Source organism: Paenibacillus hubeiensis (assembly GCF_032334105.1).
GTDB lineage: Bacteria > Bacillota > Bacilli > Paenibacillales > Paenibacillaceae > Paenibacillus > Paenibacillus hubeiensis.
Window position 1 is genome coordinate 1 of the sequence record NZ_JAVYAE020000001.1, and the last position, 57,671, is coordinate 57,671.

Here is a 57,671-nt window from a genome sequence, read left to right on the forward strand (position 1 = left end):
ACATTGACGACGATCATCGCCGCACCTAGAGCCGCATCCGCGGCAGCCAACAAATACAAGGAGCTTCCGCCTGTCGGAATGGCCGCAATAATGGCCACCACGCCAAAAATAACGTTAAACTCGGCGATCAGCATTTGCGGGTCGATGATCAATACTTGAAATGTGTATCTGGATAAGTATACCGTTTTTTGCGTTTGTTTGCTCAAATAATCCGGCTTTTGCGGAATCACGTCATTCAGCTCTACCTGCTCCAGCCATGGACTCATCTGATTCAATACATTCCCTAGCCCCGTGGAATCCATGATGCGTTCCATCAGTCCTGGTTTGCCACTGGCGTTCCCTTGAGAAGATGAAGACTTCGTACTCAGTACCGGAGGGGGCGGCAGCATCGCCTGAATTTCGGCTTCCGTTTTTCCTGCTGCTGTTTCTTTCGCCCACATCTCCTTGGATTGCTGCTGCCAGTTGTGAATGGCCGTGCGGTCGCGATCCATCTGATCGTATGTCTGCTGCTGCTCCAGCTCTGCTTGCTTTTGTTCTTTGCTTTTCTTTTCGGGCTCGGCGGCTGGCTGGTTTACGTATTTCTGTTGATAGACGTTTTTTTGCTCCTCCGCCGATTTGCTGCTCATCCAGGTCTTCGCCTGATCCGACAGATTGGGATCGTTTTTGGCCGTCTCGGCAACCTTGCTGCGAATGTCTGCACGTTGTGCATCCGTTAACTGGACCGCCGTTCGTAATTGCAGCGACAAATCCAGTTCCTCTTTCATGATCTCGCCATCGGCCAGCATGTCCAAATACAATTCTTCCAGTTCTTCTTCGGTCAGCAGTTCCATGAAATCCACGTCGACCTTTTGCAGATCCACTTTTTTGCTCTGGATTCCTACCCGGTTTCCATTCAGAACTACGTATTGGTCCACATTGGTTTGCAGCACAATCTGCTGCTCGGCCTGAATTCGGAAGGACTCCAGCATACCCTTGTCGCTTCCCGAGCCGACCTCAATCTGACTACTCGCAACGACCAGCAAATCTTCCGTGGCGTTCAGGCTAATGTTTCCCGCATCCAAATGCAGGCTGACGCTTCCCTTCTTGAACAGGACTCCGTCGTCGCCGAGCTGCATCCGGGCTTCTCCCGGCATTTCGAACACTTTGGTCTCCGGCTTCTGAAAAACCGTTCGGCCTTTCATCTCTTCGCTGCTGCCCCGGACGGAGTTAATGGCCATCGCCTGCTTCTCCGTTCCGCTCGGGAAGTACACTTTGATTCGTGCGCCTTCCTCCGGCAAACAGTGAAAGATATTGTTGCCTTCGCCCGAATAGGGAAACCACCAATTGGCGTGATCATCATGCTGGTCGTCGATGTCCAGATGAACCTTCACCATGTTGTTTGCCCGTTTGATGACGCGCCCTTCCAGGGACCTGCCCTGAAGCTGTTCATTCCGCCTGGATTTACGTCGCAAGCTTTGCCGTTTGACCAGCAAATACTCATATCTCAACCTGCCGGATCGATAGCTGATCACAGACTCGGACACCACCCAGATCTGTCCTTTAAAAGAAACATCATCTCCAACTTGGCAGAATTGCTCCGTCGTGACCCGATAGCTCACAAAATCGGACTCGATCAGTTGATTGGCGTCATCTCCTTCGGCATGGGCTTTCAGCTGCTTATACAGCCCCCTGTCTTTTAAAGCCGTATATCTTATGGCCACAATCTCTGTGCCCCACGACAAATCGGGTACACCGAAAAACACCCTCGGCGCATCCATCGTGACATCCGGCAAAATCACGGTTCCTACCCGCGCAGCAAGACGTTGGAGAAATTGCCAGTCCGTCTCTTCAGATTGCACCAGCAAGGCGCCGATCGATGACTGATCGCTCGTAGCCATGTTCTGGGCGTCCCCTCCGGGATACCTTCCAGCCAATTGGCGAACCGCCTCCGTATAGGTCAGGCGTTTATTCTGGTAGGAACGGCTCTTCGGTGTCATATCCATCACATAACTCCGCGAGAGAGCATGGACCTCCACCAGCGGAATTCCGTCCTCCATTTGGATGTCTACCTTCGTAATTCCTCCGGCAAACCAGCTCTCCGGCCTGGAATCCGTCATTTTTTGCAAAATCAGACTGTCGCTAAAGCTGCTATGCAACAGGCATTGCTCTGCCTCTTCTTCACTCATGCGAACGGAAAACACACACTTCGCATGTGCGTTAAACGCTCTTTCAACCCGAAAGCTTCGCAAGTCCTTAATTTTATACGGCCAGCTTAACTCGTATCCATCTCCCTGATAAATAACCTCCACCCATCATTCCCCCTTTACCGTTACCTGACCGAAAATTCAGGGGGAGCCGGGTCCATGCCATTCGTGAGCAAACCGATCTTTCCACCACATTTGCAATACAGGCAGGACTTGCTCGTGAGCGCAGGTACCCCTTGAATGGATACATTGGGACTGCCGTTGGTCCATTGAGCTTTCGCTCCGGTTAATGCATCCACCAGCGAATCAAGCATAGGCAGTGCAATCAGGGCACTTTGCTGCAAGGCTGCCTTCGCCGTAAACGGAGCCTGTGTCGGAGCCGCGGCCGATACCGTGGGCATCAGTTGCGGCGAGCATGGATATATGGATTTTCCCATCGTAGGTTCTGTTGGATCAGGATCAATCATATAAGACGGATCCGACATCGGTCCTGTTATCTTTTCAGCAAGCTTCATGGGATGCAGCTCACTCCGGCAATAACCGAATGAATAAAAGTTTCCGTCGATTTCCTGTCCCATTTTTGCAAAAGGAATGCCATGAATGGTTCCGGGTTCGGAGGTCGACGGTACACAATCATCCACCGTGAGCATCGGGCTCCCGTTAATATAGATTCCATTCGGCTCCAGCTTGTTAAGTACCTCTTCATGGGTTCCGAACGTACAATGCATATAGGCACCTGCAGTTACGTAGGTATCCTCGCTTCTCCAAGGAGAAGCAAGCAATTTGTTCCGTGTGTCCTTTTTTAGAATGGTATCTGTAATCCCCATCTACTCTTCCCCTTCTGTTATCCGAATTGGTCTTATGTTTAAGCCGTATATTCCCGCCTTTAATAACTTTTCTGCAACATCCAGCCGAACTATAACCAGATATGAACGGTAATAAGGAATACACCAGATTGAACTTTCCTCTAAGCTCCGGAGATTCATTTCCAACCCTGTCACTTGCCCGGCCTGAACGCGAATTCGCTCCGGGTCCATTCCAGACACTTTGGGCAGAGCGATCCAGTCGTAGAACGTTTGATTCTGCTGCTCCAGGTTCATGACGACCACTCGTTTCCGTTGAAGGTCAGGTTCAGCTTTAAGCATGATTGTGGCAATATTCTCCGTAAATAGCTGGACTGGATAATGGTCGATGACACAGGGAGACGAATAACCCTTGCCTGATTTCACAAACACGATTTCTTCATTGGCCGCTTCACTGTACCCTTGAAGCATTCGTTCCGGCCATTGTATGCTTTGCGCTTGCTGCAGCAGACGACGGTCATGCTCGATGATGTAATGCTCCATCCCATCCCTCTCCCTCTCCTCATTCTCCTAAACTTCAATCCACTCTACGGAAGCCCGCTGCTCGGGGGTTAATCCAACTCGAAATCGATCCTGTGCCAGCATCCGGCTGCCGGATAGGTCCGCTCCCGTAAAATCCGTTCCTTCCAGTATTGCACCTGCGAAATCACCCGCGATTCTGGCATATCTGAATGTTGCATGACTCAGATTGGCACCTTGAAACAGAACACCATGTATGCCATAAACAAGCCCGTGCGTCTCCACAAAAGAATCCCGCCCGCCCAGTGCCCCATCGAATCTGGCACCCGTCAGGTCACACTCCCGAAAATCCGCATCGAACAGCAGCGTTTGCCCATAATCGGCCTGCATGCAGCGACATCGTTCGAAACGTATGCCAAGCAGGCTTGCCCCTTCAAAATGACTGCCGCTCAGATCCGCTTCCTCGAATCTGGCGTAATTGAAATCCAGCTCCGCGTAATTTCCGTGTTGGAGATCCACTCCGGCAATATGCTCGTAAATATATTCGGACGGCAGGCGGCTTTCCAACCAGCCTTTACATGTGATGGAACTCCTCTGGATTCGGTTGACACGATACACGGATTCGGTGACATCATGATCCAGATATTCCCCCACGCGGACTTCAAAGTGGCCGTCTTTTCGGATGCCTTCAAAGGAATCCAAGGTCCGAATCGGTTCCATGGCATGACGAACGGCATGAACCATATACACGTGAAAAGGATACAACTGTCCTGCCTGCCATGAATCCAATGCCGCCTGGTCAATGCGATTCATATAACGTCTGCGCCCAAGCTCGCATTCCTCAAACCACTCGTTCATGAAGCGATAGATCCAGCCGGCATCATACAGAAATCCGCTCAAAGGGACTTCGCTTTCCCGGCGTCGATCGCTCGCATGCAGCATGTACGCAGGGTCCCCTTGGCTAAGCCTGGTCCGCATCAGCGAAACGTGGATCGTGCTGCAATCTCCAAGCTCTCCGCGTGCCTGCTGAAGTTTGATATTCTCACATAACGCGCCGAATAACGGAACAAGACCTTCCCTGATCTCGCCTCTGTTCGCCGTATAATATTCATGCAGCTCGCGTATTTTGGCATTCCGCCACGGCAGTGCTTCTTGCTCCAGAAATTGCTGCCATAGTTCTACCTGATGCATCGTTCAACCCCCGCGTATTTATTGGTTCATTAAAATCTCGATGCCTTTAATGACGACTTGTCCCTGATCAATCTTCAAACCCCCGTTGCCATCCTTTGTGGACATATCGATTTGATTGGCCTGCAGGGTCACCGTCTCCGCGACCAATTCCACCTGTTTGCTGGCCTGCAGCGTAATTTTGTTTTCACAGTTCAGGATGATGGTTCCCGCACTGGTCAATGTCAGCGTCGCTCCTCCAGTCGCCCCGGTGATCGTGATTCGATCCTCTTCAAAAGTAATCTTCTGTCCCGTCGGCGTAAGCAGGAATTTCGTATTGGGATTCGCCATCAGATCTTCCTTGAGGTCCTTGTCGAAGTTGACGATCGGTTGCAACTGCTGCTGCTGCACGATGGTTGTGGTTCCGCCCCCTGCGGCACCGCTGCCTGGACTCCCGCTCCCGCCGGCATGCGATGACACGCCAGATGCTGGAGATGCCGGAGATGCCGTACTTCCCGCACTTTCTTCAGCAGGCAGTTTTTGGCGAACCGAACTTAGCGCAATGCCTTCGTTTTCCCGGGCATTAGGGAAATAGAGGCGTATGCTGTCGCCTTTCTCAGGCATGCAGTACCATCCGGTCTGATCTTCCGATGCATACATGGTGGAATACGGGAACAGATGGGCCGTGGCCAGGCTCCATTCCTGATCGACGTCCAGGTGAACCTGGACCTCATCCCTCACCACGCCCATGATCTTTCCGGAAATGGACGCGCCGACCAGTCGGGAATTGTACCGCTTCCGACGATACGCCGATGCCCGGTGACCCAGCACATAGTGATGGACAAGCAGCCCCTGCTTCATCTCGGTTCGAATCTCGAATACATGCAGCGAATTTCCTTTGAACTGAACGATGTCGCCAAGCTGAAGCACACGGTCGCGAACCTGGACTTCATAGCGGATGAAGTCTTTTTCGTTCAGCTCGCCCTTCCCCGATTTGGCTTCTTTCTGATAGGCAAGCATGTCCTTATACATCCGGTAATGCGTGGCTTCAAGCTTGCCCGCATCGCGATGTTCGGGCAGTCCGAGATAGATGCGGATGCGTTCCTCCGTTGATACGGGAATAAGTACCGTGTGGTAATGCGAAGCGAGCCGTTTCAGAAATTCCCAATCGGTCTCTTGATATTGCAGCGTATAACCACCGAGCTTTTTTTTCTCGGTAAATGTATTGAAGACTTGTCCATCCGGGTAGAGGCCGCATATTTTCTGCATCACATAGGGAATCAACAGCGAAGCGTTCTGAAAGGAACGGGTTTCCCGCCGAAGATCCATGGCGTGTGAATGAGACACCGCCTCCCCCTCAAGCCAATACACCTTGTTCTCCACCCTCACGCGGAGCTTCAGAATGATTCCGTGAAACAAGCGTTGTTTTCGGCCCTGATCGTCCGTATACAACAATTCCACAGGCGTGCTCTCATCAGCCATTCGCACATACTGCTCTTCCTTTTCTTCCGGAATCACTCCTGTAAAAGCAAGCCTTCCGTGCTCGTGCACCTTCGCATGGAATGAAACTTCATGGATCCGGATTTCAAACGGCTGAATCTGCAATTGCTCATAACTGATCGTTACTGGGGACATAAAACCAAACACCTTCTTTTCTCTTAGATGTTTTAATTTACTATTTATCGTCTTTATCAGTAAATAAATTAATATTTTATCTTTATTTTCAATAAAAAGGATAAAAAATAAGACTTTATATACATATCTCTCCTTCATAACCGCGCACCAAAAAGAGGCAGTATCGCTACTGCCCCTTCTTCCAACCTACATATTCATTCATGTTTTCATACGCGGAAAATGGTTCTGCCGTCCCAGGCTTAGACCTCGATAATGATCGGTAAAATCATCGGTCTGCGCTTGGTCTGGGCATAGATATAGTTGCCAAGCTCGTCTTTCAGTTTGCGTTTGATGACGTTCCACTGGTTCACGCCCGCTTCGGTCAACTCTTCCATGCGGCCCGTGACGAGCTCATACAGCTCGTTCATGAACTCCTCCGAGTCTTTGACAAAGACGAACCCGCGCGAAATGATTTCGGGGGCCGTCACCATTTGTTTCTCGGTTTTGCTCAGCGTGGTGACGATCACGAGCATGCCGTCCGAGGATAGCTGCCTGCGGTCGCGCAGCACGACATTGCCCACATCTCCCATGATCAGGCCATCGACGAGACTGTTGCCGGACGGGATTCTCGGTCCCAGCGAAGCGGTGCCATCCTTGTACTGCACCATCTGCCCATTGTTGACGATAAAGACGTGATCCCCGTCCATGCCGACGGATTCGGCCAACAGCCGATGCTGGTACAGCATGCGGAATTCGCCGTGTACGGGAACGAGGTATTCGGGCTTCATCAGCGTAAGCATCAGCTTCAATTCCTCTTGGCTGCCATGTCCCGACACATGCATGCCTGTACTGCCGCCAGAGCCATAGATAACCTTGGCCCCAAGCACATAGAGGTTGTCAATGACATGAGCGAGATTGCGTTCGTTGCCCGGAATGGCTCCGGCTGCAAGGATGACCGTATCACCGGCGGCAACTCTAACGTGCGGATGTTTGCCTGAAGAGAGGCGCGACAACGCTGCCATCGGTTCGCCCTGACTGCCCGTACAGAGGACGACCACCTCACTCGGCGCAAATTGTTCCACATCGACAGCTTCGATAAGCAAACCTTCCGGCACGTCCAAATACCCAAGCTCACTCGCCACATCGACCACGTTCACCATGCTTCTTCCGAGCAGCGCCAGCTTGCGACCGGTCTGGAACGTAGCGTTAACGATCTGCTGCACGCGGCTGACGTTGGACGCAAACGTGGAGATGAATATTTTCTGCTTGGCACGAATGAATGCATCCAAAATATGATCCCCGACCACCCGCTCGGAAGGCGTAAATCCGGGACGTTCGGCATTGGTGCTCTCGGAAAGCAGCAGATGCACGCCTTGTTTGCCGATTTCGGCCATGCGATGCAGATCCGGATAAGGCCCGCTTGCGGGCGACATGTCGAACTTGAAATCCCCGGTGTGCACAACATTTCCAACAGGCGTACGGAAAAAGATACCCAGGCAATCCGGAATGCTGTGGCTCGTTGCAAAAAATGAAACGTCGAATTCACCAAGCGTAATGTTCGACTTTGCGTCGATGGTGTGCATATCCGTTTCCCGAAGCATTCTATGCTCTCTCAACTTTAACTCGATCAACCCTCTGGTCAATCTGGAAGCGTAAACAGGAATGTTGAGCTGTTTCAAAAAATAAGGGATCCCCCCAATATGGTCTTCATGACCATGCGTAACGATTAGCCCTTTCACCATCTCTTCGTTTTCCAGCAAATAGCTTACGTCCGGAACGATCAGATCGATCCCCGGCAGCGTTTCGTCGGGGAATTTCGAACCGCAATCCACCACGATAATATCGCGGCGGTACTGGATAATATACATATTTTTGCCGATTTCATTTACGCCGCCAAGCGCGGCAACGAACAATTTGTTGTCATCAGGGTTCACGTCACAGCCTCCTCTTCATCTAGGTCCAGGCTACGTATCGCTGGACACACCTATTCCTATTATGGAAAAATCCGCTGCAACTATGCATGGCGAAGGATATGAAGATCGCGGGATACGGCTTGGAGGCTGCAAAAAAGCCACCCGGAAAGATGTTCCCAGGTGGCCGAAATGAAAATTTAGGATAGCGGGGTATACTATTTACAAATCTTTTGCAAACTGCTGCCTAACCACGTAAACCTTTCAGAAACTCAGGCCGGTTTATTGCCGCTGCGACAATACTTCCTTTTCGTACGATTGAACGTCGGCAATCCATTGCTCGCGTACCGGCACGCCTTGCTGTGCGCAATAATAATCCCAGATCGCACCGAACGGATACGACTTGAACTCTTCGGTGAGCGCCAGACGCATGGTATAGTCGCCTTCCAGTTCAGCTTGTTTCAATGCGTCCACAGGCTCCAACATGGCGCGCAGCAGCGCTTTGATCGTATTGCGCGTACCGATAACCCAGGCAGCTACGCGGTTGATGCTTGCATCAAAGAAATCAAGGCCGATATGCGTCGTGGACAGCAAATCATGGCGGACAAGCTCGCGCGCGATTTCCAGCAGCTCATCGTCCATAATGACGACATGATCGCTATCCCAGCGCATCGGACGGCTGACGTGCAGCAAAATGCCGCTCGTAAACAAAGCGAGAGAAGACAACTTGTTCGAGATGACCTCTGTCGGATGGAAATGCCCGGCATCGAGGCAGATTAGCGTATCATTTTGCAGGCCATACCCCATGTAAAACTCATGCGAACCGACCACGTACGCTTCGGAGCCCAGACCGAACAGCTTGCTCTCTACCGCATCCAAATGATGCTTTGGATCAAGCTTCTCCGCAAATACTTCGTCAAGGGATTCTTTAAGCCGTTTGCGAGGTGCCATGCGATCGACCGGATTGTCTTTGAAGCCGTCGGGAACCCATACGTTCGTGACGCAAGTTTGCCCGAGCTGCTCGCCGAAGTAAGCGCCGATGCGGCGCGATGCTTTGCAGTGGTCAATCCAGAATTGGCGGATTTCCGGATCGGGATGGCTCAGCGTAAAGCCGTCGCTGGATTTTTCATGGGAGAAGCACGTCGGGTTGAAATCCAATCCAAGCCCTTGTTCTTTCGCCCATTTCACCCAATTTTCGTAGTGCTTCGGTTCAAGCCGATCCAATTCCACCTGCTCGTCCGTATCCGCATAGATGGCATGCAGGTTCACTTTATGTTTGCCGGGGATCAGCGAAAAGGCTTTTTCCAAATCGCCGCGAAGCTCCGCAGGCGACGTAGCCGCCCCGGGATATTGTCCCGTTACCGAAATGCCGCCGGTCAGCTCCCCATCCTTGTTAAGGAAACCTTTAACGTCATCGCCTTGCCAGCAGTGCACCGAGACCTTGATGTCCGCGAGTTTTTTGAGCACCTCGTCCGTGTCGATTCCATGTTGGGCATAAAGCGATTTGGCCGCTTCGTAAGCCTGTTTGACTTGATTGTCCATACCGATCGTTCTCCCTTCTTATCGCGTGAATGCTGCCGGTACGCCGCCGTCGATCGTCATCATGCAGCCTGTCGTTTTTTCCGATTTGGACGAAGCGAAGAAAGCGATGCCCTCGGCAATGTCTTTTGGATAAATGTTCACGAGCAATGTCGTGCGTTTGCGGTAATACTCTTCCAATTGGTCCGGCTCGATGCCGTAAGCAGCTGCACGTTCGTTTCTCCACGAACCGTTCCAGATCGCCGAACCCTGCAGGATGGCATCCGGCAGAATCGTGTTGACCCGAATGCCGAATTCGCCGCCTTCCGCCGCGATGCAGCGGGCCAGATGAGCTTCCAGTGCCTTGGCTGCGCTGTAAGCGGACGCGCTTTTGCCCGCATAGACGGAGTTCTTCGAACCGATGAACACCATGCTGCCGCCGATGCCCTGCTGTTTCATCAGCTTGAACGCTTCGCGGGCCACCAGGAAATATCCCGTGCCGAGCACGTTCATGTTCAGGTTCCATTCTTTCAGGGACGTTTCGTCAAACGGGCTCGACGTTGCCAGCCCTGCGTTGTTCACGATAATGTCCACGCCTCCGTATTGCACGGCAACTTCGGCATATGCGGCCTGAACGGCTGCTTCATCCGTTACATCCATTTTAAGGGCGTAAGCACGGTTTGCGCCATACTGGTCATTGATCTCCTGCGCTACTTTTTGCGCACCTTCGAGGTTCAAGTCCGCCAATACGACGTGGGCGCCTTCGGACACCAATCTGCGTGCCGTTTCACTGCCGATGCCGCCGGCGCCGCCCGTAATGAAGGCCACCTTGCGCGAAAATTCGGTTTCTGCCGGAGCGAGGGACAATTTGTACAGCTCGAGCGGCCAGTATTCCACGTTATAGGATTCGTTCGCACTAAGCGACACGAACTCGCCGAGGCTCGTTGCCCCGCGCATGACCGCGATCGCGCGATGGTAGAGCGCGCCGCTGACCTGGGAGAGCGCCCAGCTCTTGCCTGTGTTGATCATGCCGATGCCCGGGATGAGGATGACGCGCGGCGCCGCTTCGAACATGACGTCGCCTTCGTTTTTGTTTTCTTCAAAGTATTGCTTGTACTGCTCCTTGTAAGCGGCCACGCCTTGCACGAGCTTTTCTTTCAAGCCGTCCACGTCGTCCGCGTTTGGCGTCCAATCGATGAACAAAGGCACCACTTTGGTATGAACGAGGTGATCCGGGCAAGCCGCTCCCACTTGGGACAGTTTCGGGGAATTTGCACCGCCGACGAAAGCGAGCACGTCGTCCTGGTCATCGAAGGAAAGAATCATTTTTTTACTGTCCGAAACGGCACCCCGCAATGTAGGCATGACCTGGGCCACGATTTGGCGACGTACCTCTGCGGGCAGTGCCGTATGTTTCACGCCGCCGAACAGGCTGCCTTCATCCACGCGTGCTTCGATGAACGCTTCGGCTTCATTGATGATTTTGATCGTTTGCGCATAACATTCCTCGGAGGTTTCTCCCCATGTAACCAGGCCGTGCTTCTCCATCAGCACCAACTCGGCATTCGGATTGGAGAATACGCTTTCAGCAATCATCTTGGACAACGTGAATCCCGGGCGCACGTATGGGACCCATACGAAACGGTCGCCGTAAATCTCTTTGGCCAGCTCCTTGCCGTTATCCGCGCAGCAAAGGCTGATAATCGCATCCGGATGTGTATGGTCCACATGTTTATATGGAAGGAACGCATGCAAAAGCGTCTCGATGGAAGCACGCGGATGTTTCGCATCGATCATGCAATGCCCCAAATACTCTACCATCTCTTCATCGGTCATCGCTTCGCGTTCGATCAGCGGGCGGATATCCTCCAGCGCCAGCCCCGTAAAATGCTTCGCTTCCATGGAACCCAGGTCGGAACCACTGCCTTTGACATACATCACTTCGATATCGCGACCGCGGAAATCCTTCACGGTTGTTTTCGTGGACGTGTTGCCGCCATAAATATTACATACGCGGCGGTCTGCTCCGATCAGGTTGGAACGGTAGACCAACTGTTCGAGTCCCGTTGTTTTCTCCGAAGCCTGCGCTGAATTCCATAAACTCTGTACCATTCATTTCCCTCCGATAATGTTTGTTTTGTTCATAATCAGAGTGTAACATCTTTGTTTTGTTTTGAAAACAATAGATTTTAAAAATAAACGGAAATATTCAAAAGAAATACGTTGAAGTATGCGCTTTAATGCAAAAAACACCCTGACAAGGGTGTCAAGGTGCCTGCTTTGACTGTTGCCGGTCGATTTCGCTGATCCGTTTCAGAAAACCTTTCGGCGTCATCCGGTGGTACGAAATCAATTCCCCGCGATAAACGACATGAAAGACGCCGTAAGGACTTGGGGCCAATTCCATCATGCGCTCGCGTGTTTCGATCTCGATGATGTTTGGCTCAATACCGATGGATCTTGCCGCTGCGAGCAGGTTGTGGGTGGCAATTTCAAGATAAGGACATTGATCCGTGCGCAGCACGGTAAGGCCGTCCGGATACATGTCCAGCCTTTCGCGCCAATTGTCCGGAAACCGGGCGGGGGATTGCTGCATTTCCGCATCTCCGCGTAACGGATATACATATAGCCCGAATAAATCCATGGCTTGATCCGCCGGTACAAAGCCGTTTTTGACAAATATGGCCGGGTCGGGCGCCCATCCCGAATCCGTGCTGGTCAGCACGGCCACTCCCCGTTTTCCCTGCTGCCGGGCATCTTCGATGCAATGCCGGATCAGTTCTGTTCCAAGCCCGCTTCCGGTCTCGCCCACCCACAAACAGTGGATTACCAAGTACCCGTCCGCATGAACGACTCTCCACGCTTGCTCGCCTGGAGCATATTCGATGAATCCAAGCGTTTTTTTTCCTCGTTTCAACTGGAGATAGTTCAGTCCGGCACTCGCCTGCTTCTCCGTCCATTCGACTTTTCTCACGTAACCGGGGGATTGCTGCATGCTGCGCATGCAGTAGGCTCCCTGTTTCCGAACTTCATTCCGTACAAGCGTTATCTCCATGCATTTCACCCCCACTCTTTATTCATCACCCCCACTCTTTATTCATCATTCGCTGCCCAAGCCAAAAGACATGCACGAATGCATTCGGCATGTCTTTACCATATCATAACAGGCAGCCTGCCTACTATGATCGTTTTGTTATTTTGAACTTTTTCAATCTAGGCACAGCAAAAATAACGCACCCTTCTCGTATCCCTCTAAAACTCTACACATTATCCGTTCACGGTCAAACCAACCCGGTAATGAGGTACAGCCTCGATTCGGCGAAATTCCCCCAGCTCGATCCCATCAAATTGTTCGACGTAAGCCTGATTGACAAAGCTCGTTACCGTTCCCTTTCGAATCGGCGTAATGATTAATCTTAGCGGACGCTCTTCCAGCTCCATAACGAACTCCTTCAATCCGATTTTCCATGTATCCCCGTATTGAATATGATCCGTCAGCATCCGCCGGTGGAGATAAGCCTGTGCCACGTCTCCCTCATAATCCACTTCCACGAACACATCCTCGATCTGTTCGGGCCATGTGGTATTCATATGGAGGACGGCCGTGTGCTCCTTCGGATACTCGATCTGCAATTCGGGGGTGTAGACGGGAACCTTCAGCCTGTAGAGTCCGAACTGCCCTTGTTTTCCGCATGACAGTTCGGCAAAGGCGGACGCGGCAACCTGATCCGGCATGGGATATATCGCCAATTCCGTTTCTGCCGAACCCGGCGAAGTACAGATCAACTGATCGTGTTTGACATAAAGATGATTCTTGCCGATAATGAGACGTTCTTGACCGCCTAACCGAAAACGATACGTTTGCAGCGCCTCCTCGCGGGTCAGCGTGAACATGCGGATGATGCGTCCATTGGCCGTGGTCACCTTGATATCACTATCCTTGCCCGGCTCGGGGTAGATCACAACCATCCGGTCTTGTTCCTTGAAGCTTCCTCTCTCCATTTCAAGGCTGTTTATGGAAGAAGCTTCAAAAACATATTCCGCTTTCATCCCTTCATGCTCATAAAATACAACGGTAACCTCGTCGTTTTCTTCCGACACGAAACGGGTAAGCGGCTGCACCGTGGCACTGACCAGTCTGATGCCATATAGATCGAGATGGAACGGCAAAATGGCGGCGCACCCGCTTTTCAGCTGCAGGCTTCCCTCATATGGGTAATTCACAATGCCGTGGGGTGTATCCAACTCAAGGCGTACCTGCCGATCCGGCATCTGCACATGATCCTGATAATTGTTCAGGAAAACAAATCCCATACCGCCTTGCTGGCGCATGGACCAGCGCAGTCCTGTCGTATCGTCCGGCGTCAACGTTTGCTGCTCTTCGGGAATGACGCAGCCCATCGGCGCAAGCGTTTCGCCGTAAGCTTCCAGGAACATGGATAACATGCGGATGCGGTCATACGATTCGCCAACCCGTCCGAATTCGCCGAGCGGTGCCTGGTAGTCGTATGTCATTTTAGGCAAGGCATGCTCGTTCAAATAACCCTTTTGCGAGGCAGGATTGGTCCCCCCGTGATACATGTAAAAACCGATCAGGTTGCTGCCGTTCGCCAGCTTCACCACCGTCATCGCTTCCACGCTGCTTGCGTCGACGTAAGGCCGGGCATGATAGCTGACCTGCATTCCTCCCGCCAGCTCGCAGTAGGCTGCGGGGTATTCGCGGCTGTCATACTGCACCCGCTCCATCGGAGATTCATGCAAGTCGCGGAACAAATACTCCCCGCTTGGCGGTTGATCGGGAATCCACGGCGTATAGGCGTATCCTGCCAGCATGGGCAGCACGCCTCCTTCAGGCACGGCGGCCCCTCCCCAAGCCGTAGCGGTAAAAAACAATGGGCGAATGCCTGCATCCATCGCAATTTCGCGCAGCTTGGCCAGATGCTCTTCCCCGTCCCGCCCGGAAGTAATGTATTTGCCAGCCTTATATCCCCAAGCGTCCAAGGGCGCTCCGGCATGCATGTACTCGTTTTCCAACTGAACGCCGATGATCGGCCCGCCTTCCTGAAAGTACTGTCCCTTCAATTGCCGTGCAATCTGTCGATACAAACGCGCAGCGTAGTGCAGGTATCCGGAATCGTTCGATCTGACTTCGAAAGGATAACTGAACAGCCAATCGGGCATGCCTCCATTGCGGACTTCTCCATGACAGAACGGACCGATGCGGACGATCAGGGCCAGCTCATGTTTGCCGCAAAGATCCACGAAATGACGCAAATTCAGGTGGTTCGCCCAGTCGAACACACCCTCCTCTTCTTCATGGAAGTTCCAGAAAACGTAGGTAGCCACGATGTTGACCCCGCCTGCCTTCATCTTCAGCAGTTCTTCTTCCCATTGCAAATGCGCAAATCGGGCAAAGTGAAATTCGCCTACCACCGGAATATGGGGTTTGCCGTTTCGGGTCATATAATAGTTGGTAAAATCATAAAAATCGCCGTGCGGATTTCTGCCGCCTCGGCCGGACATCATTCCCGGGCGAATCTGCTTGTCCGGTTGATTCAGCGTATAACGGATCACGGAATCTCCCGTGTGCATGCCTGAACTCATTCATAATCACCTCGACTGAAAATGGGGATAGCTCCCCTCGTATAAGCTGATCATACGGCACATGCACCTGCCTGCACATTGACATTCAGAGGTTTATCATGGACGATTTTCGGATTAGCTCGCATCGGACCAAAAAGCAAACCGTGAAATGCAAAAAAACACCTGGGCCAGCACAACTCTTGTGCTGTACGTCCCAGGCGCCTGTTCAATCTTGTATATTGTTGATATATCATCCGTTCGCCTTGACCGGCGTACCGGGTTCATGCAAGCGTATGCTTTAAAAACCATTCGTATAATTCCGGATTGGCATACGTCTCATCCCAGGCGTTATGGTTGCCTTCCGGATATACCGTCAACCGCACGTCGGCATTCAATGCCTTCAAGGCATCAACGATATTTTCGGATTCGGACAATGGAACGACATCATCCTTCGCGCCATGAAACGCCCAAATCGGGGTATCCTTTAATCGCTCCGCCTTGGAGGGAGAAATGCCGCCGCATACCGGTGCGACCGCCGCAAACACGCCCGGATAATCCGCGGGAAGTCCCCACGCGCCGTATCCCCCCATGCTGAGTCCCGTCAAATACACCCTTTTCGGGTCCGCAGGCGTGTTCGCAAGAACATGTTCAAGCACGGCCATGACCACTTCCTTTTGCATCGCCCAAAAGTCATCCTCCGGGCACTGCGGCGAAATGACGATAAATGGAAAGTCATCATCCTTGCTTACAATGGCCGGCAATCCGTGCTCTTTTACCTTCTCCACATCATCGCCTCGTTCTCCCGATCCATGAAGGAAAAGAATGACGGGCCACGTCTTGTCCGCAGACATCTTGGCGGCCTTCGGGATATGCAGCAAATATTCGATCGATACCGTTTTGACAACCTGTTTGGTCAATCGGTTCGCCGTTTGGCTCATTGCACGACCTCGCTTCTTTTCCCGACTTGGGACAGTGCCGTCTCCAGCGCCTGAATGACATCATCGCACCATGCATCGAATTCCGGGTCCTCGACCTGAAGCTCGGGATGCGCCAAAATATGCTCGATCGTGCGCTTGATGCCCTGATCCGCCCGCGTCGTTGCCACGAAATCGGGAACAAGCCTTTTCAATTTGCTGTTGTCGAACACGACCGTATTCGCTTTGTCTCCCAGCAGGCTTCCGTGCAGGTCCTGATCGCTGCATGCCGCCAGGAATGCGGACGAAACGTGGACGGCATTCAACGGTTTGCCCAGTGCATCGGCGATGATGCCGTAAATTTGGTTCCAGGTGACCGACTCGTCGGAAGTAATATGTACCGAATCGCCGATGGCATGAATATTGCCCATAAGGCCGATGAACCCTTTGGCAAAATCACGGTTATGCGTAATCGTCCAGAGCGACGTGCCGTCGCCGTGAATGATAACCGGTTTGTTTTCGAGAATGCGCTTCAACACTTGCCAGCTGCCTTTGGCGCCATGAACGCCCAGCGGGACGGACCGATCGCCATAGGTGTGGCTCGGACGAACGATGGTTACCGGGAATCCCTCGTCCCGATACAGCTTCATCAAATATTCCTCGCAAGCGATTTTGTTGCGGGAATATTCCCAGTACGGGTTCGACAATGGCGTGCCTTCCGTAATCCGATAGTCCGCCAAAGGCGTCTGATACGCCGATGCCGAGCTGATAAACATGAACTGCTTTGTTTTGTTTTTGAACAAACGGTAATCCCGCTCCAGCTGTGAGGGCACAAATGCAATGAAATCGGCCACCACGTCGAACTCCAGATCTGCAACCAGCTCCGCAACTTTGGCCTCGTCGTTGATGTCTGCTTGAAGCACCTTTACTTCACCGGGCAGGTCCTCGTTCCGATTCCCCCGATTCAACAAATAAAGGTCCCATCCCTCAAGGGCAAGCTGGTTCGTAATCGCCGTGCTGATCGTACCTGTCCCACCGATAAATAGCGCTTTCATTTCATGCCACCTCCTGCATATTGTCCGGACCATTCCATGATATCACGCATAGCAAATAGGAGCAAAGCGCCGGCGAACCCGAATCTTTGCTCCTATCCTGGCCAGTCCTGCTTAGAGGACCTTGATCGTCCCATATTCCATGTACATGCCGCAATTGAATTCGTATTCCCCCGGCTTTACGTTGGGATCGATCGTATAGTAATTGTCGCCTTTTTGCAAATAAAAATCCATGCCAAGCTTGCTGGAAAGCACCGAATTGATATGCGTGACTTTCCGGGTCAGGTTAAAGTTGATTTTGGTCGGCACGCCAGCTTTGACTTCGATGACGTTCGGCACGAAGCCGTCATTGCTTACGCTGACATGGATCACTTCATATCCGGCCAAATCCTCCGCCGTGTCCGCTTTGGCAACTGCCGCCGTTCCTGTACCCGGGGACATATCTTTGCCCAAAAAGTACACGGCGAACGCTCCCAGCACGACAATGACACCAAGTCCCAGTGCAAGGTAAGGCCATCCTTTTTTCAACATGTTCATAGGTAACGCTCCTCTTTCCGTTCTACGTACGCAAATCCAACGATTCACAACCCTATTAGCATAACCGATTTACATCCCGATGAAAATGGCCCCACTGGGCTATGGTCTTGCAAGACTTCTTTGGAAAAGGAACATAACCCGTTGTCAGGAATACAGCGTCCGGGATCGTGCCGCCCGTAATTTATACAGCTCCGGCAATGCTATGCCAAGCAATACGAGGATGACGCCGAACCATTGCAAGCTGCTCACATGCTCATGCAATACAATGGAAGACATCAATACGGCGACGGGAAGCTCCGCAGCTCCGAGAATGCCCGCCATGCCTCCGCCGGTATGCGGTACGCCGAAAGCAAAAAGCACAGGCGGGATAAACGCGCCGAAAAATCCAAGCAGCAAGCCGAAAACCAGCAGCTGTCCCCAGATCAATCCGTTAAACAAAAACGTCGGCGGAAACAGAATGCAGAGCAAAATCAAACCGCCGGTAACCATCCAGGCACTGCGAAATGCCGGATGCGCGGCAGGGACTGCTTTACCGCTAAAGAGAAGGAACAATGAATAACTCACGGCCGACATCAAACCAAGGGCGATACCCCAGCCGCTGAATTCGCCTAACCCATGCTCCAGAAACCCTGCTGCCAGAAGCGTGCCGCCGAACAACACCAATAGTGTCAAAAACATGACTTTGTCCGGCCGCTCGCGTTTGCTTACAGCTTGAATCAGTACGCTGATCCATGTGAACTGGAATAACAGGATGATCGCCAGCGATGCCGGAATATACCGCAAGGACTGATAATAAACCAGTCCGGTCATGACGGTTGGCGTACCTGCAGCCATCAGCATCAGGCGGTGCTTCCACGTCAAGGACTGAAATCCTCCGGATTTGGCATCAGACGCCGCTGCCGATGCTTTGCCAGCTTTTGCACCGCTTCGTTTCATCCGGAATTTGGTATACAAAGCAAGCGCCCATGACAGGATGAAGCCTACAAATAACTGGCTGCCGACCACCTCGCCAAGTTGGTACCCCTGTCCGTAGGCCAAAACAACGATCGTAGATAAAATGCCGTAACTCAGCGCTCCCGCGAGAACGGCCAAATAATATTTCATTGCCGATAAACCTCCTGCCGTTTCGTTCGATGTCAATACGCAAAAAATCCTAACTCCGTCGCCGGGAATCGGCTGTGAGCCAATTCTTCAGCTTCGTAGTTAGGAAGTTAAGGCTTCCTGTAGAAACCCTCGCCCTGTGTACACTGACGGCCTGCGAGGTTATACGAATGGAATATGGATTTGTTATACGTTCGACTGAGCCTGCATCGGCTTATCCGAGCCTTCGGCCACAGTCCTTTGATGACAACGATTCATATATTACATGGCAGGTGAGGTGGTGTCAAGCCTCTTCTGGCAGCTTTGATTTACAGGCGCTTCCGAGGCCTAAATTACACAACCCTGTTTACATGACGCAATAACGTAATGTTATTCGATGAATATTTCTTGAAGCCCCTCGTTATGCATCCCACTCCAGCGTTTTCTGCAGCCCATCCCGTAAGCCAGGCAAGTCGAGCCCATCTGCGGCGAAAGCTTCACGAATTAGCGGGGGGGCCACGAATTCGTCATATTTGCCAAGGTACGGCGCTTCGTCCTCTGCCAATAGCGCAGATGCGTCAGAGGCCATCCGGCATTCACTCATGATTTCCGCCAGCAAAGTCCGTTCATCCACTTTGCCGGATACCACGAAATAATAAGGCTCCATCGGCACGACCGAACGTAAGCTTAGCTTGCCGGACAGGTTATGTTTCATCAGCCGCTCCAACGTGCGAAATGCCTTGCTTCCTACCCATGGCAGCACATAGAGCGAGTCTCCGCCCGCCGGAATGACGACTTGCTTCAGCAGCCCGCTTGCCCGCGCAAGACGCCGGGCGCGTTCCAGCCGATTCACCGCTTGAGGCGACAAGTACGGGTAGATCGCCGATTCCGACAGCACCTCGCGCATCTTTTGGATGACTGCCGTATGGATGTCGCCGCCCGCGCCAAGCCATAAAGTGTCCACTTTTCCCTTGGCCGCCTTCACATAGACCGACTTGTGCTTGTGATCCACCTCTTCCACCTTCCACAGCTTGCCGGCCAAGGAGAAGCAGTACCCCGGAGGCGGTACGGTCGTAATGGAGCCGATTTCTTCCGAGCCATTCAGCACCTTGTGCTCCTCATCATCCTTGAATACCGCATAAAAACGATAATTGTTCACCGTCTTCTCCCCGGTCAAACCAATGATCAGCGTTCGCTCTTCGGTCCACTGCAAATGGTCGGTATCGATCAGATAGTTCAGAAAAACATCATATTGCTCCAGCGTGATCTCCGCAAAGGGAGCCAACGAAAGAATCGCGTCGGCGAGTTCCCTCGGTTCGGCCTCGCCCATGCTTTTCAGCATGCTCATGGTCTGATGGTAGAGCACGCCGATCGGCATCCGTCGCGACTGCAGCGGCTCAACCCATCTGTGCCGAACGTACAGCTCGATGACGGCAATGGCCCTCAGCAGCGTCCATGGCATGCGGGCAGGCAGCTGGGCTTCTTCGTCCTCTTCTTCCGGGCAGACAAACAGCATTTCCGAGGCCATGTCCTCCCGCCGTCCCGAGCGACCCAAACGCTGTACGAAACTCGATGCGCTGTACGGTGCCCCAAGCTGCACCACCCGCTCCAGCTCGCCAAGGTCGATGCCGAGCTCCAGCGTCACCGTGGCTGCAGCCACGGCAGGACCCGGACCGCTTCGCAGCGCCGCCTCCGTCTCTTCCCTGAGCATGGCGGATATGCTGCCATGGTGCACGTGGAAGACGTCGCGTTCTTCCCTTCGGGCAGCCACGCGGCGCATCTCAAGAATCGTCACCTCTGCATCGGTACGGCTGTTCGTAAAGATCAGCGCTTTTTTGCGGTGGGTGCTCTCATAAATAAAATCGTAGTACGCCTTGCGCGCATGATGCAGCTGCTCGGCCTGCTCCTCGTCCCTGGCGTCAGGAAAAGAGAAATGCTCCACACGCAGCCTCAGCTTGCGGCCGCCCGGAGAAGTGACCACGTCAACCCCTTGTCCCGTTCCGGCACCAAGCCACGCGGTGGCCGCATCGTAATCGCTGAGTGTTGCCGACAATCCGACCCTGCGCGGCGCACAGCCGGCCATCCGTTCCAGGCGCGCCAGTTGGCTCAGCACCTGAATTCCCCGGTCTGCGCCCATGAACGCATGAACCTCGTCGATAATGACGTACCGCAGATCATGGAACAGCGCAGGAATCGCGTTCGGCCGGTTCATGAGCAGGCCTTCCAGCGATTCGGGCGTAATCTGCAGCACGCCGGACGGATTTTTCACGAGCCGCGTCTTCTCCGCCTGCGGCACGTCACCGTGCCAGTGCCACACCGGGATGTTGCCTTCGACCAGCAAATCCTTGAGCCGTTCGAACTGGTCATTGATCAGCGCCTTGAGCGGTCCGATGTACAGGATGCCTACCGATTTGCACGGACGTTCGTATAGCTCCGTGAGCGCGGGAAAAAAAGCCGCTTCCGTTTTACCGGAAGCCGTGCCGGCCGCAATCAGCATGTGATGCGGGGTGTGGAAACAGATGTTGCACGCTTCGATCTGGGCAGGACGCAGCGATTCCCATCGCTTTTTGTAAATGAACTCCTGCACGAACGGAGCCAGCCTGTAAAACGGGTTTTCGCGCTGGTTCTGGCCGCTCATAGCTCGAACTCCGCCAGGAAGTCGTCCATATCGTCCCGGTCGCTTTCCGCATTCGTCCCCTGTCCGGCATTTCCAGCCTTCGCCCCACGTTCCCCCAGCAGTTCCGCATAATTCACGTGAGGATTCTGATGCAGCGTATGGAGCACGTCCATGAAATCGCGAACGACTTCGCGCGTCGTGAGCAGCTCGTCCGCACCAAGGCGATTTACGGCCATTTGCATGAAACCGACCAGGTCATCGTCCGTCAGGCTTGCGGCATATCCGAAATGCAGGGCATGGATCTGGCGCAGCTTCTGCAGCAAGATCAGAATTTCCTCGTGCGACAGCATCGCCAGCTTCAGGATCGGTCCGGTGTAGTTGGCATACGCCTTGGCTGAATACCGACCGTCAACAAGCCTGGAACGCAGCGCTTCGTAGCTGAACAGGCCCCGGCGCTCATCCTCAACGAATTGCGGCGTGCCGCCCACGAAAATGCCCAAGTGTTCCGCCTTGCCCTGCATCGTATCGTTGAACATGGTAAGCAGCTTCTCGTAGTTGCTCTGGCGCGCGATGCTGTTGCTGATCTTGTACAGGTTCACGGCCTCGTCAATGAACAACAAAAGCCCTTTATATCCGATCCGGGCCATGAACTCGGACCATAATTTGAAATAGTCATACCAGTTGTCGTCATCGACGATGACGCCGACGGCCAGTTCTTTTTTCGCTTCGGTCTTCGTGGCGTATTCTCCACGGAGCCAGCGCAAGGCGGCTTGTTTCCGCTCGTCGTCGCCGAGCTTGTACCCGGTCCAATACGCGGCCAGCACCTTGGCAAAATCAAATCCGTGCACCAGGTTCTGCAGCTCCTGCGTCACGGCGTAGATCCGCGTCTCGACCTCGCTCGTCAATGCCGGATCATCCGGTCGCAGTCCCAAGTTCTGCATTGCTTGCTGCTGGAGGCCTGCGATCCATTTCTGCAGCAAAGGCTCCAGAGCGCCGCCATCGGGGCGGGTGCGCGTGGACATGCGCGTCATAAGCTCGCGATACGTAGCCAACCCTTGCCCCTTCGTTCCAACCAGCCTGCGCTCGGGCGACAGGTCCGCATCGGCCACCACGAACTCGCGGTCCATCGCGTAATTGCGGATCATTTGCAAAAGAAAGCTTTTTCCGCTGCCGTACCTGCCCGTAATCAAACGAAAGGCGGCTCCGCCTTCGGCGATGTTGTCCATGTCGCGCAGCATCGCCTCCACTTCCGGCTTGCGGCCGACCGCGATCTGCTCCAGGCCGATCCGCGGCACGACGCCGGCCGTCAAGGAATTCACCAGCGCGGTAGTCAGCCGCTTGGGGATTTTAAGTTCTGTCATTCAGCTTCACCTCATGCTCTTCACGTGTTCAAATGGGTCCATATATTCCTCCATAATGCGGTCGCCATCCACCAGCAGGTCTCCGATCGTCTCCATGGCGACGTCGTTGATTTCGTCCAGCAGAAGCGCAGGCATCGTGCCGCATTGCTCGGCGACTTGCATCAAGGCAGCGTCAGGCTGTTCGCCCAGCAGCGCCAAAATCGCCAGCACATGCCTTGGAGCAAGCGCTGCGGCAAATTGCTTCCATTCTTCATCCAGCTCTCGGAGCGCCGTTTCGTCCCAAAGCGTTTCGGCGCCGGCAAGACCGGAAGCGGTCGTTGGTTGGGTTTCAAACGTATGCATTCCCGGTATGTCTTCGGCTTCGAAGACCTCTGCCGCAGGATGAAGACCCGCAGCAGAACCTGCCGTCGTTTGCGCAGGCAGATCCGGCTGGTCTTCCGCAAACGTTCCAAAATCACCCTCAAGCAAGGCGGGGTCTCCGGCCTCTTCTACCGTCAAAGCTTGGCGCACATATTCGCTCTCTTCCTGAAGCACCGCGAGTTTGTCCGCATCAATGGCGATAACGGTTCGCTCGCCGGGCTTCTCCTGTCTGGCCGAATAAGCCTTGTCCAGGTAACGCTCGACCAGCTTCGCCAGTTCAGGTTCAAGGGAATTGCCGCGCAGCCTCCCCCGGAAACCCGACAGCTCGCGCAGTTTGTTCTCGATCGAGCGGAATAGCTGCGTGGCCAAACGGACGAATTCAGGCTGTTCTCCAATCGGGCTATAGGTTAGCAGCGCTTTTTTTCCATACAAACCGTCATCGTATACCGCTTTGCGGAACAACACTCGTTCCATTGTTTTCTCGCCGCTTGGTCCGTACAATTCCCAGATTCCCCCACCCCGGGTACGGGTCATGTAGGCATTCACGACAGCGATCGTTCCCGGAACGAACTCTTCCAACGCTTCGCAGCCGCCGTCCCTGTAAAATTTGCTGAGCGTGATGTCGTATTCAACATATCGCTGCAGCAGCTTCAAAGGGATATGAGGCTCAGCTTGCTTCAGCAGCCTGCACATCTCCATATCGAGCACCTCTGCGGGCAGCCTGCCATCGGCAAGGTCCACCAGTTCACCGAACGAACCGTCCAGACGATGGATCAGCGCATAATCCACCAACCATTCCTGCATGTACGCATCAAGCTGCGGCAAACGCGCTTGATATTGGGACCACAGCTCCTTCAATTGACCATAACCCGCTTCGGGCTGCTGCCAGCCGATTCCGTTGATCAGCTCGTAAACATGAACGAACACATAGGAAAGATCCGTATCGGGATATCTGCCTTGCCTTACCTCCGATCTCCAGAAAAAATACCATTGCCTTTGGGCATCGTCCATGACGCCATACGTCGGCCAGTAGCTCATGAAAGGAACCCGCTCGGCGGCCGCGACATTCATGTCGACCAGCCGTTTCGCTTCCTCCACAAATTTTTTTTCCGAAAACAAGATTCCTCCGCCCGAACGTGCAGGATACGCCCCTGTCTGGCGCAGAGCGGAACGATCCGGAATCGGGACACGAGGTATTTCGCCTTCCTCTCGCAGATCGATCTCCATGAACTCCAACTGGCCCGCATCTCTGTTTCTCATCTCCATCATTCACCTTCTCCCGCAAACATGCGAACACGTGTATCCATACACCCATTATAACATCTGCCCCTGCTTCGTCGAGATCCATTTATCAATGAAAGCTTGCTTGGATGCGACATTCATCGGGCGAGATTGCAACCCCCCCTCCGTTTCTGCACCCGAACATGGTACACTGGACAGAACATTATCTCTCACTGGAGGAAATCAGGATGAATTTCACTGTACGAGACATCATGCGCCACCTGAACGTCGGAGCGGAACAACGGGAAACCACGGTTGACCTGCTGATTGCAGGTTCGCCCGAACAGCAGGTTAAAGGCGTGGTCACGGCTTTCATGCCCACCCATCATGTCATCGAAGAAACGATCCGCTTGGGCGCCAACCTCATCATCTCGCACGAATCTCCGTTCTATAGTCATCATGGTCACACGGATTGGCTTGCGAACGATCCTGTCTATCAACATAAACGCAGGCTCATCGAGGACGCCGGAATTGCCATTTTCCGTTGTCATGACTCCATTCATCAAGCTTCGCCGGACGGCATTACGGAAGGACTGGTGCACGCGCTCGGTTGGCTGCCTCATGTTGAAAAGAGGATGAAAGAAGCGCACGTGCTCTCTTTTCCCGAAGAGTGGACCCTGCGGGACATGGCAAGCCATATCCGAAATGCGACCGGCATCGAGTACCTCCGGGCAGTCGGCGATCCTGGGATGGTTTGCAGGCGTGCCGCCATACTCGTTGGATTTCGCGGCAACGGCAATTTGACGATTCCCCTTATGCAGCAGGAACGGCTCGACCTCATTATCGCCGGGGAAGGGTTTGAATGGGAAACGCCAGAATACGTCCGCGATGCCGTCGGTCAAGGCCTGCAGAAGGCGCTGATCATGATGGGCCATGCCGAAAGCGAAATCCCGGGCATGCGCATGCTGGCGGACAGGCTGAAGGTCGCCTTTAAGGAATTAAACGTGCAATTCGTGCCGAATGAGCCGGTTTATCGGGTATTCTAAAGAAGGTTATGGAACTGGAACCCTCTGTTTAAGGGGGTTTTTACGTTTTACGCCCATCGAACCCCCTGAGGACATATGTCCTTGGCAATGGGGCTCATTTGTCATTTAATAGATTTCGAAGTGAATGGATAAGGAGAGCTTATACAATGAAAGGAATTATTTTCGCTATACTCGGCGGGGCCTGCATCACCTTGCAGGGGGTCGCCAATGCCAGAATCAGCAGCGATGTAGGTACCTGGCAGGCCGCGACGATTACGCAACTTACGGGATTTATCCTGGCTGCCCTTATTCTTGTGTTTGTACGGGACGCCAATTGGACGGGCTTGAAACAGGTCAATCCGTTGTATCTGGCAGGCGGCGCCTTTGCTGCGCTCATTATTTTCAGCGAGGTGACCGCGATTCAGCGCATCGGCGTAACGTTCACCATTTCTGCGCTGCTCATCGCTCAGCTGTTCCTCACGTTCGTCGTGGACGGCAACGGTTGGTTTGGCGTGGAAAAGCAAAAAATGAAACTGCCGCAGTTTTTGGGCATTGCCTTGATGGTTGCCGGCGTGATTATCATTAAACTGTGAACAGGTAAACCTATTCAGACCGGAGGTGCATCAAAGCCGTGGAGGCATTTTACGATGAGCAGCAGCTGCTTCACTATTTGAAACAATTCAACCTGGAACAAGTATTTGAAGAGAAACTGCGGCCGAACATGGATATATGCCGCTTTGACAAATGCGAGCTGATCTGCCGAGCCGGTGAAATCTCCGAGTATCTTTATGTGCTCGTGCAGGGGAAAATCAAAATTTTCACGACGTCCGCGCAAGATAAAACGCTCGTTCTCTGTTTCAAAACACCCCTTGAGGTTGTCGGGGACGTGGAATTTGTGCGCGAAAGCAATATCGTGAATACCGTGCAGGCCGTGACGCCCGTGACGATGCTGCGCATCCATTACCGATGGCTGGCTGAGCACGCTGGCGACCATGCGCCGCTGCTCCGATTTTTGCTCAAAATCATGACCGACAAATTTTACATCGATTCCAATTTTTCCAATTTCAATCTGATGTATCCCGTCGAGGTCCGGCTGGCCAGTTATCTGTTATCCATCTCGACCGAGGAAGCCGGCAACATCGTCCACGAAGAGCTTGATGCCTTCAATATGACGGACATTGCCCATCTGATCGGCACAAGTTACCGCCATCTGAATCGGGTTATTCAGAAACTGTGTGCAGACGGCCTCATCGAACGAAAACAGGGCTTGTTGCTGGTCAAGGATCAGGACGGATTGCGAGCCTTGGCAGGGCACAATATATATGACAGGAGTTAATGCAATGGTCATCACCGGAATTTTGCTGGCAGCGCTCGCTGGGGCGCTTGTCAGCCTGCAAACCATTTTCAACAGCAAGGTCAACGAAAGAACGGGTCCCTGGTCATCTACCGCATTGGTGCTGTTCACCGGATTTCTCGCCTCGTTTGCCATCTCCCTATTGGTGGAAGGAAAAGATACTTTCAGCATCCAACATATGAAGCCATGGTACTGGTTTAGCGGAGCGATCGGCGTCGGCGTTGTGTTCTGCCTCATGCAGGCGCTTAAGCTCCTCGGACCTACCTACGCCATTTCCATTGTGTTGACGTCCCAGCTGAGCTTTGCGCTGCTCTTCGACTCCATGGGATGGCTTGGTCTGGATAAGATCCCCTTCTCCTGGAATCAGCTTCTCGGGGTACTGGTCATCGTCGCAGGTATTCTGTTGTTCAAGCTCGGTGGCAAGAGCGAGAAACCAAATGCGATGGCGCCTAGCCGCGAGGGACAGTAACCGAAAACGCCGCAACCCGAAAGATTGCCCGTTTCCTTCGGTTGTGGCGTATAAGAAGAGTGGTTCTATCATGTGCAATCAGGCATAGAGCCGCACGCAAAAAGACTATCTGTTCCGATTCAACAGACAGTCTTTGTTTACATAATCCTCAAGAACATTCGCTTAAGACTATATCTTCTCCCGAAAATCAAATTAAGGAAATATATGATTTTTCGAATGCATGAAGAAAGGCTTCAATAAGAGAATGTGATAAGATGTTCCATGCCGAATGCTGTTAAGGGGGCGAGTATGTTGATAAAGTTATTTAATTATAACTGGATGGTAAGAAATGAATGGTTTGAGCGATGTACGCAACTCTCAAATGAAGAATTGCTTCGTCATCGAATTGGTGGGCCAGGCAGCATTCTTTATACCCTTTTCCATATCTCAGATGTGGAATATAGCTGGATTCGTGGAATACAAGGTCAACCTGATCTCCAAGTCCAATTTGAAAGCTGCAAGTCACTGGAACAAGTAAAAGAACTTTCTCATTGTTGGATGCAAGAAACAAAGGCATTTCTGGATACTTGGTCAGATAATTTCGAATACGAAACGGTTATAGTTCCATGGACGGAAGGACGTTATACCAAAGGTGAAATACTACGCCATGTCATTGCTCACGAAATTCATCATATGGGTCAACTATCCATATGGGCAAGAGAACTCGGGATTCAACCAGTATCAGCAAATGTAATTGGCAGAGGGCTGTTTTCAAGCTGATTCATCAGCACATAGAGCGAACAACATAAAAACTCACTTTTTGTAATAGATATCCCATACAAAAAGTGAGTTTAGAGTTACACCATCCTCATAACTCGGACACCAAAACGTACATCATCATAAAATCCACCAAGCAAAGACATGTACATCCTCACTTATTGAAACAATTGGCGGTTTTAAGAACAAATTTCCGTCTCATGCCTAGAGAAATGGCTAGGGCACGCCTTAATCTTCGAATTCTACGTTGTGGTACACCTGCTGCACGTCCTCAAGGTCTTCCAGCGCATCGATCAGCTTCTCGAATTGCACTTGCGCATCCTCAGGCAGCTGCACATAGTTTTGCGCCAGCATCGTCAGCTCGGCGACCGTGAATTCGGTCACGCCCGCTGCTTTGAACGCTTCCTGCACCGCATGGAATTGGTCCGGATCGGCATATACGATCACCGCTTCGTCTTCCTCCACGATGTCACGCACGTCAACGTCCGCTTCGAGCATTATTTCGAGCACTTCCTCGGAGGTTTTGCCTTCCACGCCGATGACCGCCGTCGGATCGAACATGTAGGCAACAGAACCGCTGACGCCCATGTTGCCGCCGTTTTTGTTGAACGCGGAGCGCACTTCAGGCGCTGTACGGTTTACATTGTTCGTCAGCGCGTCAACGATGACCATCGCTCCGTTAGGTCCGAAGCCTTCGTAACGGAGTTCTTCATAGTTTTCGTCTCCGCTGCCTTTCGCCTTTTCCATGGCACGATCAATGATCGCTTTTGGCACATTATATGTTTTGGCCCGCTCCAGAACCACTTTCAACGCGCGATTGGCTTCCGGGTCCGGCTCGCCCTTCTTGGCAGCCACGTAAATCTCAACGCCAAATTTGGCATACACCCGGCTCGTGTTGGCATCTTTTGAAGCTTTCTTTTCCTTGATATTATTCCACTTGCGCCCCATATCTTTTCCGCTCACTTTCAACATGTAATCTGCATTCTACTCTGTCATTATATCTTGTTAAGAGGGCTTCAACAAGTTTCTGAGGGGAAAAGATTGACCGGTAAACCGTCCTCTGTGCGGACTGTGCGGACCCGTGAACGGTAACATTCTCCGCTATCCTTTAATAAGCGCCTCCGCTCCGTCGATATATACCTCGGTCCCGGTAATGTGCCTCGCTTCGTCTGAGGCAAGATACAGCAGCAATCCGGCCACGTCCTCCGGTTTGCCGGGTTTGCGCGTCAGCGGAATGCCGTAATCGGGAATGTTGAACGGAAAGCGAATCTCAGACGTATGCTCCTCCTGCTCCTGCGACTCGAAAATGTTCGTGTCGATCATGCCGGGGCAGATTGCGTTGACGCGAATGCCGTATTGGGAAAGCTCGAGCGCGGCCATTTTGGCAAACGCCGAGATGGCTGCCTTGGACGTGCTGTAAGCCGAGAACCCGGCTTGCGCAAATTGGCGGTTGCCGCTGACGGAACTGGTGACGGTAATCGTTCCTCCGTGTTCTTTCATATAAGGGATGGCATGTTTGACCGTCTCCACCGTGCCGAGCAAATTGTTTTTCAGCGTGCGCTCGAACTCGCCGGGCGGAAAATGCTCGATCGGCGAAACGGTTCCAAGAATGCCCGCATTGGCAAACACTGTGTCGATCCGTCCTCCCCAACGATCGGCTGTATGCCGGATGGCTTCCTTTAACTTATCCTCATCACGGATGTCTATCGCGTAATGGAGCGCCTCGGCCCCCATTTCGTTCAGTTCGGATACCGTTTCCTCGAGCCGCTCGGCATTTCGGTCGATCAGGCTGACCTTTGCCCCTTCCCGGGCCAGACGGATGGCACCAGCCTTGCCGATTCCGGATGCTGCTCCCGTAATGATCGCGATTTTGTCCTGCATGATTTTCATGTTCATCATCTCCTGTCCCGGGGGATCATTTATTAAAGCCGCACAAATCGATCACAATAGGCCACTGCGAGTGCAGCACCATCTTCCAGCACTACTGTATCCCCCGGATGTTTTCGAACCCCTTTTCAAGGGGAAAATCCGGGGATAACGCCTATGCCTCCGATGCAGCTTTCTCTCTGAAAGCTTTTAAGCGAACGTTTTGCTTCTTCGGAGTTGGTTCTGCGTCTCCGTTTTACGTGCCTACGTTTTTGCGGTCTATAATAGCTGCTCCTTTCTTCTTACCCCGTTCAGGTCGAATGAAACGAAAACATACACGCCAAAAAGCACTCCCCTCGGGAAGTGCTCATTCTCTCTTGGCTAATATTCACGTTTTATCAGGCATGGAACTGCTGTCCGTCCAATACCTCGGGCACATAGCCGGAACGGATGACAAAGTCGCCGAAATGCTCGCCTTCGCTGCGTTCCTTCGCATATCGATGGATGATCGGCGTCAACGTATCCAGAATCTCTTTTTCGCCGATGTTTTCTTTATAAAGCTTATTGAGTCGATGTCCGGTAAAACTGCCGCCCAGATACAGATTGTATTTGCCCGGAGCTTTCCCGATAAAGGCAATCTCGGCCAACATCGGGCGTGCACAGCCGTTCGGGCAGCCCGTCATGCGAATGACGATCTCTTCGTCTCTGAGGCCTGCTTCGTCCAGCACAGGCTCCAGCTTGTCGATCAGGGATGGCAAGTAGCGCTCGGACTCCGCCATAGCGAGACCGCATGTCGGAAGGGCCACGCAAGCCATCGAGCTGCGGCGCAAAGCGGAGTAATGCGCTCCATCCGTCAAGTTGTACTGCTCCATCAACGCTTCGATCTTTTTTTTCTTTTGGCTCGAGATATTTCCAATGATCAAGTTCTGATTCGCGGTCAGACGGAAATCGCCGGTATGGACTTTGGCAATTTCCCGCAATCCCGTCATCAGCGGGTAACCTTCAAAATCTTTTACGCGGCCGTTTTGAATGAACAAGGTGTAATGCCAGCGGCCATTGCTTCCTTTGACCCAACCGTAACGGTCACCGTTATGCTCGAAATGGAATTCGCGCGCAGGCTCCAGTTCCCAGCCAAGACGGTTATGCAATTCCTCCACGAACCAAGCGAGGCCGCGATCGTCGATCGTATATTTGAAGCGTGCATGCTTGCGCACCGCACGGTCGCCGTAATCCCGCTGGATCGTGACTGTTTTCTCCGCCACGTCGATCATTTTCTCCGGCGTGATGAAGCCGATCACCTTCGACACTTGCGGATACGTTTTGGAATCGCCGTGGGTCATGCCCATGCCGCCTCCGACTGCGACATTGAAGCCCTGCAGTTTGCCGTTCTCCACGATGGCGATAAATCCTAAATCCTGGGAAAAAACGTCCACGTCATTGGACGGCGGCACGGCAATGCCGATCTTGAATTTGCGCGGCAGGTAAACTTTGCCGTAGATCGGTTCAACCTCCTCGTCATTGTCGCGCGAATCGATGATTTTCTCGCCGTCCAGCCAGAGCTCGTGGTAAGCCCGCGTACGCGGATCGAGATGGTTGCTCACCTGGCAAGCCCATTCATACACTTCGGCATGAACGTCGGATTGGTTTGGATTCGGATTGCACATAACGTTGCGGTTGACGTCGCCGCATGCAGCCAACGTGCTGAGCAGGGCGTCGTTCACTTCACGAATCGTGGGCTTCAAATTCCATTTCAGCACGCCGTGCAGCTGAAAGGATTGACGCGTCGTCAACCGAATCGTGCCGTTCCCGTACTTTTGGGAAACCCGGTCCATCATAAGCCATTGCTCAGGCGTTACGATACCGCCCGACGCTCGCACGCGCAGCATGAACTGGTACGCAGGCTCCAGTTTGGATTTGTTTCGTTCGTTGCGCAGATCGCGATCGTCCTGCATGTAGCTGCCGTGGTGTTTCATCAAACGGTTGTCGTCTTCGGGAATGGAGCCGGTGATCCGGTCTGCCAGCGTTTCGGTCAAACTTCCGCGCAAATAGTTGCTCTTGATCTTTATGTCTTCCACATCGCTATTTTGGCGCTGCGGGTTGAGTAAATTGTTATAAGCCATACCGCTTTCTCCTCTCGCTACTTCGGGATCCGTTTCCGTCAAACTGCACTGCGGATTAATACACGTCCCGCTGATAACGTTTTTCTTGCTGCAAACGTGTCAGGTACTCCGAAGCCTCTTCTTCCGTCAAACCGCCCTCCTGCTGAATGATGGTCGCCAGGGCATGATGGACGTCATGGGCCATTCTTTTCTCGTCGCCGCACACGTACACATGAGCGCCTTCCAACAGCCATTGATACAATTCCTTGCTGTGTTCCAACATCCGGTGCTGCACGTATACCTTCTGCTCGGTATCGCGCGAGAAGGCTACGTCCATGCGTGACAGCACGCCATCCTTCAACCAGCGCTGCCATTCCGTCTGGTACAGGAAGTCCGTTGCAAAATGCTGGTCGCCGTAGAACAGCCATGTTTTGCCCTCGGCGCCCGTTTCCTCGCGTTCTCCGAGGAATGCCCGGAATGGCGCCACGCCCGTGCCCGGTCCGATCATGATCACAGGCGCATCGGGGTTGGCGGGAAGTTTGAAGTTCGGATTATGCTGAACGAAGATGGGCAAGCTGTCTCCGGCTTCAATCCGTTCGGCCAAGTGTACGGAACATACGCCATAACGCTCACGGCCGCGCGACTCATAACGTACGGTTCGCACGGTCAGATGCACTTCGTCCGGAGATGATTTCAGGCTGCTGGCAATCGAGTACAAGCGGGCCGGAATTTTCCGCAGCACGGCCAAGAATGAAGCTGCCGGGATGCCGGCAAGTTGATAATCCTGCACGAGATCAAGCAGGTCGCAGCTATGCATGACCTTGCGGAACTCCGATTCATCCGCCAGCAGCCCGGACAGGCCGCTCTCGGGCTTCAGCTTCGCCAGCTGCTCTACAACCGGCTTGGTAACGGCCGTTATTTCAAAAACTCGCAGCAATGCTTCGCGGACGGAAGCCTGATCTCCATTTTTGTTCACCTGTACAAGCTCGCCCTCATTCCAATCCATCGCTGCGATCAGCTCATCCACGAGACGCGGGTGATTTTCCGGAAATACGCCGAGGCTGTCGCCAGGCTCATACTGCAGGTTGGACCCTTCAAGCGATAACTCGATATGGCGGGTCTCCCGATCGGATCCTCTGCCGTTCAGGTTGAGGTTCTCAAGCACTTCTGCCTTGAAAGGGTTCGTGCGGCTGTACTCTGACTCCACGTTGCTTGCAATCGGATTCGCAGCTGCATTGGCGCTGCTAACCGCCCCGGCCGAAGCATTTCCGAGCGATGCAGCCACTTCCTCGATCCACGCCGCAGCAGGTTCATCGAAATCGACGTCGCAGTCCACGCGCGGCACAAGCACCGTCCCTCCCAGTTCCTGAAGACGCTGGTCGAAGTCTTTGCCGGTCTGGCAGAAAAATTCGTATGAAGTATCTCCAAGCGCCAATACGGAATATTGCAATCCGTCGAGCTTGGGAGCCCGTTTGCTGAACAGGAATTCATGGAACGCAATGGCATTGTCCGGCGGCTCGCCTTCGCCATGCGTGCTGACCACGATGAGGAGATTATTGATTTTTTTGAGTCCGTTCGGTTTGAAATCCCCCATGGAGGACAAGGTTACCTGAAGGTTCTGCCCTTCGAGCCTTTTGGCGAGCTTTTTCGCCAGGCTGCTTGAATTCCCCGTTTGCGAACCGTAAAGAACCGTTACTTCCTTCGGTACTGCAGGTACGCTTTCAGGCGCTGCGGCCGCCGATCCCGACGCTGCCAACTGCTGCGGTGCCGCCGGAACCGATGCTGCTGCACTGCCGAACGATGCCGTAAGATATCCGCTCAGCCAGATCCGTTGTCCTTCGTTTAAGGTAGGAAGCAGGCGGTTGAGCAGCTCAACCTGTTCCTGAGTAAAAGGGCTGTTTGTCACTTGAAGTTCCACCATTTGCCACCTCGCGCATTGCTTCAATTTTAATTCCTACTAAAAAGATCACATTTATTTCTGATATTAAGAACCTAACACACCCGCTGTTGGCGGTCAATTTCAAACCTTTTATACCATTTATCAGTTTCGCTGATAAACGACAAAAAACCGCAAATTCATGCTTGATGGTTTTTACAACGCCAAGAGGCTTATTCCAGCCTGCAATCAGGTTGAAATAAGCCTTAGGCATTCCGTTTGCCGCGTTACTTAGGCCATACCAGCTTATTCATCATCGCATACAGTAACACCGCCGACTCGGCACGCGTAGCTGTAGCCAAAGGTTTGACCTCGCCGTTATAACCACCAACGACGCCAAGCTGCACAAGCGTTGCAACACTTTGCCCGGCATAAGGACGGATCATATGCGCATCGTGGAAACGTGTCAGGACGTTCTCTGTTTCTACTGAACCCGGTTGAAGCAGTCCAGCCGTTTCAAGCGCTCTTACCGTCAGAGTCATCATTTCCTGCCGGGTAATGGCTGCCTCTGGCAAGAAACGCCCGTTGCCGGTACCGGTGGCAATGCCGAGCGAACGCGCAGTTCCAACCGCCTCGTAATACGGGGCGTCTGCCTTCACATCGGAGAATTCGTCGCCCGCTGGGGCATCCAAACCAAGCGCCGCGACCAGCCATTGCACATATTGACCACGCGTCATATCCTGTTTCGGCTGCAGATGACCTGCATCATCAGTTCCATCTGCATGGATGATTCCGCGTGCACCCAGCGCATGGATCGCTGTTCGGGCCCATGGAACGCTTCCCACGTCGGCAAATGTGCTCTCCACCCGTGCTACGGCATATTCTCCTGTACCTGATGAAGTGGTGAATACAACCTCGCCGCTCTGCTCGTCATATCGGCTTTGTGGCAGCGGTGCTGCCACTCCGTCCGCCCCGATCTTGAACGCAACAATGGCGTCAGGGTGCGCGCCTTGCAGCTTCCCATAAGGCATTCGAAGCGTCAAGACACTAGTAGATGGCCAAACTTCTCCATTCACGTCAAGATCCAGTCGCAATCCCTGTTGTGTGCCAAGCTGCCGTGCAGTCGGCTTCGCCAATGTTGTTTGCGTTAACCGCACCGTTACGATATCGCCGTCTGCAGCAACGTTTTTGCGCAAATCGGTCGGAAGCTCCAGCGACCCGAAAGCGGTCACGATCAAGATCCGGCGGGCCTTGCCGTCATCCACCAGCGAGGCGGCAGGCAGACGGAGCTCATATGCACCGGCCTCTGCACTCGCTTTCAAGCGAAGCTCCACCAGCGGTCTGTTCGAAGCTGCGGCAGGCACTGCCGCAAAAGCCGCTTCCATTGCGGATTCTTTCACCTCTGCTTGCGCGACGCCATCCTTGCCGGTCTCGGCCTTCACTTCAAGAAGAGCCCTGTCTTTTTGCGGTTGAGGTACCAAACGGTCTCCTGACGTGTTCGAGCTGCCGTTTTGACCTCCCGTGCCACCCGAAGTTCCGCCAGAGCTGCCGCCCGCACTTCCTCCTGTGCCGCCGCTTGAACCGTCGCTTCCCGTACCTCCGGATGAAGAAGCTTGTGCAGGCACTTTGACGATAAGAGGTACCGTCAATGCCTTGCTGTCGTCAGAGATGCGTGTAATCTCCAATTCCAACGTGACCGTAGCTTCTTCGGATGGCGGTACGATCGTGCCATCGACACGTACAACGTCCGGCATCGAACTCGAAGCGATCGCAATCCTGAACCCTTTCGGAACGGTCGGCAGCTTCAATGTTTTCGCGCCTTTGGCGGGCTGCTCCAGTGCTGTGATGGAAGCGGCGACTTCCTCGGCAGTGAGCTCCACCGTCTCCGTTTCGCAGGCCGTCGATAAACCGCCCAGTGATCCTCCCACCGCATCGAGCGCTTCCACTTTATAATAGTAATGCGTACCCGGCGTCAGTTCGCGATCCGTATATTGCCGCAAACTTCCGTTATAAACGACGCTGTACTCCCCGTCTTCACGCTCGGAACGATAAAGCTTGTAACCCGCCGCCCCAAGACGGGCATCCCAGTGGAGCGTAACGTCTGTTCCCGTCACCGCTTCGGCTCGCAACCCGGCGCTTTCGTCCACGGAAGGTGCCATGTCCGGTTTGGCGATGACGAGCCAACTGATCAGCGGATCCTGCGCTGCCGTATTGCGTACCGTCAGTTCCAGCTTGTTGTTCGAAACGGCAATGCCTTGATGAGCCCTCACACTAGATGGCGTATACGTGACTGCACCGGTATTCTCTCCATTAATATAGAAATTGGCTCGGCGCGACGTGTTCGTCCATGGATCATTGAATCCGGCATAGATATCGTATGTTCCGTTCGGTACGTCAAAGCGATAAGTCAGATCCGTGCCTTTGGGCGAATTGGTCACATTGCCGCCGTTCAAATAACGCACGGTCGAAAATATGTCTCCACCATTCGAACCGGAAGGCAGCGCATCCGCGCTGACATATCCCCAGTCGCGTCCCTCGCCCGGCGCATACATCTGGTCCGCCGTTCCCGGGTTGGCCAGCGTTCCTTTCATATAAGCACCCATCAATTTGTAATCGGCTGTCTCGTAACCCCCGCTATTGACAAAATAAAGGGCATTCTCGGGGACGACGTATACGCGCACCGCCTGTTTTTTGTTGCCGAACTCCGGCGTCCTCACCTGTAACGTGAGCGGACCCGGCTTCGCAAAATCTTCGGCCGTCATCACACGGTCGTTCACCGTCCAGACCGCTGGCGTCGGCACCAAGGTTTCTCCGTCGCGCACATTAACGGTTGTTGGCAACGCGGGAACCTTGCCGAGCGGTACTGCTTCCGGCAGCGGATCTGTAATATCCACCTTCCCCATCGAATTCAGCAAATCAGGCGTCCAACTGTCATACCACCGGATCGAGATATCGGAACCTATTCCGAATTCGATCGGCAGGAATACGTATTTGGCCCCGTCATTGGAGAAATTTCCGCCGTTCCATGTATCGCCCACATAAATGAATTTGCCCTTGGCCGGATCCACCGGAATCACTGACGTGGACTGCGTGCCAAACGCTTTGCCCGGATCAGGGTCGCTAGGCAGCGTGCGCACGAACGGATTCGTCATCGTAGACCACGGCCCGAAAATGTTGTCCGCCACGGTCACCTTGTTTTCGTTCGGCGACCAGCCGGTTGCGCCGGAGGTCAGCATATAATATTTGCCCTGATATTTGAACATGGCCGGAGCTTCGCGCTGTCCGCCAGGAAATACGCGCACGTAGTCTACACCGTATTCAGCCTGATAGGTAGAATCGCGCACGGGATTGCCTTTCTCGTCGGTCAACCCTTGCTTGTGCCATCCCGTGACGTCGCTGTAGTCATCCGTCAATTTGGAAATATACAACGTCAGATTTTCCTCGCTGGAGTAAATCAGGTATGCGGTACCGTCGTCGTCCTTAAACAAGTTCATGTCTCGTGCCATGCCCGGATTGCCTGGCTGGTAGTCCTTCTCCCCTTCGGGAGCGCGATCCATCCGGTAACTCTTCTGGTAGACGAACGGACCCGTCGGCGAATCGCTGATGGCATAACCAGCCTGCGCCTTGCCGTAGTTGGCGTTGTCGTTGTAAGGGTCCTTGTCTCCGTCCATGTGGGCCCACATGACGTATTTTTTCGTTTTGTCGTTGTAAATGACCTTTGGCCGCTCGATGATCCGGCCTCTGCGGATATCGGCCCAGATATCCACCCTGTCTTCACGGCCCGCGTACAGCTCCGAGATCAGCGGATCGTTGTCGAAGTCGTCCATGGATCGGATCATCGTGAGCGCCATTCCCTCATCCGTCCAGTTCATCAAGTCTGTCGACGAATATACGCGAATTCCCGCCGCCGGCCATCCTCCCGTGTGGTATTCGCCGTACCAGTAATACTTCTCCGTTTGCTCATCGTAAAAGAACCCGGCGCCATGGGCATCGATCGCCTTGCCGCCCAGGTCCGGCCATAATTGGCCTGGCGTAAAGCTCGTGCGAATCGTGGCGGCCCCAAGCGGCGTCGAAACCGGGGAAACAACGCCGTCAACTTCCGCCTGAATGTTGTAAAAATAACCGGTCCCCATCGATAATTTACTGTCCGTAAACGCAGTGTCGCCACCGCGATACACCTGTTGGAACGTACCGGCTGCACTTGTTGCTCTGGACACCGTATAAGTCACGTTCGAACCGGGTAGAACGTCCCAACGAAGAGAAATCGACGTATCCGTCACATCCGAAACGGCAAAACCGGTCGGGGAGTTGATATCATACGTTCTTGCTTCCGTTGTTGCAGGCGCGGATTCCCCGGCTGCGTTATACGCGGTGACGCGATAGCTGTAGCTGCTGCCAGGCTCCAGACCTTGATCCGTGTAACTGAGCGAAGTCCCCTCAACCACCTGCTCGTATGATTCGCTGCCAAGCAAAGCACGTGATACACGGTATCCGGTCGCCTTGTCTGCCGCAGACCATGACAGCTTTACACTGGTGGCATCGAGCCCGACCGCCGTCAAGTTGCCAGGTGCCTGCGGCGCCGTGGCTGCCGTCCGAACCTCCAGTGGCGCAGACCACAACGATTCTGTTAAGCCGCCATATTCGTAAGCCACTTTGTAGTAATAGTTCGTATCCGTGCTTAATCCCTCATCCACATAACCTGGAGACAGCGTGCTTGCCACGAAGGAATAACCGCTGTCCGGCAATGTGGAACGATACAGGCGATAACCGCCGGTCGCGCCTTCCGCTTCCGTCCATTGCAGCGATACCGAGGAGGCCGTCTGCTCGGCGGCAGTCAGCGCAATATCATTGGCGGGCGGCGGCTCGGCGACGATAACATCGTCGACTTGCACCGTCTGCCACTTGTTGCGAATGCCGACCGTACCGGCAGCATATGTATCGTCCGCAAGATCAAAGACGAGCCGATCGGCTCCGTTTTCCGTAATATAGGCACGAATGGATGTGCCCGACAGCACCAGCTTGAGCGTGTACCACGTATTTTTGGCAAAAGTGAAATCCGCCGTTTTCAACGTGGTATCCGTGCCGTTCACCCGCTTGGAAAACACAAGTTTGTTGGCAGGCACCTGCATTTGAAAATAATAAAAATGGTTCTTATCCTGAAAACGCGGCAAAATGCCTGGATATCCCTGCCCCGCCCCCGTATAAACACTTGTGGTCACGGTCATATCGGACATCCTATCACCAGTCGAAATGATGCCTTCCCCGGTATCGCTCTGATAGAGCGTGTTGTTGGAACCATCGAGCGGATCGGCAGCTATGCTCCAATTTCCTGAACTCACGATCCACTCAGGCGACACGGTATAATCCCCATCCGAAAAGTCATCCTGCAGCAGTATTGCGGGCATGCGGTCCACATCGGCAAAAACCTGGCCTGGCAGCATCCACGGTCCCGAAGACAGTGCCAATGAAGCCGCCAACACGAATGTAATCGGTTTCTTCAATGAGTTCAAATCCGTATCTCTCCTTTGCCTCGGAAGATCAAAACATGGATATAAGGGCACGGTGCTGTTTCCGGCCTGTGTTCAACACTAAAGCGCGCCAAGGGCGAGGGTCCGATCACCTCCCAGTTTCATGAAACCGGTTTCATTAAGGCGCAAAAAAAGACCTGTCTCCCATACTAGTAGCAATGTGCAAATAATAATTATCCGCCTTTTCCTTGCGCCTATATCGTGAAACAGGTTTCATTTTTATGCAAATGTAAGTGCTTTCCTGAATTATAGTATCGGCAAAACGAAGCTGTCAATCATTATTTCCATGCCAACATATTTCGTCACACCAGGCGAAAAAGCACGTATTACGCGGAAGTTCATCCGTGCAATGCGTGCTTTTCATTTCATCTTTGAGCATCTCTACGCCATGGTGTATTTGTATTATTCATCCAGCCCTTGAGGCGATGAGATCCTCCCCTCGCTTCACTGATATGCCGAGCGGCTTCCGGACTTAAAATACTTTCGTCGTCCACGATTCGCAGTTCCACGTATCCGTCACGACGTCGCGGTAAAATTCCGGTTCGTGGGAAATCAGCAGGATGCTGCCCTTATACGCTTTGAGCGCGCGTTTGAGTTCATCCTTCGCATCCACGTCCAGATGGTTCGTCGGCTCGTCGAGCACGAGCAGGTTCGTTTCGTTGTTGATCAGCTTGCACAGGCGTACTTTCGCCTTTTCGCCACCGCTCAGCACCGCAACCTTGCTCTCGATATGTTTGGTCGTCAAACCGCATTTGGCCAACGCCGCACGCACCTCAAATTGCGTGAAGGACGGGAACTCCTGCCAAATTTCCTCGATGCATGTGTTATAGTTCGCTTCTTTGATCTCTTGTTGGAAATAACCGATTTCCAGCAAGTCGCCGCGCTGCACCGTTCCGTCCAGCGCCGGGATTTCGCCCAAAATGCTGCGCATGAGCGTTGTTTTACCGATCCCGTTCGCACCGACGAGCGCAATTTTTTGTCCACGTTCCATACGCAGATCAAGCGGTCTGGACAATGGCTCGTTGTACCCGATCACCAAGCCTTTGGTTTCGAAAATCAGTTTGCCCGACGTTCTCGCTTCGCGGAAATTAAACTGCGGTTTCGGCTTCTCGGCCGCCAGCTCGATGACTTCCATCTTGTCGAGCTTCTTCTGTCTGGACATCGCCATATTGCGCGTTGCCACGCTCGCCTTGTTCCGGGCCACGAAATCCTTGAGGTCGGCAATTTCCTGCTGTTGGCGTTTGTACGCCGATTCGAGCTGCTGCTTTTTCATCTCGTAAACTTCCTGGAAGTGGTCATAATCGCCCACATAACGGGTCAAATCCTGATTTTCCATATGATAGATCAGGTTGATGACGCTGTTCAGGAACGGAATATCGTGAGAGATGAGGATAAACGCATTCTCGTAATCCTGCAGATAACGTTTCAGCCATTCGATATGCTGTTCATCCAGATAGTTCGTCGGCTCGTCAAGCAGCAAAATATCGGGTTTTTCGAGCAAAAGCTTGGCCAGCAGCACCTTCGTGCGTTGTCCGCCACTCAGATCGTTAACGTCCTTGTCCAGGCCGATGTCGGTCAGACCCAGTCCTCGGGCGGTCTCATCCACCTTGGCATCAATCAAGTAAAAATCCTGATTGGTCAGCGTATCCTGAATCGTGCCGACGTCTTCGAGCAGTTGCTCCAGTTCCTCGGGAGTCACATCTCCCATTTTGCCGTACATGTCGTTCATCTCCTGCTCCATGTCGAACAGGTATTGGAACGCGCTGCGCAGCACGTCGCGGATCGACTGTCCTTTGCTGAGCACGGCATGCTGGTCCAGATAACCGACGCGCATGCGCTTGGACCATTCCACTTTACCTTCATCCGGCTGCAGCTTGCCCGTAATGATATTCATGAAGGTGGATTTCCCTTCACCGTTGGCCCCGATCAAACCGATATGCTCACCCTTGAGCAGACGGAACGATACATTGTTAAAGATGGCACGGTCGCCAAAACCGTGACTCAATTTTTCCACGTTTAATATACTCATCATGACACCTTTTCTATATAGACTTATTCTTGTATATTATAAGCGTTATGGGCCGCTCAACTCAATGGCAACTTCAAATGGCAAGCTTGTCGAGAATCGCGCCGTTCCCTCCACCTTCATCACTATGAAATTCCTCTGCCCATTTGCCTAAATCATCGGAATCCGTTAAAATTTTTCTTTGTATACGTTAAGCTGTCACTGGAACAATAAATAAGGTGTATACACACTAATACAGAACGGAGCTCTTCTGAACGAGCATCAGGTGAAAAGCAATGATTGAAGTAAAACGTTCCCCCATTGGAGGAAGCGGAGAATTTAACCGCGGCGTATTCGCCACGGAGGACATTCCAAAAGGAAAGCTGATCCATCAGGCGCCGGTCGTTGCCTATCCGAATGAAGACCACCATCACATCGATGAGACCATACTCGGAGATTACGTATTCGAGTACGGCACGAACCATACTGCGATGTTGCTGGGTTACGGCAGTTTGATTAACCACTCCTATGAACCCAACGCGACTTATGTCATCAATTTCGACAATCATTCCTTCGATTTCTACGCTTATCGGGATATTCGGGCGGGCGAAGAAGTGTTGATCAACTACAATGGCGATGAAACTAACATGGACCCGCTATGGTTTCTCGATGATTACGAAGAACGCATGCAGCAGTTGAATCAAGCCGAGCAAGCTGCCGAGCGCGAAAAAAACGCTGAATGACGGCCTTCTGAACCCGGGAAAGGGCGGAAAGTCCGGACAGCACAAAGCCCACATGAACCTCAGAGAAGACAGGCGGAATCGTACGATGATTCCTCGCCTGTCTTCTTTCGTGTACCGTCTGTGCACCTATATCAAACGGAGGGTTCTACTCCTCGATCGGCGGATCAGCATGCAAGTCCACGTCCGGTGCCGTCTGCTTCCAGCGGAGGAATTCCACGCTGAAGCCGGCACGTTTCGGAGAGCATAGAAAAGGCCCCGCCTGTTTGCCTGTCGCATAGGCAAACCGCGCAACCCGGATCGTGCGCCATGGATGCTTGTCCGTTCTTGCGCGTATAATGACGGCATCGTTGCTCCAGGAAGCCCGGATCGTTACAATATGACCTGCCCACTCAGGCACAGGAGATAACGACCAGTCGGAAAAACGGTCCGTCACCACCACCGCTGCATGGGGTACGCCGTCGTTGACCTCAATGCCCGCTTTGATCCACTGATGCTGGTCATGCCACAACATCAAGCCCGCCTGATCATACAATTCGGTAAACGATTTTAAGTCAAAGGATACCTCGACGGCACGGTCTCCGTCCCATGCGGCAAGTAAAGCATGGCCATTCCGGTGGCAAAAGCCGTAAAACGTGTTTTCCCAAAAGTCGCTTCCCTCTGCCGCCTCGACGATCAGCCGATCGGATTGCAGAGCCCAAGATGCGGGCTCCCTTGTCCAGGCTGCTTCCGGCCATTGCCCAAAATGATTCATTGACATATGTACATCATCCCTTCAATCGACTTCCGGCATTTCTGCCCAACATCCCAAGTTCAGTATACCATCCATCCAATGTTCTGCGCGCATGTGTGCATCAACGTGATGCGGCTGCCTTTGACAGGAATGGTATACTATAGATATAGTTAGTTTTACATTGTTGAAGGTAAAACATTTCGATTCCGATCCAAAGGAGCGTGGCAACATGCGCATATCCATTACCGATCTTGCTGCAGAGCGCCTGACCGCAGGCCTCGGGGAGCAGCCGGGTTATTTCAAGCTTTTTTATGATACCGAAAATTGCGGATGCAACGGCGTGCTCGTCATCGACATCGTAGACCAGCCTGGAGCATTGGATGAACCCGTCGAAACGAATCTGGGCACATTCTACGTGGACCCCAAACAACAGCTTAACCTGGAGGAGAGCATGAAGCTGGATACCGAGCCCAACTATCCTTCGTTCAGGCTCAGCAGCGACTCAGGGGTGCTTAACGGCAACCTTCGCGTACGGGACGCTCGTGCCAGCGCGGTTGGAACGCCCGCAGCCATGAATGCCTGTGCCTTGCCATCCAGCAGATGATCTTTCTGCCAGCCATTGGCCTGGCCCATACCGAAACGGCTTTTGCGGCGACGCAGGGCCGTTTTTTTATTTTCACACATTTTGTTTACAAGTCGGAAACATTTGGAGAAACTATTGACATCATCCTCTAGTATACTCGGTTTATAGATTGATAGAACCGAGGAGGATGCAGCATGACCCCATCAATGAATCGCACACGCAAACATAAATCCATCATCTCCGCCCTTCTGGCCGGATCCGTCATTGCCGGGACGGCACTCGCCGCCGTACCTTTCACGTTCGGCACGGCAGCAGAAGCTGCGAGCTCCAGCTTTGCCCAATTCCTGCACGACAATGCACCATCCCGCACGATCAAAACAACCAGCAACGGCAAAGCTACAGTGACCAATCTCACGAGCACCGTCGTGCTGGTCAACAAAAAAAGAAACCTGCCGGCAAGCTATGAACCAAAGGATCTCGTCGTGCCGAACATCCCGTTCAGCTTCTCCGGCTCCAGCCCGAAAAAGCAGATGCGAAAAGCAGCCGCCACCGCGCTGGAGAAGCTGTTCGCAGCGGCCAAAAAAGACGGCATCGATATCAAAGCCGTTTCCGGATACCGTTCCTATGCCACGCAAAAATCGATTTTTGAACGCAATGCCAGCATCAAAGGCGAAGCCGTGGCCAACAAAACCAGCGCCCGCCCTGGACAAAGCGAACACCAGACCGGGCTCGCGATGGACATTTCCAGCGCATCCGCAGGTTACGACCTGCAGCAAAGCTTCGGCAGCACCAAAGAAGGCAAATGGCTGAAAGCCAATGCCCCGAAATTCGGCTTTATTATCCGCTACGGCAAGGATCAGGAAAAACTGACGGGATACTCGTATGAGCCGTGGCATGTCCGCTACGTCGGCGTATACATCGCAGGCGAAATGACGAAACAGAACCTCACGCTGGAGCAATATTTGGAGCGTGCCAAGTAAAAGTGACTGTGAATCAAGTACTTTTCTCGGTGAATAGAAATGATCCTATGATGGTCTGATCGTTACCACAAAACAAAAGGGAGAGAAAGGTCGGCGATCCGCCTTCCTGCTCTCCTGCAACGCTTCTTTTGACAGAGTGCGTCAAACCAAACCACTCTACGCACTGACGATGCGTTTGACAACTGCCGGGAGCCGTTTCATCCCTTCCGTCCCCGCCCAGGAGCCGACCCCAGCCAGCAGGGCATTATGAACCAGGTAAAAAGCTGCATGGTACGCCAGCGTACCCAGCACGATTTCCACGATGACAAACCGCTTCAACGTGGAGGATTCGATCACGTATACCCGAAATTCACGCGAGAATGCGTTGCTTTTAACTTGAGACAGCCATGCCTTCATCGGTCACCTCCACGGTTTATTTTCAGCGTATGGCAGCACCGACTTGTCTTATGCAAAAATTATACATACAAAAAGTAACCAAGTATGCTATAGTGAGTTTATAATTCAACCAAGCGAGGTACATACGATGAGTGATTTGGAGAACATTATCAAAAACCGCAGGTCTGCCGTTATTTTCGAAGAAGGCGTCGACATCCCCGAATCGGAATTCCACGAGATGTTTGCTTTGAACAAATTCGCGCCTTCGGCCTTTAACCTGCAGCACACCCATTATCTCGTGCTGACGGACCCGGCACAGATCGAAAAAGTCCATGAAGCTTCCCAGCAGTACAAAGTAAAAACGGCTTCTGCCGTCATCGTCGTACTCGGCGATATCAACGCTCACCATCACATCCGCACGATCAACGAAGGTTTGCTGAATCTTGGCGCTATGACGCCGTTTCAATACGAGCAGGAATCACAAAGCGTCACCGAATTTTACGAAGCCCGCGGCAGATTTTTCCAACGCGAGGATGCCATCCGCAATGCCAGCCTGTCTGCCATGCAGTTCATGCTGATTGCCCAGGATCGAGGCTGGGACACTTGTCCAATGATCGGTTTCGATGCCGAGGAGCTGCAAAAAAGCCTTGAAATTCCCGATCACTATGTGATCTCCCTGGTCATCACGATCGGTAAAAAATCGGAAGCCAAGCAGCGTCCGCGCGGTTACCGCAAACCGATTAACGAGTATGTGAGTTTCAACAAATTAAACGTGGAATAATGAATAACAAACCGAAAACAAACCATGCCAAAAAGCCACGATCATCGTGGCTTTAATACGTTTCATATATAAGCTGCTCCGACAGATGAAATGCTTCGTCAAACTCCGCAAACAGGTACAATTGCCCCGCAGGCGTTTCCCCTGCGTCGAATCCAAGCCGGAAATTTCCGTTTTCTTCGAACGCCACCTCTGCCAAAATCAGTTCGTCAACGTCCTCATCGGGATGCACTCCGCAATCTGTTCTAATGCGTCCTGAGTTGCGATGCCGTCGTGAGTTCAAAAAAAGGGCATGAAATTCATTTTAGTCCATGTTAGTATCCGAGTGGGCTTACAAGTCCATATACTTTCGGAAAGGGTTGAACCACGCATGTCCATTTCTCTCGAAACCATCTCACGTACCCGAATGGCTTATGTTCGTCAAATCGGACCCTATGGCCCTGCCAACAAACAGGCAATGGAAACCTTGAAAAGCTGGGCTCACGATCAACATTTGTTATCCGAAGCTTCCGTATTGTTCGGCATTCCGCAAGATGACCCTGCAACAACTCCACCTGAGGCATGCCGATATGACGCGTGCATCGTGATCAGCGACGATTTCGTTTTCTCCGGAAACGATCCCGTAAAGGAAGGAGAATTGGCCGGCGGAGATTATCTTGTATACCGAATCGCGCATACTGCGGAAGCCGTGATGCATGCCTGGACCAGCATTCCCGGTTTGGTTCGGGATCACGGGCATTCAATCGCAGATGGCCCCGTGATGGAACGATATAAAGGGGAACTTCTTCTGCGGCATCAATGCGAGCTTTGCATTCCTGTGCGCAGGGACGCTAACCTTTAGGTGAACAATTCCCATGTAAACATGAGTCATCGGGGCGCGCGAAGTTGTGGAATTTATCGAATGCATCGGTCAGGGGCTTAAACCCGCTTTCCAAGGAAAATGAACATGCGATAACTTCACTTGCCCAATAGATCGTGCAGCCTCTTCTCATCAGAGAAGATCAGGAAGCGTTTCGCGCAGACCGCACTAAATCAAAAAAGAGCGGATCATGCAGGCAGGATGGCCTACGTGATCCGCTCTTTGGGTGACGGGCATGCGAGAATTAGTTGTTGAACGCCCAGTTGCCTTTGCGGAATACCGGCTCGATCGTGCCATCCGGCAATTCCCCGTCGATATCCAGCTCTGCGGAACCGATCATAAAGTCCACATGGGTCAGGCTGACGTTGCATTCATGCTTTAACAGCTCTTCGTTGTTCATCGTGGTGCCGTCCTTCATGCAAAACGGATATGCGCTCCCCACCGCAAAATGGCAAGAAGCATTTTCGTCCACGCCGGTATTGTAGAAAATGCGGTTCAGGTTCGAAATCGGGGAATCATGCGGCACAAGCGCCACTTCACCCAGATAACGCGCACCCTCATCGGTGGAAAACAGGTTTCTCAGATGCTCCTCGCCGGATGCGGCGCTGAACGCAACGACCTGTCCATCCTTAAATGTGATCTTGATCTGATCAACCAATTGGCCATTCAAATTCAGCGGCATCGTGCTGCTGACATAACCGTTGACCCCGCTGCGCTTCGGCATGGTGAACACTTCTTCGGTCGGCATGTTGGCGACAAAATAGTGGCCTTCTTTATTCTCGCCGCCTCCGCCATGCCAGATATGCCCGTCGACAAGCTCGATCTTCAGATCGGTGCCTGGCGCGCGATAGTGAAGGCTTTTATAGTTTTTGGCATTCAGGATGGCGTTCATGTCGTTCAGCGTTTTCAAATGATTTTTCCAATTTTCCACGGCATCGCCGCCGTCGACGCGATTCATTTTGAAAATGGTGTCCCACATGACGCTGATCCGTTCTTCTTCCGGAATGTCGGCAAACACTTTGTTCGCCCACGCTTTCGTCGGCGCTTTGATCAAGCACCAGCTGATTTCGTGGTTGCGCGTGTATTTGGAAAATCCGCGGCGAGCGGTTGCCGCAGCCTTGGTTGCACGCGACACCTTGTCCGAATCGATGCCGTTGTACAGATCCGGATCAGGGACTTTGATCGTCAATGTTGCGCCGCCTTCGGCCGCGAACTTCTCCAGCATTTCCGCTTTCCAGGCCGGAAAATAATCGAAGCTGTCATCCGAACCGTGGATGAAACGGCTGCGCGTAATGATGTCGTCCTCGAAATCGACTTGCACGTATTTCGCGCCTGCGGCATAAGCCTTCTGTACGATCAACCGGGTCAGATCCAACGTTTCAATCGGAGCCGTAACGATCAGCACCTGTCCTTTCTGAATGTTGACGCCGACTCGCACGACGAGTTCTGCATATTGTTCCAAAGATTGTTCAAAGCTTTGTTCAAATGTACTCATGATCATTTCACTCCTGATGGTAGTAGTCTGGGCTGCTAAGACACCCAAAAACTGCGTCTATAGAAACCACGCTTCGCTTCTCCGGATTGTTCTGCCTCTCCGTTAACGTGTGTAGATTTTTTTGCAGATTAACCGTTGCGTTTTTCCTGCTCGCGCAGCTCGATGCGCCGAATTTTGCCTGAATTGGTTTTGGGCAGGTCGGCCACGAATTCGACTTTACGCGGATATTTGTAAGGGGCCGTCCATGTCTTCACATGATTTTGCAGCTCTTTCACCAGCTCGGGCGAGGATTGGGAAGCGTCTTTCAGCACAACAAACGCCTTGACCACATGGCCGCGGATTTCGTCCGGACTCGCCACCACGGCACATTCCCTCACGCTCGGGTGTTTCATGAGTGCTTCCTCTACCTCGAACGGCCCAATCGTATATCCTGAGCTGATAATGATGTCGTCGCTGCGGCCCTCGAACCAGAAATATCCTTCTTCATCCACGCTCGCGCGATCCCCGGTTACGAAGTAGTCCCCGCGCAGGTTCGCTTCCTTGCGGCCTTCATCTTTATAATACTCACGGAACAGCGCAGGCATGTCTTTATGTACCGCAATGTCCCCTACCTCTCCGGCTGGCTGCGGCTGGCCGTCTTTGTCAATGACCACGACCAGACCTGGCGCGATGGACTGTCCCATGGAGCCAATCCGGACAGGAGCCCCGGAAAGGCTGCCGATCACCAGCGTACTTTCGGTTTGTCCATACCCGTCCCGAATCGTCAATTCGAAATGACGCCGGAAAATTTCGATTACTTCCTGGTTCAGCGGTTCGCCTGCCGACACCGCGCTGCGCAGGCTGGACAGGTCGAAATGTCCAAGATCATCCGTTTTGGCCATCAGCCGATATTCGGTCGGCGTGCAGCAGAGTACGTTGATGCGCTGCTGCTGCATTAACTGCAAGTAACGCTGCGGATGGAATGACCCGCTGTAGATCAGGCCGGTAGCGCCTTTTCCCAAGACGGACAGGAAGGGGCTCCAAATCCACTTTTGCCATCCCGGCGCAGCCGTAGCCCACACGACGTCCGAAGGCTGCACGTCCAACCAGAGCGTTGACGCAATCCGCAAGTGGGCATATGCCCAGCCATGGCTATGAACGACACCTTTCGGGTTACCTGTCGTTCCGGAAGTATATGCGAGAATCGCGATATCATCGCGATGCGTCTCCACGGCAGGCAGCACATCCGGCTGCCCCTGCATCAGCTGCTGAACATGCAGCCAGCCTTCGCCAGGCACAGCTTCGTCTCCTTGCGGTCCGGCAACGATACGGTGTGTGAGCGATGGCAAGTCGGCGTCGATTTTCTCCACTTCCGACGTCGTTTCGTTCCACACGATGACGGCGCGGGCTTGAGAATGGCGGAGACGATATTCCAAATCTTTGGCACGCAGCATTTCCGAAGAAGGAATAATGGCAATGCCAAGCTTCAGGCAAGCAATGTATATAACGTATGCGATGATCCGTCTGGGAACCATGACGAGCACCCGGTCGCCTTTGACGAGACCCAGGCTGCTCAGTCCGGCTGCAAGACGGTTCGCCTGTTTAAGCAGGTCACCATACGTGATCTCTTCCATTTCAGCCTGATCGCTGATCCAGCGAAGGGCAACCCGATCCTGCGGGTGGTTCTCCATCTCCGAGGTCATGTTATAGATTTCCGGCGAAATCCACTGTTGAAAATTCATGGTGAAGCCACTCCTTTGTAATTCCGTGGTATGAATCGGTGTACATTGTTCCATTATACCCTAAATGCTAGGACCTGGTGCCATGAACTGTGCCTAATCCGCAAAAAAATAAACACCGGTCAAATACATGCCTGCATGATCTTACAAATATGGTTTCGAAAAGAATGATATTAAAGCCATGTTAGAGAAATTCATTTGAAAACCATCGTTTCAACATAAAAGAAGCAGCCGTTACAGGCCGCTTCTGATAAATACTCTATTCATCTCGCCAAAATCGTTCTAGACGCACGTCATTCTAATTACCATGCATAGTTTCCGATTCCGTCCAATACCGCTTCAATGTCTTGCAGCTCCTGCGTCGTCAGCTCTGGCGCCTGCAAGGCAGCCACGTTCTCTTCGATCTGGGATACACGGCTCGCGCCGATCAAGGCAGACGTGACCCGGTCCCCGCGCAGCACCCAGTTCAATGCAAGCTGTGAAATCGTTTGTTCTCTGCGGGCAGCGATAGCCTGAAGCGCTTCGAATTTGGCAATGCGTTCATCCGTGTACGCTTCCGGACGCAGGCTGCCCGATGGGTTTGCTCGCTCCTCTTTCAGTTTGTCCACGTATTTGTTCGTCAGCTGCCCCCGTCCCAGCGGACAGAAGGCGATCGAACCCACGCCCTGCTCGTGCAGCACATCCTGCAGGCCATCCTCGATCCAGCGGTTCAGCATGGAATAATTCGGCTGGTGCAGAAGGCATGGCGTTCCCAGACTACGCAGAATGCTTGCCGCTTCCTTGGTCTGGTCCGCATTATAGTTGGATAACCCGACATACAGCGCCTTGCCCTGTCTGACGATATGGTCCAATGCAGCCATCGTTTCTTCAAGCGGCGTATTCGGGTCCGGACGATGATGATAGAAAATGTCCACATAATCCAGCCCCATGCGTTTCAAGCTTTGATCAAGGCTCGCAATCAAATTTTTGCGCGACCCCCATTCGCCGTAAGGCCCCTTCCACATATAATAACCAGCCTTCGAAGAGATGAGCAATTCGTCGCGATAAGGCCGCAAATGCTTTTTGAGAATAATGCCGAAATTTTCTTCAGCCGATCCGGGCGGCGGACCATAGTTGTTCGCCAGGTCAAAATGATTGATGCCCAGGTCGAACGCACGCAAAATCATTTCTTCCTGAATATCCAAGGTGCGGTTGCCGCCGAAATTTTGCCATAATCCAAGCGCGATCTGGGGCAATCGGATTCCGCTTCTGCCTGAGCGGGCATATTTCATTTCATCGTATCGTTGTTCATTGGCAATATAAGTCATGAGCATCTCTCTTTTCTTTTCGGAATGGAAGCCACCTATTTATCTTAGACATTCCACCCGGGACAACGGTATGGCATCACGCTATATTCATATGGAAAAATGATCGTTAAAGTACTATAATACCGATAAATGATAAACATTATATGATAATACATATGTCAAAATGCAAGATCACTCTTTTATAATGGGGCGTGCAGCCTTGATTACGTACATGTTTCGAAACGATCAATTTCAGGATCTCCAGCTGCTCCATTACGGAACAGAACCTTGTACTCCCCGCCATCACTTCGGTCCGGCGATGAGAGATTATTATAAAATCCATTACATCCTGGGCGGCAAAGGGATCTTCAGAGTCAACGGACAAACCCATGAGCTGCGCAAAGGACAAGGGTTCCTCATCGTGCCTCACTCGGTCGTTTATTATGAAGCCGATGCCGACGATCCATGGGAGTACAGCTGGGTTGCTTTCGAAGGAAATGCCTGCGAAATGCTGCTCAGTCAAGCGGGGCTCTCCGAGCATCAGCCCGTGTTCAGCCTGGAGCATGATGAAGAAATGCGCTCCTGCCTGCATCGGATCGTGCACGCCCGCGACACCCGAAAAGGCTGGGAAATCGGCATGCTTGGTTTGCTCTACCAATTGTTCTCCATCTTGGCCGCGTCTTCCGAACAACGCCATGAGAGCAAAATAGAACCTTTTACGAAAGACGCTTACGTCACGCAGGTCATCGATTTCATTGAAACGAATTATGCCAATGCCGTTACCGTGCAATCCATCGCTTCCCAAGTCGGCCTGCAGCGAAGTTATTTGTGCTCCTTGTTCAAGGAGCGAATGGGCAGCAGCATCCAGTCTTACCTCGTCCACTATCGCATGCGCCGGGCGGCGGAATTGCTTTTGGATCAAGGATTCACGATCGGCGATATCGCACGTTCCGTCGGTTACAACGATCAGCTGCTTTTTTCGAAAATGTTCAAAAAAGTGATGGGCAGCGCCCCTTCGCGCTACCGTGAACTAAAAAGCAGCACCTTCCCCCAACGAAACGGTTGACGGGGAGGTGCTGCTTTGATGAATAGTTGAAAGATTACATGGACACGCCCACGACATGTACCCGAATTTCGTTTACGTGCAGCCCGGTGAAGTCCTGAACCTGCTCGCAGACATTTTGCTGCAGCTTCCGGCATACCTCGTGCATTTTGCAACCGTAAGCGACAACGACGCGCAGATGGATGGAGACGCCGGATTCATCCATTTTAATGTCGATTCCCTTTTGCAGGCCTTTGCCCAGAACGCTCTTGGCGATGCCTTCCGACAAACCGGCCGACATCGATGCGATGCCAACCGTCGTTTGTGCGGCCATGGCCGCTATTTTCGATACGACGTCATTCGTGACATGGATCGTACCCGCCTTTAAAGGTTGTGTTTCCTGTGCCGCCAGTCCATTCGTATTCTCTTCTTCGCTAAGGATCGATTGCGTTAATTCGTTCATGATTATCCACTCCATTTCTGCGTTTAGGCATTTTCCCATTTGTCTTTAAAGAATAATTGATAGATGCGAACCAGAATAATTTTGAAAGTCATGTAGACCGGGATGATGATGAGAATGGCGATGATGCCCCCCAGATCCCCGGCGCCCAGCACCAGAATAATGGTTGTCAGCGGGTGAATGTCCAGTTTCTTGCCAAATACATAAGGTGCAACCAGATTATCTTGAATCTGCTGAGCGACCAAAATAATGATAAGCGACCAGATCGCCACTGAAGGCGACTGGATGAGACCGATGATGACGATCGGTATCGCCGACACAATCGCCCCGATGAACGGAACGAAGTTCATGATCACCGCGATGACGGTCAACAATAACGCATACGGCAAACCGATGAACAGAAACCCGACATACATCAGCACGCCAAGAGCCAGATTCACGATCACTCGGCCCACAATGAAGCCGCTTAGAGCCTGATCGATTTCCAATACCACTTCGCGGCTGTCCTTCTGGAACCGTTTCGGCACGATATGAACCAGCTTGCGCCCGAATTTCTCCCCCTGCTTCAGCATGTAGAACAGAATGATCGGGAACGTAAACAAAATAATCGCAAAACTCGAAATGAGCGAGATCGCACTGGAAACATAATCGGTGACGAAGTTGAATCCCTTGTTTACATATTCGGTAATCTGGGACAACGGATTGGAGCTTTCAGGGAACAGGGTTGTAAATATCCCGCTCTGCTCCAGTTCCTTTAATTGTGCGCTCAACGCATTAATCATGTTAGGCGCGTTGTCCACGAGATTTTTCAGCTGATCCCTTAAGGACGGCCATAATCCAACGATGAACAAGGCCAGAATGGCTGCGGAGACCAGATAGATCAGCAGGATGCTGACGGTACGGTTGATCTTTTTCTTCTCCATATAATTCACCAGCGGCCGCAGCAAATAATAGAAGAATACCGACAGCATCATCGGAATTGTAATGACCGTCACCATGGTGACGAGTGGCTGAAAAATAAAGCTCACCCGTGACAACAGGTAGATGTTGATGAGCACCAGGGCAAGTCCGATGCTGATACGAACGAATGAATTTCCTTTAAACAAACATTTCCCCTCCAGCTATCCTTTTTATGGTTATCGGCCAATGCGTTTCTTTTCTGTATGGCCTTCCTATATAAACAGCAATAGTAATCACACTAGGCCACTGCAAGTGCAGCACCATCTTCCGATCGCTGTTATCCCCGGATTTTTTTCCAATCCCTTTTTTAAAGGGGAAATCCGGTGATAAGCCTATGCTTCCGATACAGCTTTCTTTCAGAAAGCTTTTAGGCGAACGCTTCGCTTCTCCAGATTGGTTCTGCCTCTCCGTTAACGTGTGTATGTTTTTTGCGGTTTATATATCTATCCTTTTTACCTATCCCATTCGGGTCACTTGTCTTCTACGTTTGAACGTCCGTCTGGTCTCTCTTTTTTTTGTGTCAATATTGAAATATCCTATTTTCACACGACAGTCTCTCCATTTCGTTCGAATTCACCTTCATTTTTTCTTGATTCTACTACTTTTTTTATATGTATTTGGATGAAGCGGCATCATGATCAACATATCCGGAACTCCCCAATAATTGTAACATAATCCACTAGCAAATTCCTTTTCCCCAAACCGATCCCCATCGCCCATTCAAAGGCAAACCAAAAAGGCGCCACTTCTGCCGCGGCGTGGAGCCATGACATGATGGGCGCCTTTTATGTTTTTCTTTACCAACTGCATTTGCCCCGACGGGTTCAAACCAGTTTGGTGTACATGTTTCTCAAATAACGCCAGCGCACAACCGCAAAGTACGCGAGCTGCATGGACGCAAACACCAGGAAAATGCGCAGGCTGTGTCCCAGCACCGAGAAATCGACCAGCTGCTGCAGCGCCACAAAGGCGACGGAACTATGGAACACAGCAACAAGTAATGGCAGGAAAAACATCAATACGAGCTGACTGGTCACGATCTTTCGCAATTCGGGACGGCTCAGCCCCATCTTTCCGACCATACGATACTGCTGCTCGTCCCGATCCAGGTCCGCATACAACCGGAAGTAAGTAAAGCTGGCCGCAAAGGTGAAAAACACGATGCCAACCAGGCTGCTAAGTATGAGAATGATCCCGTTCGTTTGCTTCGAATGAAGCCAATTCAACACGAGCGAGGTCGGATAGAAGTACCCCTCGGAAGTTGGCGTGTTCTGGATTTGCTCCAGCAATTCTGCTGCAAAGCTGCGTGTACGCATCCAGTCCTTGACCACGAATTGCGTGATGGTCACCCCGTTATATTCGCTGGAATCACCGCCAATGTAAATGGGGAACAACCTGTCGTATAACTTATCTGAAATGACATAGATGGACGAATTGCCCTCAAACGGCAGCACGATCTCCGTGCCGGGCAGCGTTAACGTCACTTTTTGCCAAACGTCCTCCACATTGAATTCAAGCGTTTCGCCCGTAAAGCTGTTCTCACCAGCCCGAATTTTTTTCCGCTGCTGCAAGCTGCCTGGCGTCAAAAATGCCTCTTGTTCCCCCAATTGCCTTTCCCCGTACCCAAGCGCGGAAGATAGTCGGTTATAATCCTCAAGTTTGATAAAGATCTCCCCATCATACGTATACATAGGTACGTAACTTCCCTTTTCATAAGAAAGTTCATGATCCACCAGCGCTTCCTCTACCATCCGAATATGTTTCGCTTCCGCCGCGGGATCGCCGGCCGCCTCATAACTGAATCCATATGGATTGGTCATGGCCGACAGTCCCGGATCCGCCAAAGCCAGCATCGTACCAATCCCCGTAAATGAAGAAGCCGAAATGACGGTCACCATAAAAAACATGACTGCATTATCCTTCATGCGGTAGGTCAGTTCTGACAGAAAGAGCAGGTTCGTTTTGCGAAAAAACAGGCCCGGACGTCTTTTCAACGCACGAATCACATATACGCTGAGCTGCGTAAAGAGCAGATACGTACCGACAATTACGGCCACCACGCTGCCCAGCAGCAGTGGGAAGGAAGGATTGTCCCATACGAAAACAAATACCCCCGCATAACCGGCTAGGATGGCCATTAGGGATAGCGATGCTAACCAAGGCGATGCTTTTGGCTCCGGTTTCGGTTTTTCTTCCGATTTGACAAGGTCGATCAACGTCCCCTTACGGATCAACAACGAAGAGGACAGCGCAATCACCGCAAACAAAACAAGGAAGGCAAATGCGGTGAGCAGAATGGCCTTGCCTGGAAAATAAAAGGGCAGACCGTTCTCCACGGCCAGCATGGAGCCGCAAATGAGCAGTATCAACTTGGAAAAGATCACACCCAAACCGATGCCCGCCATCGTAGCCGCTGCCCCGATGCACATGTTCTCCAAAAACAGCAACCGATTCATCTGCCTTTTGGTCATGCCCAGAATCAGAAAAATTCCAAAATCCTTTTTGCGCGTTTTCAGAAACGAGCCGACCGAATATAACAAAAACAGAAACGAGAACACAAAGATGACGATCTCCGCTACGATCATTCCCTGATTCGCCAGCATCGTTACCGTGCTGTTCGAACCTTGCAATCCGCTTTTCAAGTCCGGATGAAACAACAAAAGCGCGTAGGTAAAAAAAATCATGACGGAAAACGTGCTGCTGAGAAAATGAGCGAGATAGATGCGCTTGTTCCGAACGACGTTGTTAATGGCGAACTGGCGAAAATTCATGTCCCGTTCCCCCCATCAAAGACAACACATTGATGATTCGCTGGTAGAACGCAGGCCGGTTGTCCCCGTAATGAATTTCGTTGTATAGCTGCCCGTCCTTGATGAACACGACCCGGCTGCAGTAACTCGCGGCCACCGCATCATGCGTAACCAGCAGCATCGTGGCCCGGTCCTCTCGGTTCCGGCGTTCCAGCATCTCCATCACGTCGCGGGCGGCCTTCGAATCGAGGTTTCCGGTAGGTTCGTCCGCAAGAATCAGTTTGGGCCCGTGAATCAGCGCACGCGCGATCGCCGTCCGTTGGGCTTGCCCGCCCGATATTTCGAAAGTACGCTTATCGAGAATGTCCGAGATTCCCAGCTTATCAGCCAACCTCGCCGCACGTTCGTTCATTTCTTGGACGGATACTCCGTCCAGCGTGAGCGGCAATACGATGTTTTCCTTCACCGTGAGCGTATTGAGCAAGTTGAACGATTGAAATACAAATCCCAATTCCCTGCGCCGGAACAAGGCAAGTTCATCGGCATGCAGCGCAAACGGATCACGTCCTCCAATGTTCAGTTCGCCCGAGGTCGGACGGTCGATCGTCGAGATCATGTTCAGAAGCGTCGTTTTGCCGCTGCCGGACGGCCCCATAATGCCTACGAACTCGCCCTCCTGAATGCTCAGATCGATTCCGGATAACGCTTCGTGAGATACGATGCCTTTATAAATTTTGCTGATTTGCTTGACCGAGCAAATTTCCATGATTTTAGAACCCCTTTCTTTCCAAAAATCGGCTTGACTCAAACCGCCGTTTTATCGAAACGCAGTTTTCTTTGCTGATCCCAGTCTATCGAAGTTTCCGCTATTCTCCTATGGATTAACCTTTCACGATCATGACATTGTTGTAAGGTTACCACAAAAGAAAAACGTCCGCGCCTTGTATAGGCACTGACGTCTTCTTGGACAGCGTGTTTCCTAACCGCTTTAACTTTCAAAACGAATCCGTACCAATGTACCTTCCCCCCGGACGGATTCCAGCTCCACCGAATGATTCATGCGGGTCAGCACTTCCTTGACGATGTACAATCCCATGCCGGTAGATTCCTTGAAGTGCCGACCGTTCTCCCCAGTGAAAAAAGGTTGAAAAACCCGGTTCAGGTCCGATTTCGGAATGCCCACGCCCCGATCCTGCACCTCCAAAATCATGGCATGCTCCGCCCGGTAAGCTCGCAGCTTTATTTTCTGTTCGCTGCCTGCGGAGTATTTAATGGCATTGGACAACAATTGGACCAGAACGAAGCGCAGCCATTTGGCATCAGACTGTACGACCAGATCGTCTTCGATCTGCATGTCGGGATAAACATGGCTGCGAATAAAAAAACGCTTCAGTTCATGAACAGCGTCTTCGCCCACCGCCTTCAGCCGTACGGGTTCGACGCTGAAATCCTGTTCGAACGTCTCCAAACGCGCGACATACAATACGTTCTCCAA

At 52.4% G+C, this 57,671-nt stretch carries 46 protein-coding genes and 1 riboswitch (1 of these 47 running past the window's edge); of the genes, 11 read left to right on the forward strand and 35 right to left on the reverse strand.

From position 1 onward, the window contains the following. The 17 genes from RSX24_RS00005 to RSX24_RS00085 all read right to left on the reverse strand — a co-directional run. On the reverse strand, positions 1 to 2,288 hold a 2,288-nt coding region (locus RSX24_RS00005), incomplete at its 3' end, for a contractile injection system protein, VgrG/Pvc8 family (protein WP_343259330.1). Positions 2,289 to 2,308: 20 nt separating this feature from the next. Further along, positions 2,309 to 3,010: a PAAR-like protein gene (locus RSX24_RS00010; RefSeq protein ID WP_343259331.1), complete on the reverse strand. Its 702-nt coding sequence runs from the start codon at positions 3,008 to 3,010 to the stop codon at positions 2,309 to 2,311. Continuing rightward, entirely contained in the window at positions 3,011 to 3,529 is a 519-nt protein-coding gene (locus RSX24_RS00015; RefSeq protein ID WP_343259332.1) for a hypothetical protein, read from the reverse strand. 27 nt (positions 3,530 to 3,556) lie between these two features. Continuing rightward, entirely contained in the window at positions 3,557 to 4,696 is a 1,140-nt protein-coding gene (locus tag RSX24_RS00020) for a pentapeptide repeat-containing protein (protein ID WP_343259333.1), read from the reverse strand. Positions 4,697 to 4,714: 18 nt separating this feature from the next. Continuing rightward, positions 4,715 to 6,307, reverse strand: a complete 1,593-nt coding sequence (locus RSX24_RS00025; RefSeq protein WP_343259334.1) for a contractile injection system protein, VgrG/Pvc8 family — start codon at positions 6,305 to 6,307, stop codon at positions 4,715 to 4,717. A gap of 239 nt (positions 6,308 to 6,546) precedes the next feature. Next, positions 6,547 to 8,220: a ribonuclease J gene (locus RSX24_RS00030; RefSeq protein WP_343259335.1), complete on the reverse strand. Its 1,674-nt coding sequence runs from the start codon at positions 8,218 to 8,220 to the stop codon at positions 6,547 to 6,549. A gap of 258 nt (positions 8,221 to 8,478) precedes the next feature. Further along, positions 8,479 to 9,738, reverse strand: coding sequence for an L-rhamnose isomerase (rhaA, locus tag RSX24_RS00035; protein ID WP_343259336.1), 1,260 nt, complete (start codon positions 9,736 to 9,738; stop codon positions 8,479 to 8,481). Positions 9,739 to 9,756: 18 nt separating this feature from the next. Next, the gene (locus RSX24_RS00040) at positions 9,757 to 11,826 is read right to left on the reverse strand and encodes a bifunctional aldolase/short-chain dehydrogenase (protein WP_343259337.1); all 2,070 of its coding nucleotides are present in this window, start codon (positions 11,824 to 11,826) and stop codon (positions 9,757 to 9,759) included. A 154-nt stretch (positions 11,827 to 11,980) separates the two neighbouring features. Beyond that, positions 11,981 to 12,769: a GNAT family N-acetyltransferase gene (locus RSX24_RS00045; RefSeq protein WP_236419609.1), complete on the reverse strand. Its 789-nt coding sequence runs from the start codon at positions 12,767 to 12,769 to the stop codon at positions 11,981 to 11,983. A 212-nt stretch (positions 12,770 to 12,981) separates the two neighbouring features. Next, complete coding sequence (locus RSX24_RS00050) at positions 12,982 to 15,318, reverse strand: beta-galactosidase (protein ID WP_343259338.1); 2,337 nt, start codon at positions 15,316 to 15,318, stop codon at positions 12,982 to 12,984. A gap of 260 nt (positions 15,319 to 15,578) precedes the next feature. Then, complete coding sequence (locus RSX24_RS00055; RefSeq protein WP_236419605.1) at positions 15,579 to 16,235, reverse strand: carboxylesterase family protein; 657 nt, start codon at positions 16,233 to 16,235, stop codon at positions 15,579 to 15,581. Then, a complete protein-coding gene (locus tag RSX24_RS00060) occupies positions 16,232 to 17,266 on the reverse strand; it encodes an SDR family oxidoreductase (protein WP_236419604.1) in 1,035 nt (344 codons plus the stop codon). The genes RSX24_RS00055 and RSX24_RS00060 overlap by 4 nt, the downstream gene beginning before the upstream one ends. A gap of 111 nt (positions 17,267 to 17,377) precedes the next feature. After that, positions 17,378 to 17,800: a cupredoxin domain-containing protein gene (locus RSX24_RS00065; RefSeq protein WP_236419602.1), complete on the reverse strand. Its 423-nt coding sequence runs from the start codon at positions 17,798 to 17,800 to the stop codon at positions 17,378 to 17,380. A 144-nt stretch (positions 17,801 to 17,944) separates the two neighbouring features. Continuing rightward, positions 17,945 to 18,904, reverse strand: coding sequence for an EamA family transporter (locus RSX24_RS00070; RefSeq protein ID WP_236419601.1), 960 nt, complete (start codon positions 18,902 to 18,904; stop codon positions 17,945 to 17,947). 76 nt (positions 18,905 to 18,980) lie between these two features. Continuing rightward, positions 18,981 to 19,091: riboswitch (purine riboswitch) on the reverse strand. Positions 19,092 to 19,301: 210 nt separating this feature from the next. Further along, positions 19,302 to 21,518: a DEAD/DEAH box helicase gene (locus RSX24_RS00075; RefSeq protein ID WP_343259339.1), complete on the reverse strand. Its 2,217-nt coding sequence runs from the start codon at positions 21,516 to 21,518 to the stop codon at positions 19,302 to 19,304. Further along, complete coding sequence (locus RSX24_RS00080) at positions 21,515 to 22,858, reverse strand: ATP-binding protein (RefSeq protein WP_343259340.1); 1,344 nt, start codon at positions 22,856 to 22,858, stop codon at positions 21,515 to 21,517. The genes RSX24_RS00075 and RSX24_RS00080 overlap by 4 nt, the downstream gene beginning before the upstream one ends. 6 nt (positions 22,859 to 22,864) lie before the next feature. Further along, complete coding sequence (locus RSX24_RS00085) at positions 22,865 to 24,478, reverse strand: TerB N-terminal domain-containing protein (RefSeq protein ID WP_343259341.1); 1,614 nt, start codon at positions 24,476 to 24,478, stop codon at positions 22,865 to 22,867. A gap of 209 nt (positions 24,479 to 24,687) precedes the next feature. On the opposite strand from RSX24_RS00085, the gene RSX24_RS00090 reads away from it, so the two are divergent. From RSX24_RS00090 to RSX24_RS00110, 5 genes are all read left to right on the forward strand, one after another. Continuing rightward, positions 24,688 to 25,485: a Nif3-like dinuclear metal center hexameric protein gene (locus RSX24_RS00090; RefSeq protein ID WP_343259342.1), complete on the forward strand. Its 798-nt coding sequence runs from the start codon at positions 24,688 to 24,690 to the stop codon at positions 25,483 to 25,485. A gap of 146 nt (positions 25,486 to 25,631) precedes the next feature. Then, positions 25,632 to 26,057, forward strand: coding sequence for a DMT family transporter (locus RSX24_RS00095; protein WP_339277859.1), 426 nt, complete (start codon positions 25,632 to 25,634; stop codon positions 26,055 to 26,057). A gap of 38 nt (positions 26,058 to 26,095) precedes the next feature. Further along, the gene (locus tag RSX24_RS00100; RefSeq protein WP_236419588.1) at positions 26,096 to 26,800 is read left to right on the forward strand and encodes a Crp/Fnr family transcriptional regulator; all 705 of its coding nucleotides are present in this window, start codon (positions 26,096 to 26,098) and stop codon (positions 26,798 to 26,800) included. A gap of 4 nt (positions 26,801 to 26,804) precedes the next feature. After that, positions 26,805 to 27,287, forward strand: a complete 483-nt coding sequence (locus RSX24_RS00105; RefSeq protein ID WP_343259343.1) for a DMT family transporter — start codon at positions 26,805 to 26,807, stop codon at positions 27,285 to 27,287. 288 nt (positions 27,288 to 27,575) lie between these two features. Next, a complete protein-coding gene (locus tag RSX24_RS00110) occupies positions 27,576 to 28,046 on the forward strand; it encodes a DinB family protein (RefSeq protein WP_343259344.1) in 471 nt (156 codons plus the stop codon). A gap of 225 nt (positions 28,047 to 28,271) precedes the next feature. Here RSX24_RS00110 and RSX24_RS00115 read toward each other — a convergent pair whose 3' ends face one another. The 7 genes from RSX24_RS00115 to RSX24_RS00145 all read right to left on the reverse strand — a co-directional run bounded on the left by RSX24_RS00115 (position 28,272) and on the right by RSX24_RS00145 (position 41,441). Beyond that, positions 28,272 to 28,991, reverse strand: a complete 720-nt coding sequence (locus RSX24_RS00115) for a YebC/PmpR family DNA-binding transcriptional regulator (protein ID WP_236419653.1) — start codon at positions 28,989 to 28,991, stop codon at positions 28,272 to 28,274. 153 nt (positions 28,992 to 29,144) lie between these two features. Then, complete coding sequence (locus RSX24_RS00120) at positions 29,145 to 29,933, reverse strand: SDR family NAD(P)-dependent oxidoreductase (RefSeq protein WP_343259345.1); 789 nt, start codon at positions 29,931 to 29,933, stop codon at positions 29,145 to 29,147. Between the two features lie 374 nt (positions 29,934 to 30,307). Continuing rightward, a complete protein-coding gene (cysI, locus tag RSX24_RS00125; RefSeq protein WP_236419582.1) occupies positions 30,308 to 32,029 on the reverse strand; it encodes an assimilatory sulfite reductase (NADPH) hemoprotein subunit in 1,722 nt (573 codons plus the stop codon). A gap of 55 nt (positions 32,030 to 32,084) precedes the next feature. Further along, positions 32,085 to 33,926 (reverse strand): assimilatory sulfite reductase (NADPH) flavoprotein subunit, encoded by a 1,842-nt coding sequence (locus RSX24_RS00130; protein WP_343259346.1) that lies wholly within the window; start codon positions 33,924 to 33,926, stop codon positions 32,085 to 32,087. Further along, positions 33,880 to 34,158 (reverse strand): hypothetical protein, encoded by a 279-nt coding sequence (locus RSX24_RS00135; protein WP_343259347.1) that lies wholly within the window; start codon positions 34,156 to 34,158, stop codon positions 33,880 to 33,882. Before RSX24_RS00135 ends, RSX24_RS00130 begins: the two co-directional genes overlap by 47 nt. A 13-nt stretch (positions 34,159 to 34,171) precedes the next feature. After that, positions 34,172 to 39,394 (reverse strand): fibronectin type III domain-containing protein, encoded by a 5,223-nt coding sequence (locus RSX24_RS00140; RefSeq protein ID WP_343259348.1) that lies wholly within the window; start codon positions 39,392 to 39,394, stop codon positions 34,172 to 34,174. Positions 39,395 to 39,884: 490 nt separating this feature from the next. Beyond that, on the reverse strand, positions 39,885 to 41,441 hold the full coding sequence (locus tag RSX24_RS00145; protein ID WP_236419650.1) for an ABC-F family ATP-binding cassette domain-containing protein: 1,557 nt from the start codon (positions 41,439 to 41,441) through the stop codon (positions 39,885 to 39,887). A 272-nt stretch (positions 41,442 to 41,713) separates the two neighbouring features. Here RSX24_RS00145 and RSX24_RS00150 point away from each other — a divergent pair, with 272 nt between their 5' ends. Beyond that, a complete protein-coding gene (locus tag RSX24_RS00150) occupies positions 41,714 to 42,160 on the forward strand; it encodes an SET domain-containing protein (RefSeq protein WP_236419576.1) in 447 nt (148 codons plus the stop codon). A gap of 145 nt (positions 42,161 to 42,305) precedes the next feature. Here RSX24_RS00150 and RSX24_RS00155 read toward each other — a convergent pair whose 3' ends face one another. Then, the gene (locus tag RSX24_RS00155) at positions 42,306 to 42,911 is read right to left on the reverse strand and encodes a DUF1349 domain-containing protein (protein ID WP_438286762.1); all 606 of its coding nucleotides are present in this window, start codon (positions 42,909 to 42,911) and stop codon (positions 42,306 to 42,308) included. A gap of 208 nt (positions 42,912 to 43,119) precedes the next feature. On the opposite strand from RSX24_RS00155, the gene RSX24_RS00160 reads away from it, so the two are divergent. Both RSX24_RS00160 and RSX24_RS00165 read left to right on the forward strand, forming a co-directional pair. Next, positions 43,120 to 43,494, forward strand: a complete 375-nt coding sequence (locus RSX24_RS00160; RefSeq protein ID WP_343259350.1) for an iron-sulfur cluster biosynthesis family protein — start codon at positions 43,120 to 43,122, stop codon at positions 43,492 to 43,494. A gap of 173 nt (positions 43,495 to 43,667) precedes the next feature. Continuing rightward, entirely contained in the window at positions 43,668 to 44,453 is a 786-nt protein-coding gene (locus tag RSX24_RS00165; RefSeq protein WP_343259351.1) for a M15 family metallopeptidase, read from the forward strand. 156 nt (positions 44,454 to 44,609) lie between these two features. On the opposite strand, the gene RSX24_RS00170 is transcribed toward RSX24_RS00165, so the two are convergent. Next, positions 44,610 to 44,849: a hypothetical protein gene (locus RSX24_RS00170; protein WP_236419567.1), complete on the reverse strand. Its 240-nt coding sequence runs from the start codon at positions 44,847 to 44,849 to the stop codon at positions 44,610 to 44,612. 127 nt (positions 44,850 to 44,976) lie between these two features. On the opposite strand from RSX24_RS00170, the gene RSX24_RS00175 reads away from it, so the two are divergent. Beyond that, positions 44,977 to 45,609 (forward strand): nitroreductase family protein, encoded by a 633-nt coding sequence (locus tag RSX24_RS00175; RefSeq protein ID WP_339277851.1) that lies wholly within the window; start codon positions 44,977 to 44,979, stop codon positions 45,607 to 45,609. 52 nt (positions 45,610 to 45,661) lie between these two features. On the opposite strand, the gene RSX24_RS00180 is transcribed toward RSX24_RS00175, so the two are convergent. Then, positions 45,662 to 45,838, reverse strand: a complete 177-nt coding sequence (locus RSX24_RS00180; RefSeq protein WP_339277850.1) for a hypothetical protein — start codon at positions 45,836 to 45,838, stop codon at positions 45,662 to 45,664. A gap of 138 nt (positions 45,839 to 45,976) precedes the next feature. Between RSX24_RS00180 and RSX24_RS00185 the strand changes: the two genes are divergently transcribed. Next, positions 45,977 to 46,447 (forward strand): AraC family transcriptional regulator, encoded by a 471-nt coding sequence (locus RSX24_RS00185; protein WP_343259352.1) that lies wholly within the window; start codon positions 45,977 to 45,979, stop codon positions 46,445 to 46,447. Between the two features lie 262 nt (positions 46,448 to 46,709). Here the strand turns inward: RSX24_RS00185 and RSX24_RS00190 are convergent, their stop codons facing one another. The 3 genes from RSX24_RS00190 to RSX24_RS00200 all read right to left on the reverse strand — a co-directional run bounded on the left by RSX24_RS00190 (position 46,710) and on the right by RSX24_RS00200 (position 50,985). After that, on the reverse strand, positions 46,710 to 47,960 hold the full coding sequence (locus tag RSX24_RS00190) for an aminopeptidase (protein WP_343259353.1): 1,251 nt from the start codon (positions 47,958 to 47,960) through the stop codon (positions 46,710 to 46,712). A 128-nt stretch (positions 47,961 to 48,088) separates the two neighbouring features. Continuing rightward, complete coding sequence (locus RSX24_RS00195) at positions 48,089 to 49,681, reverse strand: acetate--CoA ligase (RefSeq protein WP_343259354.1); 1,593 nt, start codon at positions 49,679 to 49,681, stop codon at positions 48,089 to 48,091. A gap of 299 nt (positions 49,682 to 49,980) precedes the next feature. Then, on the reverse strand, positions 49,981 to 50,985 hold the full coding sequence (locus RSX24_RS00200) for an aldo/keto reductase (protein ID WP_236419558.1): 1,005 nt from the start codon (positions 50,983 to 50,985) through the stop codon (positions 49,981 to 49,983). A 199-nt stretch (positions 50,986 to 51,184) separates the two neighbouring features. Here RSX24_RS00200 and RSX24_RS00205 point away from each other — a divergent pair, with 199 nt between their 5' ends. After that, positions 51,185 to 52,030 (forward strand): AraC family transcriptional regulator, encoded by an 846-nt coding sequence (locus tag RSX24_RS00205; RefSeq protein ID WP_236419555.1) that lies wholly within the window; start codon positions 51,185 to 51,187, stop codon positions 52,028 to 52,030. Positions 52,031 to 52,064: 34 nt separating this feature from the next. Here RSX24_RS00205 and RSX24_RS00210 read toward each other — a convergent pair whose 3' ends face one another. The 5 genes from RSX24_RS00210 to RSX24_RS00230 form a co-directional block, all read right to left on the reverse strand. Next, the gene (locus RSX24_RS00210) at positions 52,065 to 52,469 is read right to left on the reverse strand and encodes an Asp23/Gls24 family envelope stress response protein (protein WP_236419553.1); all 405 of its coding nucleotides are present in this window, start codon (positions 52,467 to 52,469) and stop codon (positions 52,065 to 52,067) included. A gap of 23 nt (positions 52,470 to 52,492) precedes the next feature. Further along, the gene (locus RSX24_RS00215) at positions 52,493 to 53,572 is read right to left on the reverse strand and encodes an AI-2E family transporter (protein ID WP_339277843.1); all 1,080 of its coding nucleotides are present in this window, start codon (positions 53,570 to 53,572) and stop codon (positions 52,493 to 52,495) included. A 678-nt stretch (positions 53,573 to 54,250) separates the two neighbouring features. Beyond that, on the reverse strand, positions 54,251 to 56,197 hold the full coding sequence (locus RSX24_RS00220; protein WP_343259355.1) for an FtsX-like permease family protein: 1,947 nt from the start codon (positions 56,195 to 56,197) through the stop codon (positions 54,251 to 54,253). After that, a complete protein-coding gene (locus RSX24_RS00225; RefSeq protein ID WP_236419547.1) occupies positions 56,172 to 56,942 on the reverse strand; it encodes an ABC transporter ATP-binding protein in 771 nt (256 codons plus the stop codon). Before RSX24_RS00225 ends, RSX24_RS00220 begins: the two co-directional genes overlap by 26 nt. Positions 56,943 to 57,164: 222 nt before the next feature. After that, positions 57,165 to 57,671 carry the 3' portion of a sensor histidine kinase gene (locus RSX24_RS00230; RefSeq protein ID WP_343259356.1) on the reverse strand. Its footprint extends 477 nt past the window's final position, so 507 of the gene's 984 nt are visible here — the last part of the coding sequence; the start codon falls outside the window, past its right edge — the gene reads right to left on this strand; it ends in the stop codon at positions 57,165 to 57,167.

What these genes read in the sequence shown, in the direction of transcription:
- RSX24_RS00160 (WP_343259350.1), top strand. Translation starts at nt 43,120, where the DNA reads ATGCGCATATCCATTACCGATCTTGCTGCAGAGCGCCTGACCGCAGGC.
- RSX24_RS00195 (WP_343259354.1), bottom strand. Translation starts at nt 49,681, where the DNA reads ATGAATTTTCAACAGTGGATTTCGCCGGAAATCTATAACATGACCTCG.
- RSX24_RS00165 (WP_343259351.1), top strand. Translation starts at nt 43,668, where the DNA reads ATGACCCCATCAATGAATCGCACACGCAAACATAAATCCATCATCTCC.
- RSX24_RS00090 (WP_343259342.1), top strand. Translation starts at nt 24,688, where the DNA reads ATGAATTTCACTGTACGAGACATCATGCGCCACCTGAACGTCGGAGCG.
- RSX24_RS00040 (WP_343259337.1), bottom strand. Translation starts at nt 11,826, where the DNA reads ATGGTACAGAGTTTATGGAATTCAGCGCAGGCTTCGGAGAAAACAACG.
- RSX24_RS00055 (WP_236419605.1), bottom strand. Translation starts at nt 16,235, where the DNA reads ATGAGCCAAACGGCGAACCGATTGACCAAACAGGTTGTCAAAACGGTA.
- RSX24_RS00190 (WP_343259353.1), bottom strand. Translation starts at nt 47,960, where the DNA reads ATGAGTACATTTGAACAAAGCTTTGAACAATCTTTGGAACAATATGCA.
- RSX24_RS00210 (WP_236419553.1), bottom strand. Translation starts at nt 52,469, where the DNA reads ATGAACGAATTAACGCAATCGATCCTTAGCGAAGAAGAGAATACGAAT.
- RSX24_RS00085 (WP_343259341.1), bottom strand. Translation starts at nt 24,478, where the DNA reads ATGAGAAACAGAGATGCGGGCCAGTTGGAGTTCATGGAGATCGATCTG.
- RSX24_RS00135 (WP_343259347.1), bottom strand. Translation starts at nt 34,158, where the DNA reads ATGCCTAAGGCTTATTTCAACCTGATTGCAGGCTGGAATAAGCCTCTT.
- RSX24_RS00150 (WP_236419576.1), top strand. Translation starts at nt 41,714, where the DNA reads ATGATTGAAGTAAAACGTTCCCCCATTGGAGGAAGCGGAGAATTTAAC.
- RSX24_RS00060 (WP_236419604.1), bottom strand. Translation starts at nt 17,266, where the DNA reads ATGAAAGCGCTATTTATCGGTGGGACAGGTACGATCAGCACGGCGATT.
- RSX24_RS00185 (WP_343259352.1), top strand. Translation starts at nt 45,977, where the DNA reads ATGTCCATTTCTCTCGAAACCATCTCACGTACCCGAATGGCTTATGTT.
- RSX24_RS00010 (WP_343259331.1), bottom strand. Translation starts at nt 3,010, where the DNA reads ATGGGGATTACAGATACCATTCTAAAAAAGGACACACGGAACAAATTG.
- RSX24_RS00070 (WP_236419601.1), bottom strand. Translation starts at nt 18,904, where the DNA reads ATGAAATATTATTTGGCCGTTCTCGCGGGAGCGCTGAGTTACGGCATT.
- RSX24_RS00015 (WP_343259332.1), bottom strand. Translation starts at nt 3,529, where the DNA reads ATGGAGCATTACATCATCGAGCATGACCGTCGTCTGCTGCAGCAAGCG.
- RSX24_RS00175 (WP_339277851.1), top strand. Translation starts at nt 44,977, where the DNA reads ATGAGTGATTTGGAGAACATTATCAAAAACCGCAGGTCTGCCGTTATT.
- RSX24_RS00050 (WP_343259338.1), bottom strand. Translation starts at nt 15,318, where the DNA reads ATGAGTTCAGGCATGCACACGGGAGATTCCGTGATCCGTTATACGCTG.
- RSX24_RS00020 (WP_343259333.1), bottom strand. Translation starts at nt 4,696, where the DNA reads ATGCATCAGGTAGAACTATGGCAGCAATTTCTGGAGCAAGAAGCACTG.
- rhaA (WP_343259336.1), bottom strand. Translation starts at nt 9,738, where the DNA reads ATGGACAATCAAGTCAAACAGGCTTACGAAGCGGCCAAATCGCTTTAT.
- cysI (WP_236419582.1), bottom strand. Translation starts at nt 32,029, where the DNA reads ATGGCTTATAACAATTTACTCAACCCGCAGCGCCAAAATAGCGATGTG.
- RSX24_RS00095 (WP_339277859.1), top strand. Translation starts at nt 25,632, where the DNA reads ATGAAAGGAATTATTTTCGCTATACTCGGCGGGGCCTGCATCACCTTG.
- RSX24_RS00120 (WP_343259345.1), bottom strand. Translation starts at nt 29,933, where the DNA reads ATGAAAATCATGCAGGACAAAATCGCGATCATTACGGGAGCAGCATCC.
- RSX24_RS00200 (WP_236419558.1), bottom strand. Translation starts at nt 50,985, where the DNA reads ATGACTTATATTGCCAATGAACAACGATACGATGAAATGAAATATGCC.
- RSX24_RS00170 (WP_236419567.1), bottom strand. Translation starts at nt 44,849, where the DNA reads ATGAAGGCATGGCTGTCTCAAGTTAAAAGCAACGCATTCTCGCGTGAA.
- RSX24_RS00105 (WP_343259343.1), top strand. Translation starts at nt 26,805, where the DNA reads ATGGTCATCACCGGAATTTTGCTGGCAGCGCTCGCTGGGGCGCTTGTC.
- RSX24_RS00080 (WP_343259340.1), bottom strand. Translation starts at nt 22,858, where the DNA reads ATGACAGAACTTAAAATCCCCAAGCGGCTGACTACCGCGCTGGTGAAT.
- RSX24_RS00110 (WP_343259344.1), top strand. Translation starts at nt 27,576, where the DNA reads ATGTTGATAAAGTTATTTAATTATAACTGGATGGTAAGAAATGAATGG.
- RSX24_RS00155 (WP_438286762.1), bottom strand. Translation starts at nt 42,911, where the DNA reads ATGAATCATTTTGGGCAATGGCCGGAAGCAGCCTGGACAAGGGAGCCC.
- RSX24_RS00025 (WP_343259334.1), bottom strand. Translation starts at nt 6,307, where the DNA reads ATGTCCCCAGTAACGATCAGTTATGAGCAATTGCAGATTCAGCCGTTT.
- RSX24_RS00045 (WP_236419609.1), bottom strand. Translation starts at nt 12,769, where the DNA reads ATGGAGATAACGCTTGTACGGAATGAAGTTCGGAAACAGGGAGCCTAC.
- RSX24_RS00115 (WP_236419653.1), bottom strand. Translation starts at nt 28,991, where the DNA reads ATGGGGCGCAAGTGGAATAATATCAAGGAAAAGAAAGCTTCAAAAGAT.
- RSX24_RS00225 (WP_236419547.1), bottom strand. Translation starts at nt 56,942, where the DNA reads ATGGAAATTTGCTCGGTCAAGCAAATCAGCAAAATTTATAAAGGCATC.
- RSX24_RS00220 (WP_343259355.1), bottom strand. Translation starts at nt 56,197, where the DNA reads ATGAATTTTCGCCAGTTCGCCATTAACAACGTCGTTCGGAACAAGCGC.
- RSX24_RS00145 (WP_236419650.1), bottom strand. Translation starts at nt 41,441, where the DNA reads ATGAGTATATTAAACGTGGAAAAATTGAGTCACGGTTTTGGCGACCGT.
- RSX24_RS00075 (WP_343259339.1), bottom strand. Translation starts at nt 21,518, where the DNA reads ATGAGCGGCCAGAACCAGCGCGAAAACCCGTTTTACAGGCTGGCTCCG.
- RSX24_RS00065 (WP_236419602.1), bottom strand. Translation starts at nt 17,800, where the DNA reads ATGAACATGTTGAAAAAAGGATGGCCTTACCTTGCACTGGGACTTGGT.